Source organism: Mesorhizobium sp. ORM8.1, assembly GCF_053005525.2.
Genome location: NZ_CM132600.1, coordinates 5,360,462 through 5,416,327, shown reverse-complemented (window position 1 = coordinate 5,416,327; position 55,866 = coordinate 5,360,462). Strand labels below are relative to the sequence as shown.

Here is a 55,866-nt window from a genome sequence, read left to right as displayed (position 1 = left end):
CCGGGTTGAAGGCCGAACCGACGGGATTCTGCATCCAGCCGTTGGCGATCAGAATCCACAGCGCCGACAAGTTGGTGCCCAGCGCGACAAGCCAGGTAACGGCGAGGTGCGCGCGCGCCGAGAGCTTTTCCCAGCCGAAGAAGAACAGGCCGACAAAGGTCGCCTCGAGAAAGAACGCCATCAGGCCTTCGATCGCGAGGGGCGCTCCAAACACGTCACCGACATAGTGCGAGTAATAGGCCCAGTTCATGCCGAATTCGAATTCCATGGTGAGGCCGGTGGCGACGCCAAGCGCGAAATTGATGCCGAACAGCACACCCCAGAACTTGACCATTTCGCGCCAGATCGTGCGGCCCGTCATGACGTAGACCGTCTCCATCATCGCAAGCATGATGGAGAGGCCGAGCGTGAGCGGAACAAACAGGAAGTGATACATGGCCGTCAGCGCGAATTGCAGCCGCGACAGTTCCACAAGCAATGGGCTGGTCATTGGAGAGCTCCGCAATAGTGTTCGCTTCGATAGCGTGTTCCGCGGCTGCGCCTTTGATGTGGGTCAATTCGCTGAAAGCCCCGGCATGGGATTAACCTTTCATGCTCAGAGCCGCCTTGAACCGCCATGACAACCAACCAACGGGTCCAAAGCCGCCGAGGGCGCCTGGCCAGAACGCCATTTCTGGGTCAAACGCCCCCGGCAGGACACTTTGTCAGGCGCACAGCTTGGCTTCCCCCAGCTTGCGTGCCGCTTTGGTGTTGCAGATAGTCCGTATGGGATTGCGGCTTGCCTTCATTGGGCTAGCGGCAATGTTCGTGGGCCGCATGATCTCGGGGAATGCAAGCTGGCTGCTCCTTGGCGCGGCGCTGGTCAACCTGAGCCTCGGCTCCGTCGTAGGCCTTGTGGCCGACCGAGCCATCGCCAATACCGAGCTGAAGGTCGCCGACGGCCTGCTTAAGTCCGTGCGTCGCGCCCTCGCCGCGACTCTTCCCGGCGACATCCAGGCGATGCCGCTCGGAACATTGATCGCCGGACTGCAGCGCTATCCGCAAGCCGTGGCCGGTCTGGCAGTCGGGCATCGCCTCGCGTCGATCATGCTGGGGCTGGGGCCTCTGCTGGCCGCAATCGCGATCGTCGCCGTCTCGTGGGAGGCGGCACTTGCGCTCATCGTGCTGACGCCGGTGATGATCGTCTTCTTCGTCCTCATCGGCAGTGCGATCCGCAGCGGCGCCGAGGCGCAGGAGAAAGCCTTCGGCCGTCTCGCCGCCCAGTTCGCCGATCGCATCCGCACCTTGCCGACAATCCTGGGAAACCATGCGCTGGCACAAGAAAGGCAGAAGCTCTCGGCGCGGCTGGACACCTATACGTCGGGGACGATGAGCGTGCTCAGGATAGCCTTTCTCAACGCCGGCATCATCGACTTCTTCTCATCACTGTCGATCGCGATCCTCGCGGTGTTTCTCGGCCTCGGACATCTCAAGCTTATAAGCACCCCGGCTTTGCCGGCCTTCAGCTCTGGCAAAGCCTGTCCATCCTGATGATCGCGCCGGAGTATTTCGCCCCGTTTCGCCGGTACGCCGAGCAGTATCACGCCAAGGCCGAGGGCCTTGCCGCCGCAACCGCGCTCGACACACTCGTTTTGGCCGATCGTCCGCAATCCCCCGCTTTCGAAGCGGCTATCTTGACCCGGGACCTGGTCGGTGTCGCATCACTCCTGCCCCGGGTCGGGCTTGTGGCCATCACCGGACCGAGCGGATCGGGCAAGTCCACACTGCTGCGCCATCTTGCCGGGATCGGGTCTATGCCTCCCATAGAACCGAGCCTTGACACCCGGTGGGGCATCGCATGGTGCTCCACCGACATCTATGTGCCGCAAGGCACGCTTGGCGATGCCATCAGTTGGGGAAACGATCCCTGTTGCCGGACAAGACTGCTGCTCGCGGCGGGAAATGTCGGCCTTCTCGACGATGTTCTTTTGCCAGGCGGGCTTGATGCGCTGATCCACGCCGGCGGTGAAAACCTTTCGGGCGGGCAAAGGGTGCGCATCGGTCTCGCGCGCGCGCTGATCTCGGACCGCGTCATTTTCGCCGATGAGCCGACCGCTAAGCTTGATCCCGCCAACGCCGCGGAGGTGCGCCGCGCGCTGGCGGATGCCGCATGCGGCCGGCTCGTGCTGGCGGCCACGCATGACAGGAGCCTGGCAATGCTTGCCAGCACAGCGATCGACCTTGGTGCGGACAACCAGCATACACGGGATCGAGCCGCATGAACGCGAACGGTTTCCCGACCGTGACCGAGCACGCCCGGAGCGGGGCGCGGTGGCTTCCCGCCTTCGTTCTGGCGTTCGCCGCTCTTGCGGGCGGAATCCTGCTCACCGGCGTGTCCGTGTGGTTTCTCGGCGCGGTCGCGCTGGTGGGCCTGACGCCTGCCGCATTGACGTTCAACTTCCATGTGCCGGCCGCATTCATACGTCTGTTCGCCTTGACCCGGACGGCGGCCAAATACGGCGAGCGCGTTGTCGGACACCGGGCGGCTCTCACGGATCAGGTCGTGCGCCGCGCGACGCTTTTCGCGGCGATGGCGGCGGCCCCCTCCGTGCGCAAGGCCGGCTGGCAACTTGGCAATCAAGACCGCCTCGCCGACTATCTCGACGATGTTGAGGACGTTGATTATGCACGCCTGCGCGTCAGGCTGCCGTCGGCAACGCTTGGCGTCGCCATTCTATTGCTTGTCGCGGCCACACTGTGGATGACGCCGTTAGCAATCGTACCGATCCTGCTCCTTATCACGGCAAACATGGTCGGGGCGCGTTTCCTGGCAGAGCAAACGAGCTCGGATCTGGTGGCCATGCGCCAAAGCAGGCAAGAGGCCTCCCGCTCGCTTGGCGCTGCTATACAAGCCGTGGTGCCGTTGCAGGGCGAACGCCGCTGGGGGCCAATACTTGATGTGCCGTTCGATAGCTACGCCATGGCCCAGGCGCGCGTGTTGCTGCTTCGCCAGAGGCAGGCCTTGTTCGACACTTTGGCCAACTGTCTGGCGCCATGCGCCATGCTCAGCGTCCTGGTGTCCGCATGGTTGTCGGGCCTGCGCGGCGAGGCCCTGCTGATGCCCGCCCTGCTGGCCTTCGCCTGGCTGGCGGTCGGCGAATCCGTGCTGGGTGCATCGAAGATCGTCGTCGCCTTCGCGCGCGAGAATACAGCCCGGGCGACCTTGGCCAAATGGAATACGCCGGACGGCCTGTCGCGCAAGCATGTCCCGGAGCGCATCGCGTCTTTGACGCTGGACAGACTGCCACGCCACGCCCCGGATGGCCGGCTGATCGGAAGACCGATCAGCGCGACGTTCAAGGTCGGCCGGCCAACAGTTCTGCATGGTGCCAGTGGCTGCGGCAAGACCTCCATGTTGAAGCAGGTTGCTGGCTGGATCGAGGCCGATGATGGATGTGTCCTGGGCGACGGTATCGGGCTCGGCGCCGACGCGCGCTGCGCGATGAGTTGCTTCTGCCCCCACGACGCGACGATTCTTGCCGACACAGTGCGCGAGAACCTGTTTGCCCCGCATACCAGCGACGATGAGCTGTGGAGCGCGTTGATCACTGTGGAACTTCAGGACCGGATCAGCGCGGCGGGCGGCCTGGACGGCTGGATCACACAGGATGTGCTTTCGCTCGGCGAGGCACAAAGATTGAACCTCGCCCGTGCATGGCTTTCCGATATGCCCATAGTACTCCTGGACGAACCGACCGAGCATCTCCCGGCCGAACAAGGCAAGCGCATTCTCGACGCCCTGCTACACCGGTTGCAGGAGCGGATCGTAATCCTCTCCAGTCATGAAGAGCTGACACCGAAAGGGTCCGCGGCGGTTCGACTGCAATGATCGCGATTAGGCGCCTGGTCTGAAAGGCTAGGTGATAAAATTCGCTGTGCTAGGTGTGAGGTCCCGAAATGAGGTGGTGCGGATTAATTTTGAAGGTTGACGGGTCCTTTATCCATGCGTCTCAGATCAACTGATAGGGTGTTTTCCATCTCAGGGCCTTGAGGTGCTTGGCGAAATTGTAGGCGGTTACGAAGAAGCCAGGACGTGGCCCTGATTCCTAATTTAACCAGAAGACGACGGGCGTCAGCGCTTATTTTTTACCCTCGTCCAGATGCGGCGAGCGAGCGTTGATCTGCGTCAAGGCATCCGCATCAACCCGGCTATGTCTGGCCATGCTCGGCGATCGAAATCCGCCCGGCTCTTCGAGCTCGTTTGATGCTGATCAAGGATGGCCGGTTTGCTTGGTGCTTCGATACGAGCCCTCGATAGGTTGAGCGTGCACTGGCAACGCGGGCGCGACGACCCGCGCCAAACGCGGAACTCGCGAAGCAATGGACCAGTGGAGACACCTGTCGAGCGGGCCCGCTGACCTCCGACTCTGACGCCCTGCGGCGAAGAGCGGCGGCGGCGGCGCTTGCCGATCAACTTGCCCGATGGAGAGAGCCATGGCTGAAGCCACTACCAAACTGCCCGTGAAATCCGAAAAGAATGTCCCCACCGCCAGGTCGGAAAGGTGGACGGGGTCGTTCGAAAGCCTGCGCCGCGAAGTCGACCGGCTCTTCGACGACTTCCATCCCTTCGATTTCCGTCTGCCCTCGACGCGTTCGCTTTTCGGCCGCGAACTGCCTGAGCTGCGTAGCGTTGCCTGGCCCGTCGCGCCGGCCATGGATCTGGTCGAGAAGGTCAACGGGTTCGAGATAACCGCCGAACTGCCGGGCATCGACGAGAAGAACGTCGAAATCAAGCTCGTCAACCGCATGCTGACGATCAAGGGCGAGAAAAACGAAGAGAAGGAGGAAAAGGAGAAGGACTACTATCTCTCGGAACGCCGCTATGGCTCGTTCCAGCGCTCGTTCCAGCTGCCCGAAGGGGTCGACCCCGACAAGATCGACGCCAGCTTCGCCAAGGGCGTGCTGACCGTGAAGATGCCCAAGACCGCCGAGGCTCAGAAGGCCGAAAAGAAGATTACCGTCAAAGCAGCATAGCGGTGCGAAGGATCACTTGCTCAGTGCGCCCGGCGGTGCACTGGGGAAGAAACCGCTTCTGCCCAGCGGGCTTCGCTTACGCTGCTGGATCGTCCGCCTGAGAGGGAGCAATAGGCTTGTGGTCTGCTTCCGCCTGGCGTTCTGCAATCTCGAGCTTCTCCTTCTCACGCGCCAGCAAATCCTGAATCATCCGTCGCGTTTCTGGATCGGCTTCCCCGGAGAGCAAATCTTCGAAATGGGCGATGTTGGCCCGCGCGATGAACCGGTCCACCACAAGTCCCTCAATTCTCGACAAGACGCATTGCCTGGAGACTATACCTAATAGCTTTCAGTGTCCCAGCCATTCTCGAAGCATCACAACGCCAGGCGGCTCAACCATGAACCACGCATCAAATTGACCTAACGCAATGCGCACGGGTCTGAATGGCGGAGAAAGGAAACACACAGGGGATCGCAACCATGACACACTCCGTTTCACACACGTCGATCACACACGCGGCCGAGCAGGCGCAGCAATGGGTGAACGAACTCGCCAAGGATTTGGACTGGAACGAGCAAAGCGCATTCCGCTTGTTGAAGGCGGTCCTGCATACCTTGCGCGACTGGCTATCGCCGGAGGAACTGGCCGATCTGTCGGCCCAGTTGCCAACGCTGATCAGAGGCGTCTATTTCGAAGGCTGGAACCCGGCCGAACCTGCCTGGGAACGCAAGAAGCGCGACTTCGTGATCTGCGTCCGAAACGGCTTTGGCTACGAGCCGGAGATCGATGTCGATAAGGCCATCGGAGCGGTGTTCAGGCTCCTCGACCGCCACATCTCTCACGGCGAGATCGCCCAGGTCCGCAACTCGATGAAGAAGTCGCTGCGCCGACTCTGGCCGGAGGATTGACCGTGTTTCGCGATCGCCAGGAGGCCGGACAAAAGCTCGGAGCTTCGCTGGAACTGCTTCAGTTGAGGGATCCGATCGTCTTGGCCCTGCCGCGCGGTGGCGTTCCCGTCGCCGCCGAGGTTGCCAAGGCCCTCAAAGCGCCTTTGGATTTGGTCATCGTTCGAAAAGTCGGGGCCCCGGGCAATCCGGAACTGGCCGTTGCAGCCATCGTGGATGGTGACCCACCGGACGTCGTTCTCAATCGGGAGATCGTGGAAGCCTACGCTCTCGGTGACAGCGCTCTTCGTGTTCTGATCGCGCAGGAACGCCCCGAATTGGAGCGGCGCCGAACGGCATATCGTGGGAAAGAACTACCATTATCAGTCGCCAGCAAAACCGTTGTTATTGTCGATGATGGGGCAGCGACGGGAACGACGATGAAGGTGGCCATTCGCGCCTTGAAGCGTCGTTTGCCGCGAAAGATCATTGTCGCTTTGCCCGTAGCGCCGCCGGAGGTCGTCGACGAACTTGCGCAGGAAGCCGATTTGACCATCTGTCTCAATCAGCCCGCCCGTTTCCGGGCGCTCAGCTATTACTATGGCAGCTTCCCGCAGCTCACGGACAGCGAGGTCCTCGACATTATGGCCCTCGCTTCTCAGGCGCGAGAAGGCGGTCGGAACGTCGGCCAAGGAAGGCGCTCCGGCGCGCATACCGCCAGCAAATCGCGGCACGAAGCTGGTAGCTAGGAGTTCACTGATGCAGATCCGCACCCTTTCCACTCTGGAATGCACGAAGTTCTTGACGGCCAATCGCGTCGGCCACTTGGCCTGTGCGAAGGACGGGCAGCCCTATATAATGCCGTTCTACTATGCCCATGCAGACAACCATCTTTATGCCTTTTCCATGTTGGGCAAGAAGATCGACTGGATGCGCTCCAATTCACTCGTGTGCGTGCAGGTCGACGAACACAGCGCTGGTCGAGGTTGGAGAAGCGTCATCGTCAACGGCCGTTTTGAGGAACTTCCCGATCGGATCGGACACAAGGTGCAGCTTGATCACGCATGGTCGCTTTTAAGCAGACACACGGACTGGTGGGAACCGGGCGCATTGAAGCCTACCACGTCCTCGGTTGCCGACCATTTGCCACACGTGTTCTTCAGGATTTCGATCGCGGAATTGTCGGGCCGCGAGGCCCTAGACAGCTGAACTTGTCACGCTCTGGCGGAAGCTGAGTCAGGCCGACCGCTGATCGAAGCCGCTGGTTGCATCCCGCGGTCCCAGCGAGGGTATTCATCATGGACTCGGTTATAGTCCGACTTGGTGTCGCCCTGGCGATAGGGTTGCTCGTTGGCTTGGAGCGCGGGTGGCAAGAACGCGAAGCTCCCGATGGCAGCCGCACGGCCGGCATCCGCACATTCGGCATTGCAGGGCTTCTTGGTGGCGTTGTTGCGGCATTGGCCGAAGCGCTGAGCGCGATTTCCGTGCTGGTCGCCGGCTTTCTCGTCTTCGCTGGCATTTTCGCTTGGTACAAGGCACGCGAAGCCGCGCATGATGAGGATTTCAGCGTTACGACCGTTCTCGCCGGCCTGGCTGTCTTTGCGCTTGGCGCGCTCTGCGTGGCCGGCGACTTTCGTGTTGCAGCCGCTGGCGGCGCAGCATTGGCCGCACTTCTAGCGAGTCGCGAAGTCTTGCACCGCCTCTTGAAGCGCCTGACCTGGATCGAGCTTCGCTCGGCGCTGGTCCTGGCGGTGATGACGGCCATAGTTTTGCCCCTGCTGCCCAACCGTACGTTCGATCCCTGGGGCGGCTTCAACCCGTGGGAAGTCTGGCTTCTGACGGTTCTGATGGCCTCGATTTCGTTCGCCGGTTACGTCGCGGTCCGCGCCTTGGGCAGCAGGCGCGGTTTGCTTGTCAGCGCAGCGGCCGGCGCGGTGGTCTCGTCCACTGCGGTCACTTTGTCGCTGGCTCGCACAGCCAAGGCAACGAACAATCCTTTGTCCTTCGCGGGTGCGGCTTCGCTGGCGGCGATGGTTTCGATCCTGCGTGTCTGCTTCGTGGTTCTGCTACTGGCGCCGAGCGTGGCAGTGCCCATCGCGGCACCGGCGCTCTCTGCCGCGCTGGCATTCGCCATCTGCGGAGCAATTGCTTTGGTCCTTAGCCGCCAGAAGCACGACGGCCCTGCAGAATCGCGCAATCCATTCGAACTGGTGCCGTTGCTGATCTTTGCGTTGCTGTTCGCATTTGCCTCGACGGCCAGTGCCGCACTGGCTTCGCAATTCGAAGAGCGGGGCCTGCTGGCGAGTTCTGCGATCACGGGTGCGTTCGATGTCGACGCTTCAGTGCTCAGCGCCCTGCGGCTGGTCAAGCATTCGATCTCGATCGAAACGGTAGCACGCGCCGTGCTGACCGCGCTGACGGCCAACGCGATCGGGCGCCTGACACTGGCCGCATTTGCGGGTCCGGTCAGTTTCTGGTTGCCTCTGGCCGGCATGACTTCGATCGCAGCGGCCGCCGGCTACTTTGCCTTACAGCTGCTCTAGGACCTGCGGCTCGCTTAAGGTTTCGAGACAAAAAAGTCGGAATTGGCCGGCATCGGCGAATGCGGTGGCCACCGCAGCCATCGCAAGCAAATATTCGATCAAGCTACTCAAAGCAACGCGAGAATGCAGCCTGAAGCAGGAGGCCATGCAACCCTTGGTATATCTCACTCTGGCATTGATCCTGCTTTCGAGTTAGGAAGCGTGTCGCCTAAATCAGCGCTTCAATACCACCTCGTCAAATCGCGTGAACCTTATGGTCGAAAAGGTGAGTGTGTTTGTCCGATGACAAAGATAATCCACCTGAACTAGTCGCAAGTCATTGCTCTGGATGCCAAGTCAGAGCTTCGTGTACTCCGACTCCAGCGCCAGCCATTAGGCTCGCCTTCGAGGCTTTGTGGTACACCGCAGATCCGATGGTTGTGTGCGTCAAGTTCTGCAAAATTGGGGCGGCCACGATGCTGGTCATGCGGCTTGGCGCAGCGCGAGCTTCTTGTGCTCGCGCAGGTCGTCCATGTTGATGTAGCGGTTGGCCTCCATCCAGTTTTCGTTGGTTTCGACGGCCAATGCCCTGACCAGGCGCAGGCAGCTTTCGGCATTGGGGAAGATGCGCACGACATAGGTGCGGCGCCTGATCTCCTCGTTGAGCCGTTCGAGCATGTTGGTGGACTTCAGGTGCTTGTGGTGCTGGCGCGGCAGCCGGAAGAAGGTCAGCGTCTGTTCTATGGCTTCTTCCGCCCAGCTGGTCAGCCGCGGGTAGCGGGCGGACCATTTGGACAGCCATGCGGCGAGATCGGCCCTTGCCTCGGCGAGATCGCGCCGGTCGTAGAGCCATCTGAGCTCCTGCAGACAATCGTCGCCATGCTTCCTCGGCAGGTGATCGAGCGCGTTCCTGAGGAAGTGGACGTAGCAGCGTTGCCATGCCGCTTCCGGGATCACCTCACCGATCGCCGCCACGAGGCCGGCATGGTCGTCGGAGACGACCAGCTCGACACCCTTGAGGCCGCGCGCCTTCAGCGAGACGAGAAAGTCTTTCCAGGCCGAACGGCTCTCGCGATTGGCCATCTCCACAGCCAGGATCTGGCGCCTTCCGTCCCAGTCGATGCCGACAGCGATCAGCACCGCCTGGCTCATGACGACGCCGGCTTCACGCACCTTCTCATAGCGCGCGTCGAGGATGAGGTAAGGGAACGGCTCTTGAAGGGGGCGCCTGGCAAAGGCAGCGAGGCTCTCGTCCAGCCGCTTGTTGATGGCCGAGATCGACGAGGCCGAAAACGCATGACCGCACAGCTCCTCGGTGATCGCCTTCACCTTCCTGGTCGACACACCCTGCACATACATCTCGGCCAGCGTCGCCACCAAGGCTCGCTCCGAACGCTGGTAGCGCTCGAACAATTCGGTCGAGAAGCGCCCCGAGCGGTCCTGCGGAACCCGCAGCTCAAGCTTGCCGACACGCGTGACAAGGGTGCGGCCATAGTAGCCCGAGCGGTAGCCCAGCCGCTCCGGCGTGCGTTCGCTTTTCGAAGCACCAAGCGCCTCGTCCATCTCGGCCTCGAGCACCTCCTGCATCACCGCGCGGATCACTTCGTGCAGTCCATCCGGGTTCGAAAGCAGAATGTCTTTGACGGCAGCGCTGGCGGTCTTACTTTCAATCTTGGTCATGGTGGCGTTCCTTCGCGGGAATCGGTGACGTGAACAATCACCAGCCTGCCATGACCGCCCCCTCTCAGCGAATTTGCAGAACTCTCAGCACACTACCGATCCGATCTGCGCAAACTCTGGTTCTGCCTACGGCCTGTCCAACAATCCTCGGGTTTCGGCCGCATGGTCGTGACCTTTCACCGGCGGCGCAGTTCGGCACATTGGAGCGGGCGTGTTGCGCGGGGACTACAAGGTCACATTGTGGGGCATCGCGACTATCGTCATGGTTGCAGCCGGGACGACCTTCGGAGTTAGCGCTGGGTAGCAAGCATTCTATTCACGGCTGCTTGGCGACCATTCGTTGCAGATCTCAGCCGACCAGGTCGGCGTTTGTTCGCGGAACTTCGGCACCAAAAAAGCCAGCAAGCGGGTGGATTTTTCAGGGGCCGCTACACCTCCTACCGGGGTGGTGACGCTACCTATTCGCCGAGCACTCGGCGCCTTTCCTCGAAGTCTTCCTTATCGATCTCGCCGCGCGCAAATCGCTCCCTGAGAATATCAAGCGGTGTGCGGCTGGCGAGCGAGTGATGCGGTGACACCGGCCCTGACCACGGTCCACTCAGCCCGCGGACGAGAGAGACCGCGGCTACTATCAGCACCGCGAGGAAGAGGATCATGAACAGCGGACCGAAAATCATGGCGTACCAACCTCCGCCCCACCACATCATATGGGGTCCCCATTCGTACCTTCCGATGTCGGACGGCGCCTGCGCCCATGCCGTGTAGGGTATAAGGGCCAGAATGGCGCTCGCTGCCACTACGGACTTCATCAAAGCCTTCTGCATTGGCTTGCTCCATCTTGAATGGATACCATTCTACGCCGTTGATCGGGTCCCACTTTGCGCGAGATCAACCGCATTCGCGGCGTGCTCCCTCGTGCAGCGCAACGGCCTTCCCATGGTGCGGTCGATCTCGATGGACAGTGCCGCCGCAGGTTCGCTACGCTAGCGCGATCAATGCCGACACGGCGAAGGGGCATGGAACAGTTCAAGGAAACCACCCCCGTCCGCCTGAGGACAATCCCCGCGGGAATCTGGGCGCTGGGCTTCGTCTCACTGCTGATGGACGTCTCGTCGGAGATGATCCATGCCTTGCTGCCGATCTATCTCGTCACCGTCATGGGCGCATCGATGGTGACGGTCGGCACCATCGAAGGCATTGCCGAGGCGACGGCCGCCATCACCAAGGTTTTTTCGGGCGCGCTGTCGGATTGGCTGGGAAAACGCAAGCTGCTGGCGGTCATCGGTTACGGCCTCGCCGCTCTCACCAAGCCGGTATTCCCGCTTGCTTCTTCGATCGGCTGGCTTGTGGCGGCTCGCTTTGTCGACCGTGTCGGCAAGGGCATTCGCGACGCTCCGCGCGATGCCCTGATCGCAGACATCGCTCCTGCTCACGCGCGCGGCGCCAGTTTCGGACTTCGCCAAGCGCTCGACACGGTCGGCGCGTTTGTCGGGCCGCTCCTGGCGATCGGCCTCATGTGGCTGACCGCCAATCAGTTCCGGACCGTGTTCTGGGCCGCGGTCGTTCCCGGCCTCCTGGCGGTCGCGCTGCTGGTCGCAGCCGTCCGCGAGCCTGCGCGGCCCGCCGACCTGCGTGAAGTGCGTGCTCCCTTGAGCTTGCCCGAGCTCAGGCGCCTGGGTTCGCCCTTCTGGCTGGTCGTCTGCGTCGCCACCGTGTTCACATTGGCCAGGTTCAGCGAAGCGTTTCTCATACTGCGCGCGCAGGTCATGGGCTTGCCGATCGTGCTCGTCCCGCTGGTGCTCGTGGTCATGAACGTGGTCTACTCGCTCGCCGCCTATCCGGCCGGCGTGCTCTCGGATCGCGTCAATCGCCTGACGATGCTTATTCTCGGCTTCCTGATCTTGATTGCCGCGGACATCGTGCTGGCGTTTCCCGGAAACCTCGCCGGCGTCGCGCTCGGCGTGGCTCTCTGGGGTCTGCATTTGGGGTTCACGCAAGGGCTTCTGGCAACGCTGGTCGCCGATACCGCCCCGCTGGAGCTGAGGGGCACCGCCTTCGGGATGTTCAATCTGTCGGGCGGGCTCGCGCTGTTGGCCGCCAGCCTGCTGGCGGGCACGCTCTGGGATCTTTTCGGACCGCGAATGACCTTCCTGGCAGGGGCGGGCTTCACGGCGCTGGCGCTCCTTGGCCTTGCCCTGGTCCGTTGGCTGATGCCGCGCAACGGGAAGGTGGAAGACGGCGCAGTGTCCGGTCAGCCCTGAGCCGGGCAGCCATCTTGCCGCACGGCAGGTCTGGTTGATGCGGGTCGACGGATGTTGCGTCACAGTCTCGGGCTATCGGATGATCAGGCCCGCGTCAGCCAGAAAGTTGCGGACTGCTTTGCGGACCTCCCGCTTCCGTCCGACTAAAAGATGTCCGCCCGTGTCGTAGACGACCAGCTTGGAACCGGGGATCTTGGCCGCTGCGAATTCGGCTGCCGGCAGCGTGTTGAACAGGTCGTCGCGCGCAGAGATGATCATTGTTGGTGCAGTAATTTCTTCCAACGGCAGTTCATCCAACTCTGGGGCACTGTCGATATTGATTCCGGGAAGCGCAGCGACAGCGGTTCGACGCTCCTGACGAAGCTCATGACACGCTCCCTCTCGGCTTGGGGCGCGGCCGCTATTAGCGCCGGTCGAACACCGACAAAGCGAATAAGTATCGACGGTGCGATCGTCTCAGCGACCCACCAGGCGAAATCGCCGCCAGCATTGACGGCCCAGAATGCGAACCTGTTGCCGAGGCTCACGTTGATCGAGACTGGACTGGTGGGCGAATAGAGGGCTGGGACGATCAGAATGAGAGCGGCGACCTTGTCAGGGTGCCGGAGTGTCAGTTCGACCGCTGAACGGGTTCCGGCCGAAACACCGACAACTACTGCTTTGGGAACGTTCAGCTTGAAAGCAACGCCGCGTGCGCGTCGCCCTGCGCGGCTGCAGAGGGGTCTTGCGGAACGGGCGTGCGTAGATAGCCGAAGCGCGACGGCGCGATGATACGAAAGCCCCCACCCACAAGATCGGCAGCAAGGGCAAGGCCCTGGTCAAAGCCGCCGCCGGCGCCGTGGATCGACAACAGCGGAATGCCCGCACCGCTGTCGGCGTATTCGATCGGGCCTATGTCGAGGTTGGCGACCAGACTGCCTCGGCTGACGGCGTCGCGCAGACGACCAAGCTCGTTCCGGTAAAGCAAGAAAGTCACGCCGGTCGCGGTCGCTATGGCGATGAGCATGACCAGCAGGAAACCGCCAATTCGAGTCATTGCGAAAGCTCCTCCAAGGGACGAGCAAAAACTGACCAGCGTCACCTGGAAGTGACGGCAACGCGGTGACCCCGCGGGTGCTAATCTACAGTCGCGATGCCAACGACATAGTTCTTTCCATAGGCCTTGGCGCATTTCGGGCACGTCGTATAGAAGAAATAGACGTCGCCAGGCTCTGATTTTCGATTGCGTACGATCTGCCGCATCTTCTCGTGCCACTCTCGGCTTTGAGCGAAGTCAAAGAGTTGGGGGTTTGTCACGATTACAATGTCCGCTCATGAATGCCTCCTCACCAGCAAAAGCCGACCTGCTGATCGAAACCAAGCGGCTGTCGAGTCCTTCGCGAACCGAGTGGCGGTGGACCAGACGCTCACGCTCACCCGGTAGCGCCAGCACATTCGGCCTCGATGTCGGCTTCATCGTGCAAGCTGCCATCGTTGCTGTGATGATCATGATTTCTGCGCGTATTTATCCGCGCTTGACCATGTAGCCCCCGGCGAGTCTGTCGTAGCGATCCATCACGATGAACGTCGTCGAAGATAATACGAAGGTAGGCACCGCCTCCACCGGCTTGCGGGGTTTGATCGGCCGCCTGAAGGAACATCCGCTCGCTCGCGTCGGTCCGGGTTTGATCACCGGAGTGGCCGACGACGACCCCAGCGGAATTGCGACCTACTCACAGGCAGGCGCCCAATTCGGCCTCAACATGCTCTGGACGATGCCGCTCTGCTTTCCGCTGATGGCGGCGGTCCAGTCGATGTGCGGACGCATCGGCCGCGTTACGGGCAAAGGGCTTGCCGCGAACATAAAGGCGTTCTTCCCGCCGGTCGTGCTCAAATTCGTTGTAGCCTTGCTCCTGATAGCGAACACGCTGAACATCGCCGCCGACATAGCGGCTATGGGCGAGGTCGCGGAACTTGTCACCGGCATGAACAGGCATCTGGCCACGCTGTTCTTCACCTTCGGCACGCTGGTCCTGCAGGTGCTCGTTCCGTATCATCGCTATGTGAATTTCCTCAAATGGCTGACGCTTTCGCTGCTCGCCTATGCGGCGGTGCTGTTCATGGTCCACGTGCCGTGGAGCGAGGTGGTGCTTCGCACCGTGTGGCCCAACCTTGCGCTCAATTCCGATACCGCAACCGTCGCGGTGGCCATCTTCGGCACGACGATCAGCCCCTATCTCTTCTTCTGGCAGGCCTCCGAAGAGGTCGAGGACATGAAAGGCGCTCCTTCGCTCCTCGAGGTGGCGACGCCATCCGAGCGCGAATTCCGCCGGTTGCGCTGGGATACCTGGAGCGGCATGTTCTACTCGGACCTGACGTCCTATTTCATCATCCTGGCGACCGCGGTGACGCTGCATGTCGCTGGTGTCACGAACATCGAAACCGCGGCGCAGGCGGCAAGCGCCCTGCAGCCGCTGGCAGGCGATTTCGCCTTCGTGCTTTTTGCGGCCGGCATACTGGGCGTCGGATTGATCGGCGTGCCGGTGCTGGCGGGCTCGGCGGCGTACGCGCTGGCGGAGACCATGGGTTGGCAAGAAGGCCTCGAGCTGAAAGCCAGTGACGCGCGCGGCTTCTATGGCATCATCGCAGTAAGCATCCTGGCGGCGCTGACCATCCAGTATCTCCCCATCAGCCCGATGAAGGCCTTGTTCTGGAGCGCCGTCATTAATGGCGTAGTCGCGGTGCCGCTCATGGTGGTGGTCATATTGCTGGCCTCAAGCCGCTCCGTGATGGGACCTTTCACGTCCGGCCGGCCGATCATCATTCTTGGCTGGATCGCGACGGCGCTCATGGCAGGAGCGTTAATCGTGATGCTGTTTTCCGGCTAGCAAGAATTCGCCACCAGCGCTCCCCAAGATTGGAGTTCGCATCTAAATTGGTCTCAGGCGGCAAGCCGTCGGCCGATTTGCGCAGAGGGAGCGAACTCCCAGCAATTCCCAGCCGAGACCCTGTGCTTGGCTTGGCTTCACTTCGGATCGAGATCGCCACCTCCCCTTTTTCGAGAGCAGCGTCGCATGCCAGCTTCGCCGTGGCCATATCGACTTCCCGTCGGGCTCCGCTTCGATGCTTCAGGCCTCTCCCCAGGTCTGCGCCCAAGAGAACTGGAACGTTGCTCAACTAACGGGACCGATCGTTAAGGAACAGCTGCGCACGCGCTGACAACACCAGTAGATACCGGAACTGCCACCGATCACGCCGCAATTGACACCGATCAAGGATGCCGCGCCCAGGCTCTGGTTTTGATCCGCACACAGTTCAGAACAGCAGTGGAGCAGCACACCATGGTTGGGATCACATTGAGCCGCGAACAGATTCGATCCGCACCGCCGGAGGTACGCCAGTGGCTGGACCGCGAGATCGCCGTCACGCTTGGCCTTGGTCCGAGATCCGAGGCATTCGCAAGTCCCCGGCATCTGGCGGCCTGCACGGTGCAGGAGGCGGCGGCCGTCTATGCCTCGATCCGCGGCATGCTTCCCGTCGTCAATGTTTTTTTTGAACTCGGCCGTGAGGGCGCGAGCATCAGCAAGGACGGGGTGGAGGCCTTCAGGCTCGATGACATCATGCGTCGAACGCGCCTTGTCGATATCCAGCAGGTCCGCACGTGTCTCGAACTCATCGACGGGTCGTTCCGGCAAGTCCGCAACGACGATGACGCAGTGCTGCTCATCCTGGATCCGAGAGGGTATTGCCTTGTTGCGACGGAGACGCTGCACAGCATTCTGGCAGTCTGGACGCAGGCCATCGATCGGCATGAGGCAACTGCGGGCAACGGAAGCGGCATGCAGCCCGATCGCCCCGTGCCGTTCAAGACCTTTGGCACTGTTCCAGCGTCATCCATCCACCTGGACGGTGCATTTCCTGCTCCTGACGGTTCCAAGGGAGCCGCATTCGACGACGGCAAGGGGCAAATATGAACAGCGTCAGACGCACATGGCTATTCGCCGGTCTGGCGGCAGCTCTTGTGGCCGGCGGATACTATGCCTGGCAGCAATCCGGCAACAGCAAGCTTCCCGATGGAATAGCAAGCGGCAACGGCCGCATCGAGGCGGTCGAGATCGACGTCTCGACGAAATCGGCCGGGCGGATCAAGGAGATCCTTGCCGACGAAGGCGACTTCGTCAAAGCCGGCGCGGTGCTTGCCCGGATGGATACTGCGCAGCTCGAGGCGCAGCGCCGCCAGGCCGAGGCACAGTTGCAGCGTGCCAGCATCGGTGTCGACACCGCCAACACGCTGATCGTCCAGCGGGAGGCTGAGAGAACGGCAGCGGCAGCCGTCGTCGCGCAACGTGAGGCCGAGCTCGACGTCGCCGAACGAACCTTCGGGCGTTCCACCCAACTTGCGGCCAACAGCACGATCTCACAGCAGGTTCTCGACAATGATCGGGCGTCCGAGCAGGGCTCCAAGGCGGCGGTGGCCGCGGCCGTGGCCCAGCTCGCCGCCAGCGAAGCAGCGATCAACGCCGCCAAGGCACAGGTCGTGGATGCCAAGGCCGCCGTCGATTCGGCACAGGCCGCCATCGAGAGCATCGATTCCGAGATCGACGATGCGACGCTCAAATCGCCGCGCGACGGGCGCGTGCAGTATCGCGTGGCCGAACCCGGCGAGGTGCTGGCCGGTGGCGGCAGGGTGCTTAACCTCGTCGATCTTGAAGACGTCTACATGACGTTCTTCCTGCCCACCACACAGGCAGGGCGCGTGGCCTTGGGAACGGAGGTCCGCCTCGTCCTGGATGCCGCGCCCCAATACATCATTCCCGCCAAGGCCACCTTTGTCGCCGACGTCGCGCAGTTCACGCCGAAAACGGTGGAAACTGAAGAAGAACGCCAGAAGCTGATGTTCCGCGTCAAGGCGCAGATAGCGCCCGAGTTGCTGCGCAAATACATCCAGCAGGTGAAGACCGGCCTCCCCGGCACGGCCTATATCCGCCTCGACCCCAATGCCAAATGGCCTGACAGCCTGCAGGGGACGCTGGTGCAATGAACGCGCAGGCGCCTGCCGCGCGCTCCGTGGCGCGGCTGGAGAATGTCGGCCTTTCCTACGGAAAGACCCGGGCGCTCGATGCCGTCACGCTCGATGTTCCTTCCGGATGCACGGTGGGGCTGATCGGCCCTGACGGCGTCGGCAAGTCCAGCATGCTGTCGCTGATCGCGGGCGCCCGCGCCATCCAGCAGGGTCGCATCGAAGTGCTCGGCTGCGACATGGCGAGCGTCGCTCACCGGCAGAACGCTTATCCGCGCATCGCCTATATGCCGCAGGGCCTGGGCAAGAACCTCTATCCGACCCTCTCAGTCTTCGACAATATTGACTTCTTCGGCCGCCTTTTCGGCCAAGAGCGGTTAGAGCGTGAGCGCCGCATCGGCGAACTTCTCAAGAGCACGGGGCTGGCCCCTTTCTCCGGCCGGCCGGCCGGCAAGCTTTCGGGCGGCATGAAGCAGAAGCTTGGCCTGTGCTGCGCGCTTATCCATGATCCGGACCTGCTGATCCTTGACGAACCGACCACCGGCGTCGATCCGCTGTCGCGCCGCCAGTTCTGGCAGTTGATCGAGCGCATCCGCCAGGGCCGCCAGGGTATGAGCGTGATCATCTCCACCGCCTACATGGAGGAGGCAGCCCGCTTCGACTGGCTGCTGGCGATGGATGGCGGGCGGGTATTGGCCTCCGGCACGCCGGCGACCCTACTCGAACAGACAGGCGCGCCGGATCTCGACGCCGCCTTCATCGCATTGCTGCCGGCCGAAAAGCGCGAGGGCTACCAACAGGTGGTCATTCCGCCGCGTTCCGCGGGGGTCGACGGCGAGGCGGCGATCGAAGCGGAACATCTGACGAAGCGCTTCCGCGAATTCACCGCCGTTGAGGATGTGAGTTTCCGCATCGGCCGCGGCGAGATTTTCGGCTTCCTGGGGTCGAACGGCTGCGGCAAGACGACCACGATGAAGATGCTGACCGGCCTGCTCGACGCCAGCGAAGGCAAGGCCAAGCTGTTCGGCAGGGAGATCGACCCGCACGACATAGATGTGCGGCGGCGTGTCGGCTACATGTCGCAGGGCTTTTCGCTCTATTCGGAGCTCACGGTCCGCCAGAACCTGGAACTGCACGCCCGTCTATTCGAAATCGCCGCCGCAGCGATCCCCAAAAGGGTCGAAGAGGTAACCGGCCAGTTCAATCTTGCCGATCACATGGACACGCTTCCCGATGCGCTGCCGCTCGGCATCCGGCAGCGCCTTTCGCTAGCCGTGGCGATGATCCATTCACCTGACATACTGATCCTCGATGAGCCCACTTCGGGCGTCGATCCCGTGGCCCGCGACGGCTTTTGGCGCATCCTCATCGATCTTTCCCGCCGAGAGAACGTGACCATCTTCGTCTCGACACACTTCATGAACGAGGCGGAGCGCTGCGACCGCATCTCGCTGATGCATGCGGGCAAGGTTCTTGTCAGCGACACCCCGGCGGCCATCATTGCCAGCCGCTCGGCCGAGACGCTGGAAGAGGCCTTCATCGGCTACCTGGAACAGGCGATGAGGGCCGAGGAACCCGAGGCGTCCGCGCAAGAGTCGATGCCAACGATGCTTCCAGCCCGGGAAGCGCTGAGGGGGACGAAGCCCGGCCGAATCTTCGATTTCCGCCGCATGTTCGCCTACACAAGGCGAGAGGCGCTGGAATTGCTGCACGATCCGATCCGGGCCACGCTCGCGACCATCGGCAGCCTGATCCTGATGTTCGTGGTGGGTTTCGGCATCAACATGGATGTCGAGAACCTTTCATTCGCGGTCCTCGACCATGACGATACCGCCATCAGCCGCGATTATGTGCTGCAGCTCGCCGGCTCGCGCTATTTTACCGAAAAGGCACCCTTGTCCGGCTACGCCGACCTCGACCGGCGCATGGAGCGCGGCGAGATCAGCCTGGCGCTGGAGATCCCGCCGGGCTTCGGACGCGACCTCGCGCACGGCCGAAACGTCGCCGTCGGCGCCTGGATCGACGGCGCGATGCCAACACGGGCGGAAACCGTCCGCGGCTACGTCGAAGGCATGCATGCAGGCTGGCTCACCCAGAAGGCGCGCGCCATCTATGGCGATGCTGCGGCAGCCAGCGCTTTCCACATCGAGATCCGCTACCGCTACAATCCGGACGTTCGCAGCCTCGACGCCATCGTTCCCGCGGTGATCCCGCTTCTGCTCCTGATGATACCGGCCATGCTGGCAGTGCTGAGCGTGGTGCGCGAGAAGGAACTCGGCTCAATCATCAACTTTTACGTCACGCCCGTGACCAGGCTCGAGTTCCTGCTCGGCAAGCAGATGCCCTACGTGGCACTGGCAATGCTGAACTTCCTGCTGCTGACCGCCTTTGCCGTCTACGGCTTTGGCGTGGCTTTCACCGGCAGCTTTGCGACCTTCGCGGCCGCGGCATTGGCATACGTTATCGTCACGACGGCGATGGGGCTTGTGCTGTCGACCTTCATGAGCAGCCAGATCGCCGCGATCTTCGGGACGGCGATCCTCACGATGATCCCCGCCACGCAATATTCGGGCATGATCGATCCGGTCTCGTCGCTCCAGGGTTTCGGCGCCGTTGTCGGCAAGATCTATCCGACGACCTATTTCGTCATGATCTCGCGCGGAACCTTCTCCAAGGCTCTCGGCTTCAATGACCTCTCCGGTGCGTTCATTCCCCTGCTGATTGCCGTCCCCGTTCTGCTCGGCCTCGGCACAATCTTCCTCAGAAAGCAGGCCCGCTGATGCGACTAGCCAACATCCTCCAGCTTGGAGTCAAGGAACTGCGCGGTCTGTCGCGGGATCCGATGCTGCTGGTGCTGATCTTCTATTCCTTCACCGTGGCGATCTACACGGCATCAAAGGCGATGCCGGAGACTCTCAACCGGGCGCCGATCGCGATCGTGGACGAGGACCAGTCGGCGGTGGCTTCGCGTATCGTGAGCGCCTTCTACCCTCCCTATTTCGTCGCGCCCGAGCTCATCTCCCAGTCCGAGATGGACAGCCGCATGGATGCGGGCCTCGACACCTTTGCGCTGGACATCCCTCCGAACTTTCAGCGCGACCTTCTCGCCGGCCGTTCGCCGACCGTTCAGCTCAACATCGACGCGACACGCATGTCGCAGGCCTTCACCGGCGGTGGCTACGTCCAGTCGATCGTGTCGGGCGAGGTCACCGAGTTCCTCGACCGCTACCGATCGGAAACCGCTTTGCCCGTCGCCCTCGACCTGCGCGCCCGTTTCAATCCGGAGCTGAACAAGGCATGGTTCGGCGCGATCACCGACGTGATCAGCTCCATCACCATGCTGTCGATCATTCTGACCGGCGCGGCCTTGATCCGCGAGCGTGAGCACGGGACCATCGAACATCTCCTGGTCATGCCGGTGACCGCCTTCGAGATCATGGCAAGCAAGATCTGGTCGATGGGCCTCGTCGTGCTGGTGGCCTCCGGATTTTGCCTGGTGATCGTCGTCCAAGGCCTACTTGCCGTGCCCATGAACGGATCGCTGGCGCTGTTCATGACCGGGGCGGCTCTCGACATATTCGCCATGACCTGCCTTGGAATTTTCCTCGCGACCATCGCGGGGTCGATGCCGCAATTCGGGCTTCTCCTGATGATGGTGCTGCTTCCGCTGCAATTGCTGTCCGGCGGCGTCACGCCGCGCGAGAGCATGCCGGAGATCATCCAGGCCATCATGTTCGCTGCCCCAAACACGCATTTCGTCATGCTGGCGCAGGCGGTGCTCTTCCGCGGCGCCGGGTTCGACGTCGTCTGGCCTCAGCTTGCCGCGCTGCTGGCCATCGGCGTTGCGCTGTTTGCCTTCTCGCTGCGCCAATTTCGCCAGTTCCTGAAGTGAAGGAAGATGCCTCTCTGTCGCTTGCTGCTCGGCAACCGCCTTGGTTCGGCGCGCGGAACGCCGCGTGCAGGAAGCTCAATGCCATCGCTCGGTCCAGGTACGTCGTCGAGCCCGAACGCCGCCACCGCTCGCCGGCTCAATTCCGCGCGCCACCGCCCTGCCCCGCGCTCCGCGGCGGCCAGGCCGCAAACGACCCGTCGGCCGGTCTGTCCGGCTGCACTGATCACCACGGCGTCGATGCTAGCTAGCTGCCAGCACGTCACATCTTGGATTTTCCATGGCCGCCCGTTCGGAAGTCTCGACGCGACGGCGGCGGCTTCGCGCCGCCGCCGTCGCATTTCTTGTCAGGCGGGAACGGCCGCGCGCTCTGATACCGGCTTGCGAACGGGCTCGGAAAAATCGAGCACAATCCGTCCCTGAATCCTGCCGGCCTTGAGGTTTGCAAATATTGTGTTGATGTCCTCGAGGCGTCCCTTGGTGATTTCGGCCTTTACCTTGCCGTCAGCGGCAAAGGCGATGGCCTCGTCGAGATCGCGCCTGGTTCCGACAATCGAGCCGCGCACCGTGATCCGCTTCAGCACGACGTCGAAGATCGGTGTCGGAAACTCGCCTGGCGGCAAGCCTACCAGGCTGATCGTCCCCTTGCGGCGAACCATGTGCAGCGCCTGGCTGAAAGCCGGTGTCGAAACCGCAGTCACGAGAATGCCGTGAGCGCCGCCTCCGGTCCCCTCGATGACCTTGGCCACCACGTCCGGCGAGCGCGCGTCGAATGCGAGATCGGCTCCGGCGGCCTTGGCCAGAGCGAGCTTCTCGGGTGCAACGTCCAGGGCAACAACCTTCAGTCCCATCGCCTTGGCGTATTGGATCGCGACGTGGCCGAGACCACCGACGCCGGATATTGCTACCCACTCGCCGGGCCGGGCCTCGGTTTCCTTCAGTCCCTTGTATGTGGTCACCCCAGCGCAAAGGATCGGCGCCATCTGCGCGAAATCGACGCCGGCAGGCAGGCGCGCGGCAAAAGGCGCGGATGCGATGACATATTCCGCGAAGCCGCCGTCGCAACTGTAGCCGGTGTCATGCTGGTGCTCGCAAAGCGTCTCCCAGCCGGTCTCGCAGTATTCGCAACGCATGCAGGCATCGTGCAGCCAAGCGACGCCGACCGGATCACCCTCCTTGAAATCGGTCACGCCAGGGCCGAGCGCCGCCACCACGCCTGCAACCTCATGCCCCGGAATGAACGGCGGCACGGGCTTCACCGGCCAGTCTCCGTCGGCGGCATGCAAATCGGTATGGCAAACGCCGCACGCAATCACCTTGACCAAGATTTCCCCCGGGCCAGGAATGGGAACCGGTACCTGTTCGATCGATAGCGGTCTGCCGAATTCATGGACCACGGCCGCCTTCATCATCTTCACCACAGCGCATTCTCCTTGTTTCTCGACTGCATTTCTTGCTGGCCTGGCGAACATGAGGCGCGCCACGTCCTGTTTCATTGACCTAGCGCAATGAGGAAATCTTTCGCCGTTGACCAGGATCAATGTCCGGTCAGCCGAAAGCCAAGAGAGTTCGCATCAGCAGTCGATGAAAAGCACGCTGCTGGAAGGATAATGTCATGTCTCATCACGCATTCGAACTCGTGCGCTCAAAAGGAAACCTGCCTGCGCGCTATGGCAATTTCATCGGCGGCGAATGGATCGCCCCGGTTGAGGGACGATATTTCACCGATTACAGCCCCGTTAATGGCGAGCGACTGGTTGACATCGCTCAGTCGACCGAGCGGGATGTCGAACTTGCACTCGACGCAGCCTACAAGGCAAAGGACGCATGGGCGCGCGTATCGCCGGCCGAGCGGGCCAAGCTGCTCAACAAGGTCGCGGACCGCATGGAGGACAATCTCGAACTCCTGGCGCTCGCCGAAACACTCGACAACGGCAAGCCGATCCGCGAGACGCGCGGCGCAGATATACCGCTCGCCATCGACCACTTCCGTTACTTCGCCGGCTGTATCCGGGCCGAGGAAGGCGGAATCTCCACGATCGACGCCGAGACGATCGCATACCATTTCAAGGAGCCGATCGGGTCGTGGGGCAGATCATCCCATGGAACTTCCCGTTGCTGATGGCCGCGTGGAAAATCGCCCCGGCCCTTGCCGCGGGCAATTGCACGGTTATCAAGCCGGCCTCCAATACACCGCTTACTCTGCTGATCTTCGCCGGCCTGACGGCGGACATTCTGCCGGCAGGCGTTCTCAACGTCGTCACCGGACCAGGCGGCACCGTCGGCAAGGCCATCGCGGCAAACCCCCGCATCTCGAAGGTGTCCTTCACCGGCGAGACGACCACGGGGAAGCAAATCATGGGATATGCGGCCGAGCACCTCATTCCCCAAACCATGGAACTGGGTGGCAAGTCGCCTAACATTTTCATGGCCGATGTGATGGATGCCGACGACGCATTTTTCGACAAGGCGCTCGAAGGGTTCGCTCTCTTTGCCTTCAACAAGGGCGAAGTCTGCACGTGTCCGTCGCGTGCTCTCGTTCAGGAATCGATCTTCGACAAGTTCATGGAGCGCGCGGTGGCTCGCGTCGCGAGGATCAGGGTCGGCGATCCGCTCGATCCGACCACGCAGATGGGCGCACAGGCTTCGCAGGATCAGATGGACAAGATCCTGGGTTACATCGAGATCGGCAAGCAGGAAGGCGCCAAATGCGTCGCCGGTGGCGAACGCGCACATCTCGGCGGTGAGCTCGAGAGGGGCTATTTTGTCCAGCCGACGGTGTTTACCGGCGACAACTCGATGCGCATCTTTCAGGAAGAAATTTTCGGGCCAGTGCTTTCGGTCACATCGTTCAAGACCATCGACGACGCCATCCGCATCGGCAATGACACGATCTACGGGTTGGGCGCGGGCGTCTGGTCACGCAACGGCAACGACGCCTATCAGCTCGGCCGGTCAATTCAGGCCGGGCGGGTGTGGACCAACTGCTACCACGCCTATCCGGCCCATGCCGCCTTCGGCGGGTACAAGGCCTCAGGCTTCGGCCGCGAGAACCACAAGATGATGCTCGACCACTATCAACAGACCAAGAACCTGCTCGTCAGCTACAGCACCAAGGCACTCGGCTTCTTCTGAGAACGTCGGGCCTTCTCTCCATGGTCGCCTTGGCGACCATGGAGGATCGGGTTGCCTGGCCCTGACGCACGCGGTCCATCGCGACTGCCAAGTATCCTTTGAGCCTTGAACGATCGCATACGGAGGGCCGAGCGCGTCAGTGTTTCGGCGCTCAAATTGGGCGGCATGCCATCGCAGGATCCGCCGCCTGCATCGGCGCGTGGCGGTGATTATTCCAGTTGGTTATCGAAACTCAGGCAGCTTGGCCGACCCGGATGCCGACCTGGGCATGAAGGGCACGTGGTCCTTGCAGCAAATGGCCCGGATGGCTGCGCGCGCCGTCATCAGGCCGGACGGCAAGCCGCCGCCCGGCCGCACCCACTGCCCCACCATTCGGAAGCGACCGAGGCCTGGCAGGGTTTGGCGTCTGGCTCGAAGCCCGTACCGGGCGTCGGCAGGAAGCCCTCCATGCTCCCCTTCCAGTTGCCCGTGAAGCGAACGACGCTTGCGGGCGTCGAGACGTCGATGGTTTCGATGCGTCTGCTGACCCCCGGCATGCGTCGGTCCAGAGTGGCGATGACGGCTTCCGCGACGCGCTGTTTCTCCGCCGCGTAGCGCTTCGGATCGCTGCCCTCGAGATCAAGCCAGTAGGCGTAGTTGTAGGTCGGCAAGAATGAAGTGATCGCTGTCTTGCCGGCAGGCGCGAAGGTCGGATCGTAGTGGAAGATCCGAAACGGCACCTCGTCCAAGACGGTTTCCGGATCCAACCGGAGCGGGGCGGTCAGACAGCGGCACAGAAAGCCTGGCTCGGCCGACAAGTCCTGTGTCACGCCCAGCGACACTTGAAGGTAAGATGGGTAGACCGGTTGTTGTTCGTAGAACCGATCGATCGCCCCATCCCGGTACTTGCCACCCAGAAGATCATGGATCGTGGCGTGACCGTCCGCCGCCGAGATGACCCAATCGGCACGAATCGTTTCTCCATCTGCGAACCTCACGCCCACGGCCACATCGTTCTCCACCAGGATCTCGTCCGCCTTCGCCATCAAATGCAACGTCCCGCCGAGAGCGCGGAACCGTTCGACGAGGAGGCGGACGACAGCCTTCGAGCCGCCGATCGGATAGCCCGCATTTTTCCGGCTCATCCATGCGAACATGAAGACGAGCGCGATCACCGACATGGCGCTGGTCGCACTGTCGACAAAGAAGCGCCGGATGAGTTCGTGCTCGAAACGCTTGCCGTACTCGGCCGAGCTCATGGAGGACCAATGCTGCAAAAGTGGTAGCCTGGGGATAAGGCGGAGGATCGCCAGCCCCTTGCGCGGCCAGGCCTCGTTCAATTCTTCCAACGGAAGATCCGCGAGCCCGCGTATCGCCGCGGCAAGGGCCCTGATCTCCTCGGCGTCCTGCGGCGATGCGCGCAAGAACTCCGCCTCCAGGCGATCGACATGGCTGTAGACGCGCAACGACCGACCGTCCTCCGTCTCGATCCGCTGAAATTCCTCGGGATGGACGAATGCGAGCCTGTCGAGATCGCACACTTCGCGCCACTGGGCTCCGAGCGTGCCGTCGGGCGAGGATCCGACCAGCCAATGCAGACAGGTCTCGAAGGTATAGCCCGCCCTTCTCCAACTCGTCGCCAGCCCGCCTGGCACGCTGTTCTGCTCCAGCACTTCGACTTGATAGCCTGAGGCTTGGGCGTAAACGCCTGCACACAGGCCCGCGACGCCGCCGCCGACAATGACGATCTTTCGTGATGCAGGCTTCATGGGCTCGCTCCTCGGTCGTTGCGCCAAACTCTCAAGCGAACTCAGGATCAGGATTTTTTGGGACGTGTCATTGAGCAAGATCAAGGAAGTTCGGCCTTGGGTGGTCTTAGGTACCTCGCGTGTGCAGGGACCGTTCTTGCCTCCCTGCAGCAGCTTGCTCACGCACCTCCAATTGCTGTAGGGGCTGTAATGCAGCAAAACAGACACGAAACTGTCACATGAGCGAGATCGAGCTGAAATTTCTCCTCGACCAGCCGGCGTCCCGCGAAGTGTGGGCGCATGCGAAGGCGTCGAAGCTGGCCAGTGGCCACCCGACAACGAGAACGCTCAGAAGCATCTATCTGGATTCTCCCGAGCACTCGCTGAAGAAGGCCGGGATTGCTCTGCGGCTCCGCCGCGACGGGCGTCGCTGGGTCCAGACTGTCAAGACCAAGGCGGAGCTGCACGGCGGTCTGTCGCAGACCGGCGAGGTGGAAAACCTCGCCCCAGGGGGACGGCCGTGTCCCGAGGCGATTCCGGACGCGGATGTTCGAGAGGCGGTCCTTCAACTCCTGAACGGCACACCGCTGCAGCCCGTCTGCGAGACCTTGATCAAGCGTTCCGCCGGCGAGCTTTTGCTTGGCGACGGCACCCGCGCGGAACTGGCGGTGGATATTGGCGAGATCCGTGCCGGGGAGCGCTCGGCCGGGTTTTCCGAAGTGGAGATCGAACTCCTCGAAGGCAACCCTGGTGGACTGTTCGATATCGCGCACGCACTGTTTCCCAAGGCGGCTTGAGGTTCTCGAAGCTTTCCAAGGCGGCACGCGGCTATCTTCTGGCGGAAGAAGGAAGGATCGATCTCCCGCTCAGGCCGCGAAACGCCGAAGCAGTTGCGATCGATCCGGCACAGACTGCCGAGTTGGCGGCGCGCGACATCCTACGCGAATGCTTTGATCAGATCGCAACAAATGTCGTGGCGGTCAGGGAGCTCGACGATGCCGAGGGGCCGCATCAGTTGCGGATCGGCCTGCGCCGTCTGCGAAGCGCGTTTTCAGTCTTCTCGCCGCTGCTGCAAAGCCCGGCGATGGAGCGGCTCAGCGGCGAAGCGCGCTGGCTTGGGCAGGAGGTCGGCCGCCTGAGGGACCTCGACGTGGTGGCCAACGATACCGTGGGGCGGGAGGCCAAGTCCCATCCGGACGAACCGCGTCTCGCCGCCCTCTCCGAAGCGCTTTCACTGCGGGCAACGGAACAGCGCAATCACCTGCGCAAGCTTCTTGTCGAGGCGCGCGTGCAGGCTTTCCTGATCGATCTGGCGCGCTTCGTGGAGACGCGCGGCTGGCTCGTTCCTCAGGATTTCGGGCAGACCGAGCGGCTTGCAGTGCCGATCGGCGAATTTGCCGGACAAGCGCTTAAGAGGCGCTGGAAGAAAGCCGTCAAGCGTGCGCATGGACTTGAGACTTTGACGGTCGAACAGCGTCACGAACTGCGCAAGGAGCTGAAGAAGCTGCGATATGCTGCCGAGTTCTTTTCCCCCTTGTTTCCGGCAAAGCGCGTCGCTCGGTTCCTCAAGCGCTTGAAAGGACTCCAGACCGTCTTCGGTGACCTCAACGATGCGGCGACAGTCAAGGCCACACTGACGGGAGCGGAGGCGTTCAACGAGGACACTCCGGCCGCGCATCGTGCGGTCGGATGGGTACTCGGAGCAAGCCAGGCACGCGCCGAGGTCGGCTGGACCCACTCGACCGCGCTCTGGCGGCGTCTCAAAGAGGCTCGCCCGTTCTGGAAGTGACACGGCTGTGAGCAGGCCCGGCAGCGGCTTGTTTCTGTTTCAAGACCCGGCGGTTTCCTCTCCGCGGGATTTCGACTTTCTGGAGGAGTTGCCGGTCTCGGCAGCGGCTCGCTCCTTGAGCGCGAAATCATGGACCGCGGCCAACTTGCTCGGCTCCGATCCCGTGTTGGCAATGATGGCATAGAAAGCAGCCCGGACAACGTCCTTTCGGGACGCTTCCGGATGCTCCCCTCTGGCGGCGCGCATCAATTCCTTCGGCGACATTTCCGGCGTCGCCAATTCCAGAATTGTCTTGGATATGGTGGCAAGATCGGCTTCCGAGGCCATGGCAACTCTCCTTCACCTGGCGAAGTGTCCAACGAAATCCAAGGTTAGCATATCTCGGCCGGCGTTCCGAGCAGGTCGGGACCGCCCGGTCTGGAGCGCGCGCCGGCGCAATATTCGCCCGTCAGAAGAAACATGGTCGAAGACATCAGCAAAGCTTTTCATATCTATCGTTATTATAAGTCGGCTAATATTTTGGCTCTGCGCTCGCATTTCTTGGCAGATTGTGTGCGTCGCCGACTTCTTCCTTGATCGATATCAAGGCCGATCTCAACGCATGCTTGTCTACTTCAATGAAACGTTGAGTGAGAGTTGAACATGGAAAAGAACGATGTCGTCGCCGCGCTCGGCCAGACCGAACTGCTGCGCCCTGCTTGGGTCAAGGCGGCACTGGCAGCCAACGACCGGCTCAAATTCTATCTGACGGCGCTGCAGGCGGCGCATGCCCATGCCGATCATCCCGGAACGGCGCAACTCGACCTGCACCGGGAATATGTCGCGGCGCATATTGATGCGCCGTGGATCATCGAACTGCCAAACTCCGCCTATCTCGAAGGTTCGACATTGCATCTCACGAACTTGCCCGAGCTGGCGGCGAAGCTGCGCGACGATCTGCGCACCATGGCACGGCCGATCCAGGGCATCGCCGAAGAAGCGCATCGCGCGCTTTGCGCGCGCGTCGACAAGTGGTGCGGATGGCTCGACCAGCTTGGAGCGACGCTCGACGCAGCGCAGTTGAAGGCCCTGACCAGCGGCAAGCGTGGCGAGGAGGACAGTTTCCATATCCTCGTGATGGATATGCACAAGGGGCTGAACCAGTTGGCGGCGCATCTCTCCGACGAAACGATCGACGGCGCCCATGTCTGGCAATTGTCAGCGCAGGACGGGCCGCGGATTTCCGCATTCATGCAGGGCCTCAACCGCACGCGGGCGCTGAAGCTCGATCATCCGGGTCTCGAAACCGCCGCCACGCGCGACGGCGACCGCCTGCTGATTCAGAACGACATCGGCACCAATGATGCGCATGTGCTCGTCGCCCAGGTGGAAGGCCTGGTTCTTACGCTGACCTATTCGGATCTGCACCGGCAGCGCTTCGCCTTCTTCCAGGACATGCTTTCGCAGCTCGGCGCGAAATGGTCGGCGGTCGGCTCACGCATGACCGAGGGCCTCAACGCAGGTGATGCATATTACGTTGGCACAGCAACGTTCGAGTGCGGCGACGAGGCTGCATTGTACAAGGCGCTGGAGGGGCTGGGCGCGCGGATCGTCTTCCTGATCGATTGGAATCGCGCGCGCAAGCGGCTGCGCCAGATCGTCGGCAAGGCTGGCTCCATTGCAGTCCTGAACGAATGCGCCCGGCGGGAGATCGGCCACAGGGGCTGGCTGGAAGCGGGCGGCGAAAAGCTGATCTTCGCAACCATGGAGGCTATCGGCAGCGACTATTTTCGCGTTGGCGACAGGCTCGACGCAGTCATGGGCGCCGCCCCGGCGCAGGACTTCCTGGTCGAGGCGCTGGCTCAATCGTCGCTGGCGATGCAGCAGCATCAGCCGCTGTCGCGGATCGCGGATTCGATCCGCTTGCTGTTCATCCGCCATATCGGGCGCCATCATGACGAATTCGCGCTGCTGAGCGAGCACGCTTCGTTCTGCCACGCGCTGGCTGAAGGGATCCGCGATGCCATTGCCCACGGCCACGAGCGTTCAGCCAAGGACGCGGAAAAGCTGGCCAAGCGGGCGAAGGCCTGGGAGCGCCAGGCGGACCTGCTCGTAATGCGCTCGCGCGAGCGGGCCGAACGCAATCCGCGCTGGCTTCCGTTCACGAGGCTGATCGAGCGTGCCGACGACATCGCCGACGCGATGGAGGAAGCTGCATTCCTGTTCTCGCTGGTCGCCGAGAATCACGACAAGGGCTGGCCCGGCGACGTGCGCCAGGGCATGCTGCAGCTTGCCGAAAAAGTCCTGCAAGCCACGCAGGATCACGTCAAGCTGCTGGTCATCGCCAGCGCGCTCGGCGAAGGCAGCGATGCCAGCGATCATGAGGAATTCATTGCCGTCTCCTGGCGCGTGCTCAATGCCGAACAGCAGTGCGACCAGTTGCTGCGCGACGTCCGGCGCCTGCTGGTGCGCAACATCGACGATGCCGCGACACTTGGCCTGGGAACCGATTTCGCCGCGGCCCTGGAACTTGCGACGGACGCGCTGCTTGCGACCGCCTATGGCATACGCGACCTGGCGTTCAGCCGCCTGGGAGCCGAAGCATGAGGCCGTCCGCCAGGCAGAACGCGCAGCCCATGCCCAGGGAAGATCTCGAACGCGTGTACTTCATCGGCGGCGAGAAACCGCTGTCCGATGCGATCATGCCGGCCGTCCTCGGGTTCAAGGCCTACAATCTCGCCCGGCTGGCCGCACTTGGCCTCAGGATGCCGCCCGCCTTCGTGATAGGGACCGGTTATTGCGCCAATCCGCAAGCGGTCGTTCCGCAACTCTGGCAGACTACGCTGGCCGAGCTGGAAGCGTTCACCGGACTGAAGCTGGGAGACGCTCGCCGACCGCTGCTCCTCTCGGTGCGGTCAGGCGCGCCGGTCTCGATGCCGGGCATGATGGAGACTCTGCTGAACATCGGACTTAGCGACGCGACTATTCCCGGCCTCGTCCGCATGACCGGCCATCCGCGGCTTGCCTGGGACGCCTACCGCCGGCTCATCGCCGGCTATGGCGAGATTGTCGCCGGTATCGATCCTCATCATTTCGAGGCCGACCTCGCTGCCATCCGACAGGACGAGGATGAGCGATCCCTCGACTTCGCAAGCCTGCGGCAGATCGCCCGTCGGCATCTGGAGACCTTTCACCGGGAGGTCGGCGTGCCGTTCCCGCAAACCGCGGAGACCCAACTGCGCGAAGCGATCTGCGCTGTTTTCCGCTCGTGGGGCAGCGAGAAGGCGGTGGCCTATCGCAACCTTCACGGCCTGTCGCATGACATGGGCACGGCGGTGACGGTCCAGCGCATGGTGTTCGGCAACGCCGGCGGCCTCTCCGGCGCCGGCGTTGGCTTCACCCGCAATCCCAGCACTGGCGAACCCAATCCCTGGGTGGATTTCCTTTTCGATGCGCAGGGCGAGGACGTCGTGAGCGGCCGCCGAACCGCCAGGGGCCATGACGAGCTCGCTGCGGTCGCGCCGCGCGTCTGGGACGAGCTGGTCGACGCGGCGACCCTGCTCGAGCGCCATTTCGGCGACATGCAGGATTTCGAGTTCACCGTGCAGGAAGGTGTCCTTTTCCTGCTCCAGACCCGCAACGGCAAGCGCACTCCCCTGGCGGCCGCCCGCATCGCGCTCGATCTTCTCGCCGAGGGCGTGATCGATGCGGAGACCGCACGCGACCGGACCCGCGACCTTGACCAGCATGCGCTGACCGTCCGCACCATCGCGGCCGACGGCGGCACGGCATTGTCGCCCATCGCGTCGGCGGCGTCAGCGGCCAACGGGGTCGTCTGCGGCGAGATCGCGCTTGCGGAGGCAAGGGTGCGCGAGCGCAAGGCCGCAGGCGCCGGCGTGATCCTGGTTCGCCGTGATGCCGAGACCAGTGACATTGCCGCGCTCGACCTCGCCGACGGCTTGCTGACGCAGCATGGCGCCAGGACGTCGCATGCCGCCGTCGTCGCGCGACAGCTCGGCAAGGTCTGCCTTGTCGGGTGCGAGACGATGACGATCGACGATGCGCGAAAGGAGATCAACATTGGCGGCATGATCCTCCCCGAGGGCGCGGTGATCACCCTGGACGGCAATGACGGCAGCATTTACCCGGGAGCGGCCCGCATCGTCGAGCGTGTGCCGATCGAGCTGCTGACCCGGCTGGATGCGTTGCACGGCCGCATCGCGCAACGGGCGTCCTGACGGGATGCACAGGCATTCGGGTTGCCGGAGGGCATGGGCATGAATAGGCGCAGTCTGCTCATTGGCGCTGGCGGCGCGTTTTTGCTGGCAGGGGCTGGCACAGCCGCCTGGACGTCGGCGGTCGGATCGATGACCGCCTACGACGATTACGTGGGTCGAATGCGCACCGGTTTGACTGCAGCGCCGGACATTCGCGATCTGATCCGCTGCGCCACGCTCGCCGCCAACAGCCACAACACCCAGCCCTGGCGATTCCGCACTGGCGACAGCGCCATCGACATCCTGCCGGATAGCTCACGTCGCACACCCGCCGTCGATCCGGACGACCACCACCTGTTTGTCAGTCTCGGCTGTGCCGCCGAGAACCTGTCAATTGCGGCTGCTGCGACGGGGCGGCCAGGCGGGATCGACCTCGGCGGGGATGGTGCGCGCTATGTCTTTTCCAGGGGTCGGGAAAGGTCCGATCCTCTGCTTACTGCAATCCCGAGGCGGCAGTCGACTCGTGCCGAATATGACGGACGTTCCGTTCCGGCCGCCGATCTCTCGAGGCTCGAACTGGCTGCGGCAGGGCTCAGGGTTCGGCTGGTCCTCGTCATCGACCGAGCGCGGCTCGGCCGAGTGCGCGATCTGGTCATCGCCGGCAACAGCATGCAGATGGCCGATCCGGCATTCATGCGTGAGCTCAAGCGATGGGTGCGGTTCAACCCGCGCAGCGCCATGGCGTCTGGAGACGGGCTTTTCTCCGCCGCAAGCGGCAATCCCGTCCTGCCGACAGTGCTGGGCGACTTCGTTTTCGACCAATTCTTCCGGGCCGGGGCCGAGAATGACAAGTATGCGCGTCATCTCGGGTCCTCGGCGGGCGTGGCGGTCTTCCTTGCCGAACGCGAGGACAAGGCGCACTGGATCGAGGCCGGCCGCGCCTGCCAGCGCTTCGCCTTGACTGCCACCAGCCTCGGCCTGAAGCACGCCTTCATCAACCAGCCGGTCGAGGTTGCCAGCCTGCGTTCCGAGCTGGCAGCGTTGGTTGGAGAGAGCGGGCGGCGGCCGGACATCATCATGAGGTTCGGCTACGGGTCGGAGCTGCCGTTCTCGCCGCGCCGTCCTGTCGAGGCGGTGCTGGCCTAGCACACAGGACGACGACCGTTAGCAGCGGCTATCCGCCAGCAACCCCCGATGGGTCATGATTTCCGGTTCACGAACAGGAAGATTGCGCCAATTGCCCACCATCGGGTGGCTTCTCCACCCAACCTTCGCGATTGGCGTCGATCCATCACCGGCGTTTAGGTACTACCCCTGGCTTCCACTGCTCAGCCGGCACGACGGCCAAGCGCACGTGCCGCTTCCACGAACGCGGTCCTGCGATCTGGAGGTGCGTCCTTCGCGCCATACAGAGCAAGCCGCCGTACAGGGCGAAAGCCGCAGTGCCGGAGGACGCAGCCGGAAATCCAGCGCCAGAACAGGTCGCCGCGGAACAACACGCCGACGATGCGTGGCGAGTTCTGGGTATAGATCACACGAGCCGAACGGCCCCTCAGAAGCGGCTGAACGTAGGGAAAGCGGGCGTGGTAGCGCATCGCGAAATCGGGCAGAAACACGCGATCGACATATCCCTTGAGCAAGGCGGGCGCTGCCCACCACCAGTTTGGCGAGACGATGACCAAATGCTCGCACCATTGGATCAGCGCCTGCTGCCTAGTGACATCAGGCTCGAGCGGCTTCTGCTGATGAAAGCCGCCCCTCAGCACCAGATCAAACTTCAGGTCGCGGAGGGCAATGCATTTGATTTCGTGACCGCCAGCCCGGGCTCCGTTCTCGTACGCCGTCGCCAGAGCGTCTGATAGGCTGTCCACGTCCGGATGCGCATTTAGCAGGAGCACCTTCACAGCTTGTCCACCTTGATCCATTTGCAGCTCACTCGGCGGATCGCTGCACGTGGATAGCTGCGTTATCACAACTAGGCCCCGCCGGACTTTGATCTGGGTCAGGCCTCCGAACCGGCGAAGACGGGGCTAGAGCGGGATGAGATTATCTCCGGTCATAGCCTGAGTTTGCGAAATAGTTTGAGCATTCGTGTGGAGTGACCCGATTGAGGATTTGGCCGATTGCGTCGCAGACGGCTTCGACGGTTCGCTTTGCCGCTTTTCGCAGCCAGTGCTTGAGTGGAGACCCTGTTCCCTGATTTCGCAAAGTGGAACGCGGGCCTTTCGCAAGACAACTGGAAGGCCGCAGACGTGATCTCCGCGGTGGAGGATTACGGCACCGTCAATTGGAAGGGTCGCAAACTAGAGCGCGTCCTGTTTAATCCGGTTCATATCCTGCGGCTTTGAAGTAGTTGGCACATTCAGCTGGGGTGAAGAGGTCGACGACCGCGCCGACCGCGTCCCACAACGCCTTGATGGTTCTCTCGGCCTTTGCCCGTAGCAGCGCCTTGGGTTTGGCGAAGGCGTTCTCAATCGGATTGAAGTCGGGACTGTAAGGCGGCAGGTAGAGCAGGCTCGCGCCCGCGGCCTCGATCGCGTCGCGCACGCCGGCGGCCTTGTGGGCGGGCAGGTTGTCCATGACGACCATGTCGCCCTCCGACAATGTCGGGACCAGCACCTGCTCGACACAGGCCAGGAACACGTTGCCGTTCATGGCGCCGTCGTAGACGAAGGGCGCAGTCATGCCCGTCAGCCGCAGCGCTCCGGTGAAGGTCGTGATCTTCCAGTGGCCATGCGGCACGCCGGCCCGGCAGCGCTCGCCGCGCGGCGCTCTTCCACGCAGGCGGGCCATCTTTGTGGAGAGGCCGGTCTCATCGATGAACACGAGCTTCGCCGGATCGAGGTCGAGCTGGCCGTCGAACCAGTCCCGGCGCCGCTTCAGGATGTCGGGGCGATCCTGCTCCAGCGCGTGCGCGGACTTTTTTGAATGTCCAGCCGTGGCGGCGAAGCCAGGCGCTCAAGGCACTGCGGCTGATGCGCACCAACTGCTCGGCGACGGGCCGCTCCACCATCTCGTTCAGCGTGATGTCCTTGCGCTCCTCGATCAGCCCGACGATGAACGCTTCATGCGTATCGAGGCTGGAGGCGCGGCGGCGGCCCTGTGGGCGGGGCGCCAGTTCGCCGATCTTCGCCCGCGCAATCCAGCGGATCGCGCTGGATACTCCCACGCCGAACCGCGCCGCCGCTTGCCGCGCCGACATGCCCTCGTCCGAAGCCTTCAAGACCCGCGACCGAAGATCCTCGCTCAATGCTTTTCCCATCGTCAACCTCCATCGAGGTGGACGTTGAATCAGCACAAAACGCAGCCGTCACTTCACAATCGCTTCATCGATCACAGGACGTGCTCTAGACGGCATCGTCGCCAAGGCGACGGTAAAGATGGCGAGCGCGGAGCGGGGCCAGTACAAGGACGAGTGCTTCCTGTTCGGCGCCGTCGTCGACAACGAATTCCAGATGGTTCGCGACCCGTATGAGACCAAATGCAATGAAACTCAGACCTCTGCCCAGTGGGCTGTCGGCCGCGAGCTCAAGAGCCTTTGGATTGCCAACTGACCTGACCTATCCCTCATCGCGATCGGAAAACTCAGGCATGATGTCGCCGGCCAGAAGCTTCTCTTTCGACAGCAGTCCCGCGTCCTCGAGCATCTCAAAATCCGGCAGCTGACGCAGCGTGTCGAGCCCGAACTGCGAAAGGAAGTTCTTGGTCGTCACATAGGTGTAAGGCGCGCCCGGCTGTGGGCTGCGCGGCCCCGAGGCGATGAGCTCCTGCGCGCGCAGCACGCCGATCAGATCGCGCGACACCTCCTTGCCGAAGAAGGAAGACAGCTCACCCCGGGTGATCGGCTGGAAATAGGCAATGCACATCAGCACAAGCGCCTCCGCCTGCGACAGTTCTTTTGTCCCCTAGCCCCGCCGGCGTGCCGAAGGCGGCGTTGATGGCATCGCCAAAGACCTTCCTGGTCCGGTGCTGCCAGCCGCCGGCTATTGACACCAGCTCGTAGGGGCGGCCGGCGAGCTCGGCGCGGATGTCGTCGATGACCAGGTCGAGATTGCAGTTTCTTCCCATCACCCGCGCCAGCACCTCGCGCGGCACCGATTCGCTCGCCGCGAAGATCACCGCTTCGACGCGGCCCATCCACTCACGCCAGCGCAGCTCCGGCGGCAGGTGCTCGAGCTCCGTGTCAAGCAACGCCGGCTGATCGTCTGGCTTGCGGCGGACGGAGGCTTGGCTCGTCGCTACAGCCCAAACAGCCGGAAGCTGGCGCGGCCCGACAGCTCGCGAACAGCCTCGAGCTGCTGCAGCCGTTCGAACAGCCGTCGCGCCGCGAAGCGCGACAGGTTTTTGGTCGTCAGCGATCCGGCGACGGCATCTTCATTGAGCAGTAGAAAAATCACGTCGCCAGCGCCCTTGGCGCGCAGCTTTGGCGCCGCCGCCAGAAGCTTCTCGGCGCGACGCGACAGTTCGCTGGCCAGCCGGCAGGCCTCGGCTGCCCCCTGAACCAGCGCCAGGCAGACCGCGCTCAAAATTCTTGTCCCCGGGTCGGATGCGCTTGCCGCCGTCGCCGTCGGTGCGGAAGGCCGGGCCAAAAGCCTGCGCCATCAGCAGCGGCAGCGGCCGCGGCCAGCGCAGGCCTTGCGCCAGCACCCGGTCGGCGAGCCACCAGGCAAACAGCTCGGCATCGGGGCGCATCGCGACGAACGTGGGCGGCGATTGCCGCCGCGACCCCGCCACGTCCTCGATCTGCGTGCACAGGTCGGGGAGCGCCTCGTCGTCCCAGGCGAGCCCGAGCATCTCGGTCCCTTTTGCCAGCCGATCGGCGCTGACCGCCGGCGGCTGCAGCGCCAGCTGGCGCCAGGTCCCAAAAATGGCGCCGGCGGGACCGGGATCGGCGCCGGCCGGGCAAAGCTGCCAGGCGTCGCGCAGTCCGGCCTCGTCCTCGGCGCGGCCGGCGAGCCGCATGCTGGCGGCGGCGCATCTGACCGCCAGCCGCTGGCGCCAAGCGCCGGCCCAGGCGGGCTGCGCGCGGGCAAGCGTGTCGAGCGCGCCCAAGGCGGCGCCGGCCTGGAAGGCGGCGTCGACGTCGCCGAGCGCGCCGCCGCCGGCGGCAAGCACCCAGGAGGGGACGGTCGGCGACGGAGCAGGATTGGCGGTCGCGGGATCGAGGCGAATCATGGTTTTGGAGGTAAAGCGCCCGTGCGCTTTCCCGTGGCGCCAAACAGTCGACTGTAGCTAACCTCGTTTGCGAACGTTCGGAGACATGCTCCAGAACGGCGGCAATTGATGTGGCGAGGACTCCGAATGAGACACCGGGCTTGTCCGACCTTCGGCTGCAGCACCATATATCGATCAGTAGATCGATATATGGACACTGAGGGTCGTAAACGAGGACGGGCCAATCATGGAACTCCCGTTCGACCGAATTCCTCGGCTGATTGCGTTTGCGCGGTTCGATGAAGCGAAGAGACGATTCATAAGTGGCATGAATTGATCCATCTACCGTTCGTCCTTGTTGGCGACAGCCGCCATTGGGTAATCACTAACTGCAAAACAGTAACAGCAAGAACTAGCCGAGAGGAACCGGAGGGTGACTATACATGCCATTGCATGGGATATTGATGGTACCCTGATCGACAGCGAGCCTCTACATCATGAGGCGCTGGTCACCGTCTGCAAGCGTTGGCAGGTCGACCTTTCGGACATTCCGAATGACCGGTTCTGTGGCGTGCACATGCCAGAAGTGTGGCTTTCCCTTTCGCATCGGATGCCGCCAATGCTCACGGAGCAAACTTGGCATGATGCGATTGTTGACTATTACGCCGATAGGTGTCGCAGCCTTGAGCCAATGCCTGGCGCGATCGAAACGATCGACTGCTTAGCCGCGTGTGGCTTTGCACAGGTCTGCGTTTCAAACTCAGGTCGCAAGATCGTTGATGCCAATATGTTCACTCTTGGCATAAAGGAGCGCATGGCGTTCTCAATAAGTCTAGATGACGTGCGATACGGCAAGCCAGACCCCGAGCCCTATGCCACGGCATGTGCCAAGCTCAATCTCCGACCAACCCAGGTGCTCGCTGTGGAAGATAGTCTTGCAGGATTGCGATCCGCCCGCGCTGCCGGGTTGAAGACCGCTTTTTGTTCTCTCAATGACGCTGCTCACGTTGAGGCCGATTTTGCCGTTACGGACTTGCGGCAGCTGCAGCACATAGTCCTTCGTTACATCGCCGAAAGAATCTCTCTCGAACACTGAATTGTGGCCAAGTTTCACCGCCTGCGGGAAGCCGCGACCAGAAACCAAGTGCGGGAAGAGATACTCTCTAAATAGCTCGGGCCCGAGCAGCTCCCACGGAACGCGCCGCAGCTTTAAAATCTCGCTACGTCAACTCGGCTGGCTCCGCGTTTGGCGTGTACGCGCGATCTTGGAGATCGAACCATTCCGGTCGGTTGTCTCAATTGCCCCCGAGGTTAACGGTACCCTTCCGAATAATGACGTTGCCGTAAAAAAGAGTTTCACCTGTCGCGATCACCGCAAATGCCTGCTTGGCCCGTTCGTAAAATGCGAAACACTCAATACGTTTGAGCGTGAGCTTCTCGCCCGGCATGTCATCGAGCGCCTTTTGCACCAGCCCGTGTGCTGGGACGATTTTGTCGGACTCGCCGATTACCCCCATGCCGAGCAGAGGGTCTGGCTCGTCCCGATCCACCGGCATCACCGAAAGCACCGCCGTCAACATCCGCTTCAAGTCGCTCGCCTCCATGCGGATCAACCGCTGACCCAGCCCGGCTCGGACCATCGCCTGGACCCCCCGCCTTACCGCGAGGCTTTCAACCAGCCGGCATCTGGCTCGTCATGAGCAATGTGGCGGATGCGGACAAGACGACTGCCGCCGGGGATGGCTTGCAGATGCTCGATCTGGCCGGCGACATCATCGGCCAGAAGATCGACCCAGCCGACGGAGCCGGCAATAGAATCCTGCGTGTCGGCAATGGCCAACAGGTCACGGGTCTTCTCGGCGTCGTGCCGGCACTGGACGACGATCGTGTTGTCGACCGCGGCTTCATCCATCAGCGGCTTCAGGTCGTCAGGACCGAAGTCCGACCGTAGGGGCCGCATGGCATCGCTTGTCATCCAGGGATAGTCGCCGGTCGACAATTTCCAGAAATGCTGATGGGCATCGATGATCATGCGGTCGGCGCCTCGGTACGGATGAGGCCCCTGCCCCGCAGAGCCTCCCATAGCGACGCGGGAATAGGCCGCCGAAAGAGCTCATCGTTTTCAAGCATTTCCGCGGCTACGGACGCCAGTCAGGACGCTTGCGACGGCCGGATGCGCCAAGGGGAACTGGATCGCCGCGGCCTTGGGCGGTACGCCGTGCTCGAGGCAGACTTTTCCGGCTCCAGCTTTTCAGCCAGCTCGATCAGCGCCATTCTCTTGTCGGTCATCGTCATCTCCTTCCTTGGTTTCGGGTGTCGCAGCAACCCGAACTTTTTCGAAAGATCGACGATGACCGCCAGCGTCAGCACCGGCCGCGTACTGCGCTCCACCGAGGGCTCCGCGCGGCCTCATACACCACTGTTGGGTCACGGCCTATTCATAAGCGCCATGAAATAATCGTTTAGCAATTCGTCCTTGTTGTCAATGACCTGCCAGGCGAAAGCTCAAGTAAGCAGCAGTTGAGGTAACCATGACCGTCGGTGGGGCAAATGAGGTTATTGAGCGAGGGAAGATGTCACTGATCCATGCTTTCTGTTCGCAGCTCCCCTTCCGATCCAGAGCGGTTCGGCTTCACCGCTTCGCCCGATCCAGTTCCTTTAGGTTGGACCAACACCATGTCTAAGGTAAGCCTCAGCGGCGTGTGCAAGCGATTTGGGTCACATGATGTAGTCAGTGACATCAACCTCGAAATCGGCGACGCGGAGTTCGTCGTCTTCGTTGGCCCATCAGGCTGCGGGAAGTCCACTTTGCTGCGCATGATTGCCGGCCTGGAAGACATTTCGCAGGGCGAGATCAGCATTGACGGCACGGTCGTCAATGACCTTCCGCCGTCGAAACGGCAGATTTCGATGGTCTTCCAGAACTATGCGCTCTACCCGCACAAGACCGTCCGCGAAAACATCGGCTTCGCACTTCGGCTCGCCAAGGTCGACAAGCAGACGATCCGCGATAAGGTCGAAGATGTCGCTCGCGTTCTTGAACTTGAAGCCCTTCTGGAGCGAAAGCCAAGACAACTCTCAGGCGGGCAGCGGCAACGCGTGGCAATCGGACGCGCCATCGTGCGCGAGCCGAGGCTCTTTCTGTTTGATGAGCCCCTGTCAAACCTTGACGCCGCGTTGCGCGGTCAAATGCGCATCGAGATTGCGCGTCTTCACCAGACGTTGAAGACGACCATGATCTTCGTGACCCACGACCAGGTCGAAGCGATGACGCTTGCCGACAAGATCGTTGTCTTGAACAAGGGCCGGATCGAGCAGGTGGGAAGTCCGATGGAGCTGTATTTGCATCCATCGAACCGCTTCGTAGCCAGCTTTATCGGCTCCCCGAAGATGAATTTCATCAAGGCCCGGGTCGATTCCGTGGCGGATGGCAGCGCCCACCTGCTGGCCGCTGCCGGGACTGCTTTGACCTGCCCGATCGGCACGGAACACGGTCTGTCGCGCAAGGACGAAGTGACGATCGGCATCCGCCCGGAAGATTTGTCACTCGGCGAGCAGGGCCTGACCTTTCGTGGTGTGGCGCAGGTGGTCGAGCATCTCGGTGCCGAAACACATGCGATCGTCGAAATGCCGCAAAACGAAGTGATCACCGCAGTCCTCGACGGCAAGTCGTCGGTCAAGGTCGGAGATGTGCTCTCCCTAAGCGCAGCCATGGATCATCTGCACCTCTTCGATTCAAACGGAAAAGCAATCGCGAGCAGGGGTCGGCCTTGAACACCAGGCGGACTGAACCGCCCCGGGTTTTCCGGAGGCCGTTTCGTTTGAGTCACGCGGCCATGGCTGGTTCTTCCAGCATGGCATAGTAGCGTTCCTCGGCTTCGGCCGGCGGGATGTTGCCGATGGGCTCCAGCAGCCGGCGATTGTTGAACCAGTCGACCCATTCCAACGTCGCGAACTCGACGGCCTCGAACGAGCGCCATGGTCCGCGTCGATGGATCACCTCGGCCTTGTAGAGGCCGTTGATCGTTTCGGCGAGAGCATTGTGGTAGCTATCGCCGACACTGCCCACCGAAGGCTCGACGCCGGCCTCCGCCAAGCGCTCAGTGTATCGAATGCTGACGTACTGGCTGCCTCTATCGCTGTGATGGACGAGCCCGCCTCCCTGCACGGGCCGCCGATCATGGAGGGCCAGTTCCCGAGCGTCCAGAACGAAGCTGGCATGCGCCGTCGAGCGAGGGGTATGAACGTTGCCAAGCGGCGCGGTATGGCCCGAGCCCGAGTTGCTGTTGCCTGCAAGCTCGCTGTCATCCTGCATCGCATGTGGAGCCATGCGACAGAATTCCGCTTTGGCAAGGCACCCGGCTCCGTATCGGCCATGAAATAGGCTCAACGGACCAACGAAGGAGGAGTTGATTCCGCCCGAAAGGGTGAGCCGGATGTTCCCGTGGGGACGATGGGCAAGGCGATCTCGTTAGCAGGCACGATCCTGGGACGAACTCTCCTAAGGTCGTTCAGATTGAGACGCCTCGCTCTACTTACCCTATCATGCGGCGGCCCAACGTCGACCGCGAAGAGAAGCGAGTGACCCGCGGGGCGACATGGTCCGGAAAATTATCAGGAGGAGCTTGACCTCAACGATCCCAATCAGAGGAGAGAAGCCTGCTAACGAGGTTCGGGATCTATAAGATTGTCCGACGACACGGCGCATCTTCGATACACACGGGCCGAAATCCAGACGTGCCAGCCCGCATCTATTCCGGCACACCGCTGCCTGCCACCTTCTGGAATCCGGTGTCGATGTTAATGGCCTACGCACTTGGCTCGGGCACGTGAATCTCGACACGACAAATCGTTATGCCGAGCTGACGCTGCGCGCCAAAAACCGAGGCGCAACGCGCCTGCCAACTGAGTAGTTCAGGTATCTCCACGGTACCCCGGCCACGTGTGTGCCTGGAAGGACGACAAACCCTCCTCGACTGGCTCAATTCGCTGTAGCGCATTATGTGTCCTCTCGCCCGCAGTCCACCTTCGAAAGACCGGCTCAAACCGTTGTCAGCCACACAATGGCGTCGGACACAAAACTACGAATTTGTTCCCGGGAACAAAATCGTAGACGATCGCCTTCGGCACGCCGCCGAAGAAGCTCAGCGCCCGGCACTGACCCTCGATGCAGTCTGGCAGCTTCTGGCTCGGGCTGGCGTGGGCGAACATGAAGGTTGACGCTCCCAGGACGGCCACGAAGATCTGGGCTTGGCAGATGACGCCGGTGTCGGGATCGACAAGCGATACGGTGTGCGCGACGTAGTCGGTTTGCATGTAGGCTGGGAAGCGCGCAGCCTCCATGTGATAGGCGATGGAACGCACTTCCCGTTCGGCCAGTTCAGCCTTGAGCAGTTGTGACAGGATCGGCACGGCGGCTGCGAAGGCCAGCGCGGTTCACAACGCGAAGCGCGGTGCGCACGCGCTTACCATCAAACCGTGGGATCAAACACCTAACTACTCGCCAGCTATCGCGCCGCCGGTCATTCCGGCAACCATATGGCGCTGCACGGCGAACGCGAAGATCACTACTGGCAACACCGTCACAGTGCCGACCGCCGCGATCTGGCCCCAGAACGTCCCGATGGGAGTGAGCAAGTTTGGCACCGCCACCGGGATAGTTGCCGTATCCCGTGAGGTAAGGACCAGCGCGAAAAGGAACTCGTTCCAGGAGTTGATCAGGCAGAAGATGCTCGTTGCAGCAAGCCCGCCCCGGGTCAGTGGCAGCACGATGCGCAAGAACGCTCCAAGGTGGCTGCACCCGTCCAATCGAGCGGCTTCGTCGAGCGACGTCGGCACCGCCATGAAGAACCCGCGCATCATCCACACGGTGAAGGGGATCGAGAATGTTAGGTACGCGGCGATAACCGCCGTATAGGTGCCGCTGAGCCCCAATTGATAGGCCAGCAGAAACAGAGGCACCGACAGGACCATCGCCGGCAGCAGCCGCGTGCCAAGCAAAATAAGAAGGTAGACACCCTGCAACCGCCCGCTCCGCCGGCTCAGGCTGTAAGCGGCAGGAACGCCCACCACGAGCGCGATTGCAGTGGACGCAAGCGCAACCACGACCGAGTTGATAAGGTTCCTGTTAAATCCCTTATTTTGGAACGCCTCGCGGTAGTTGTCGAGCGTCGGCGTGAAGGTCAGCTTAGAGGTCAAGGCGAAGATGTCCACGCGATTCTTGAACGAGGTGAGCACCAGCCACAGCAACGGTGACAGGTAGGCAAGGATTGCCACTGTGACGATGGCCAGGATCACCGCTTCGCCTATGCCACTGCGAGTTCGCGCTGAAGTCATTGACGCATGTCCTTGCGCAGGAGGAAGTGGAACATCACGGCAGCCAAGGCCATGACCACGACAAAGGTAACCAGGCTAAGCGCCGCACCGTAGCTGAGATCCCAATTGGCGAAACTTACGCGGTATTGGTACAGGTCGTTCACGACGGTCGATGACCCCGGCCCGCCGCCAGTAAGGATGTAGACCTTGTCGAACTCTCTCACGGCTTCCGTGATGCGGAACAGGACGGCCACAGCGAGGATCGGGGTGAGCATCGGCAAGATCACGAGCCAATACTTCTGAAGCGTTGTTGCCCCGTCGATTTCGGCTGCCTCCAGCGGCTCGGTCGGAAGCGCCCGCAATCCGGCAACCACCATCAGCGCGACAAACGGGAACCATTCCCACACATCCGCAGCGATAAGAGCCACAAGGGCCGTAGACCCCTGGCTCAGCATACCGCCCGCCGGCCCGATACCCAGCCCGCTCAGGATCCAGGACAGGTATCCGAATTGGGCGTTGAACGCAAAGTTGAACATCAAGCCGACGATCAGCGGGGCCAAGATCATCGGCAACAGCAATGCCGAAGTGACCAGCCGCTGGAAGACCTTCAGCCGATGCAGCCAGATTCCGACTAGAGTGCCGATTACAGTTTCAAGGACAACCGCCGAAACCACGAAGATGATGGTGGTCAGGATGGCGTTGCCAAAGGCGCCATCCTGAATGAGTCGTTGGTAGTTGGCCAGACCGACCCACTGGCCGGTCTTGCCGGGAACGACCAGGCTGTAGCTGTGGAAGCTCAGTTGGATACTGTAGATCACCGGGGCCACAACAACGGTCAGCAGGATCAACAAACTCGGCGTCTGCATCGAGAAGTAGAACCATTGCCCGTGCTTCGGCCGCCGACGGCTAGGTCGCGCTGGGCGGGGGAGGTCACCCCCTGCCTGCCGCCTTGTCACGTAGAATTGTGCTATTTCCCATGACGCTATTTCCCATGACCAAGCCCACCTTATTCGTATGTCACCGGGAGAGCGCCGTTCAACAGCTTGGTGATCTCGTTCTGCGCATCGTCCAAGGCGGCTTGCGAGGACACCTGGCCATTGAGGGCCTGTGACAGGTGGTTGCTCAGCACGTCGTTAATGCCTCCCCATTGTGGGATGCGCGGACGCGCCTTAGACTGCTGCAGGCTAGAGAGCTCCTGGTTCCAGTACGGCAGTTTTGCCTGCAGCTCCGGGTCTTTGAAGACGGATGTCAAAGCCGGCAAGCCGCCAAGTTCGGCGAGCTTGGTCTGAGTGGGCTTTGACAGGGCCCACGCCATGAACAGTTGGGCGGCCTCCTTGTTGGCGGAGTCCGCATTCACTGTCCATGTCCAACTGCCCAAGAGCGCCTCGGGATGATCGCCAACGGCTTTAGTCGGAATGGCGGCGTAGCCAATTTTACCGACGACCTTTGACTGGGTAGCGTCCTCAATAGCGCCTGGGGTGTCGCCCCAGGTAATGGACTCTGCAGCGATGCCCTGCTCGAGTTGAGTGGTGACCTCGTCCCATGTTGCCGAGGTGTAGCCGGGCGGCGCGTACGCCGTGAGCGATTTCTCGAAGTCGAGCGCCGCCACGTTCGCAGCAGAATTCAGGGCCGGATTGCCAGACGAGTCGAATAGGCCGCCACCGAAGGTCCACATGTAGTTCATCCACTCTAGGACGGTGGCGGTGTGCCGCTTGCCCGCGAGCGCCACTCCGTACATGGGCGAGGAGAGTTCCTTACCGGCCAGCTTATCTCCGCTCTTTCGGGTGAAGAACTCCGCGATGTCCTTGTATTGCTGCCATGTTTTAGCGGGGGCGAGGTCATAGCCATACTTCGCCTTGAAGGCCTGCTGCTCGGTCGGGTCTGAAAACAGGTCCTTACGGTAGAACATCATCATCAATCCACTGTTGGACGGCGCGCCGTAGCAATGCTCCTTCCACTGGGACGACGCCTTCCAGAGCACAGGAATGATGTCCGCGCTGCGATAGGTGGGCGCACCCTTCGGCTGAGCACCGCAGAAATCATCCTCGATTTGGATATAGTTCTGTTCAGCAAAGCTCCCGAGATACTCGTAAGGAATGGAGAGGACGTCGTACGTACCACTCTTTGTCGCGAAATTGAGCACCGCTTTCTGAACCAAAATGTCATAGGGGGCCTGCTCGAGCGTCACCTCGATCCCGGTCTTTTTCTGGAAGTCCGCAAGGAGGTCCTGTAGAACTGTCGAATTTGTCGCCGCCTCAGCGATGATATGCAAGTGTGTTCCTTTATACGCTTGGCTCCAGCCGTCCGGACCAGTTCCAGTTTCGTCCGCATGGCCGCCCACCACGAAAAGAAGGGTTCCCAGCATGCCCAGCGAGAGCTTGGTTGGTAGATTCTTGCAGTGCTTCCGTCCCATCAGTCTTCTCCATTTCTAAGTTGCAGTCCGATAGCGTTCAGAGGCTCAGCGTGTCCGTTTCACATCGATCAGGATGCTCTCGCAGTTCGTCGGCTCAGCAGGCAGCCCACTCAGCAGGTTCCATGCCGATCGTGGAGCAGCAGACTTACGCCTAGCATATGCGGATCATATCCGGGTCGTCGGGTACAAGGCGCGATGTGTCTGACCCACCCACTGTCACAACCGATCGACATTGGTCGCGCTCGCTGAGGATGACGATCTGTCCGACCGGGTGGCCATGTCTTAAGCGCAAGCTTCGCGGCGGACTCGACAGCTATGCTGCCGTGGAACCAGAGACTCACCCTGCTGAGATGGCTAGTAGCGTGAGCCGAGTGGCGAGCGTGAGCAAGGTACAGGAAGCACAGTTCGATCCAACGTGCGTCATTTGTTGCACTCGGGTGTCGGCTGCGTGGAGCATGCGAGCCGGACGCACCAATATTGTTTGGCCACGCTTGGGAGGTCAGATTCAAAAACCGACAGTCTTCAGCGTCCGGGATATTCGGCCCGGACATCCGGACGAAGGTCGAAGTGGGTTCTGCGCCGGCCGAGCAGCCGCGAAGATGCGCTTCTTTATCCGCTTTGAGCCCGGAGGCGCTGACCTTCTCAGATCCAATCAAGCTTCCATTGGTTTTTCTGTACACCATGTTCGACAGTCTAGAAGTTGCGCCGATGGTTGAGAATTTGAAACTTGCGATCGATTTATAAGCGGGACGCATGAATGGCCGCCAGTTTCGGGGGCGCCAATGAAGGGTGATCCAGACGGTCCGGGAGAAGTCACCTGCCGGGATTGCGAGAGGATCAGCCAGCCGCCGGCGCCATTCCATCCGACCGGGGCTCGACGGGGCCGAACCTGGTGGCCATGATCGCCTTCGAGAAGTTCGGCCATGACGTTGCCGCCTGGAACTAGTCAGTTCGAGATAGACTCTGACCCAACTGAAGGGATCAGAGATTAAGGTAAGCGCGAATTTCCCCCGCACCTTTTGCTGTTGAGTGCTCTGATGCATGAGGTGTCCACCAAAATAGGTGGACACCAAGTGATGGAAGAAGACGCGCAAAAACTGCGGGTGAGGCTTGTCGGTCGGAACGGGCGACGCCGATACGACCCTGCATCGAAGGACCGTCTTGTCTCGGCCTGCCTTGAGCCTGGCGTGTCGGTATCGAGGCTTGCGCTCGAACATGGGGTCAATGCGAACCTTCTTCGGAAGTGGATAAAGAAGCGCGCGAAGACCCAGTCCCTCCCGCCATCCTCACCACTGGCGTTCATCCCGGTTCAGATTGGAAGTCCTGCCGATCGGGCCTTCCTTCGACAGCAGCATGGCTGCGGTGGATTTGCCGCGGACTTGCGATGAGGTGCGTGGGTCGGCATCGAAAAGGACTGCGCTTTTTCCTCTCCGGCCAAGGTGAGCGCGTCATTGCCGAACGGTGTGAAGTTGACGCTGGAATGCGGTGATGTGGATGCATTGACGGCGACCATCGGAGCACTGGGTCATGTTCAGACTGGGCGCTGACCTGAAAGTCTACCTGCACCGCGAGCCGATCGACTTCCGGGCCGGCATCAACAGCCTGCGGTTCTGGTCCAAGAGACGATGCAATCCTTTCAAGCTCGTCGGGGACGAAAGGAACCTCGATCCGGCCAACCCCCTCGGGCGTCATCCAAGGCAAGATGGAGAACGTCCATAGAATGCGTTCCGCATGGCGGTTCGCTAAGAATTCCGAGTAGAACTCCCATTCTCCGCGACAGTCCCACAGATAAACCAAGTCCCTGCGGAAGTCGGCGTACCACGCTCCAAGCTGTCGCCGATCAAGTTTCGCGGCAAGCGATGTTGTCCTTGCAAGCACGTCCTCGCCGGCTCCATCGGCGTGCCCGAGCAGAGCGGCTGAATGCTCGAGGAAGAAAGTCACAGCGGCAAAACCTCCTCAAGGAAACGGTCCATATCGCCGTGCCACCGGTAGGACACACGGGCCGCGGGATTTCAGTGAAAAGCTCATCGAGCGCGGTCAGAATGACATATTGTTCGTCTTCGAACTGACGCGAGCCGCCGAATTGTGCGGCTGCCCTGCCGGCAAAGTACGCATTCCAAGCCGGACAGGTGCAGCGCGTAGCAGCCCGTCGACGCCATCCACGGGGACAGAAGAACTCCGGGGAGGGCCTCAAGTTCACGGTGCGCCTCGGCGTTCGTTCCTGCTAGCCATTAACCACCCAAAGCCATTGACAAAAAGGATGAAATAGCGGAACGATTAATTGGTGACGCTTATGAATTTCCAGTTTCGGCATGTACGGTCCTTCATTGTCGTGGCGCAAGAGAAGAGCTTCTCTCGCGCGGCAGAGCGCCTGAATGTATCGCAGCCTGCCCTCTCGCAGACGATCATCCAGCTCGAAGAGAACGCCGGCTTTCCTTTGTTCGAACGTACGACACGCGCCGTGAGCCTCACCGTGTCAGGCGAGAAGCTGCTCGCAAAGGCTTTGGCGCTCAGCCGCTCCATGGACCAGTTCCAAGACGAAGCGCTGCGGCTGCAACTGGCCCTCAAAAGCGAGCTTCGCGTCGGCTTCATGATCGGTACCGCAGTCGAATTCATTCCGGCGATCGTCAGGGAGTTCGAGCGGGTGCGGCCAGACGCGATCTTGCGATTGAAGGAGTATGATTTCTCCGACCCCAGCGCCGGGCTCATTGCCGGTGAGGTCGATTGCGGCATTATCCGCCCGCCGATCGGGGCGGAAGATATCGACATCGTCGAGATCGCCCATGAGAAATGCGTCGCCTGCCTACCCACCGGCCATCCGCTCACGGCCAAGCCGACCGTCCTGCTCGCTGACATATTGGACGAACCTCTCATCACTTCGCCTACGCCCGGGATCTGGCGGGAGTATTGGCTGGCGAGCGAGTATCGCGACAGCAGTCGGCCGGCGACGGTCGCGCTCGAAGTGTCGACTGTCGAATCTGAACTGCAGGCCGTTGCGATGGGCCGCGGCATCAGCATCACCGCGGACAGCACTGCGCGCTACTATGCCCGTCCTGGTGTCGTCTTCCGCGACATCACCGATATGCGCGAATGCGTGATTGGCATCGGCCATCGGGGTTCACCCAACCGGCTCGTCGAAGATTTCATCGCGGTCGTCAAGCGGGTGACAGCCAATCGCACATAGGCGTGACGGGTTAGAGTGGACACGCAGCTCGTCGCGCTCTCATTCCTTCAGGATCTTGAGCTTCCCGGGCGCGCACTACCCGTTTGCTGGGAATTCCTTGAAAACAGGCCCCAGCGAATCGTATAAGCGACCAAATAGCTGGTATTGCTTTTCAAACGCCTTATCGTTGGATTCCGGATCGTATACCGTTCCGACTTTAACGCATTGCGACGCAGCCTCTCCGTAGCTCGCATACTCACCTACCGTGACAGCTCCAATTATAGCCGCACCTAGACTTGGTGCCTCTTCGTCGGCGGGGATGGCAACCGGCAAGCCGCAAATGTTCGCCTTGATCTGAGACCACAATGAAGATTTAGCACCACCGCCTGTCGAGATGATCTTTTCGACACCTATACCGGACGCTCTGAAGTTGTCAATATTCTTACGAAGTAGACAGGCGACCCCATACATAATTGCCAAGGCGAAGTCGTAAGAGCCGTGTGCGATTGTTGCGCCAAAGAATACCCCCGTTGCGTTTCGGTCAAACTCGGGTGGATTAACGCCCGTAAGGTATGGCAGGAACGTCAAGCGGCGGTCGACCTCTTTCTTACTGGCCACCGCGTCTATCTCTTCAAAAGACACGCCAGGTAGAAATTCATTCCTAAACCATTCTAAACTAATACCGCCCGATTCACATACCGGAAGATAAACATAGCTATTAGGGAAAGGTCCGCAGTAGAAAGGGATACGCGACGGTGAAGCAAACGGTTCTTCAACAAGCGTCGCAATAGAAGAGACCGTCCCTGCAGACTCACTGACAATTCCTTGGGCAATATTCCCCGTGCCAATCATGCCCGCGAAATGATCGAGCGTGCCTGAATTGACAGTGCAGCCAGTCGGAAAATCTAGCTTCTTCCGCACACGTGGCAGTATCTCTCCGACAATCGAGCAGGGATCTATCAATCTGGGCAATTGACATATTTCGACACCGCAATACCGCAGCGGAGCCTCCCAATATACCCGTCTTGTCACATCGAAATAGTGAGAAAATGGGTAAATCGAATGCTCCCCAACAAAATGACCAGTCAAGTGGTATATAACATAATCCTTGAGCAGAAAAAACTTACGCGCCTTCTTGAAACACTCTGGCTCGTTATGTTTAATCCACAACAATTTCGTCAGCGGCCAAGTCGGGATAATTTCAGGCTGGCCGGTTATGCGATAGCATGTATCTCGGTCAAACAATGCGGACAACTCTTCGCATTCACTTTGAGAGCGCATGTCCAGCCAAGAAATGCCGTTCCGCAAGGGTTTTCCCGGCTCATCAGCCACGATGAGCGACTCTGCCTGTCCGGTTAAAACCAATTGTACCGGCTGCTCCCGCCCAAGAATCGGTTGCGCTCTCCTGTAACACGCTGCCACGAGATCCAAAATTCGAGCTAGATAATGCTCTGCATCGAACTCGACGGTGGTGTTCTTCCGCAGGTAAGAAACCCCCGCACTTTCCAACGCGACCAGGGTCAAATTATCCGTATACGCACCTACCTTGATATTGGTAGTCCCTAGGTCAACTGTAATAATCGCCATCGTTGCCACCACTCCAAATCGCTTCTCGTCCTTCGACTTGCGCCCAAAAAGACTTGGCCCTGCGAAGATTGTGAAGACTGAGGATGTTGTCTCCGGTGGGCGTGACGAGGCGCCCACCGGTTTGCATGGATCTCTCGTCTACTCGCCGACGATCTGAACCCGAACGACGCGTTCCCTCTCGCGGGTTTGATCGAGATCTGCGAAATAGATCCGCCCGAAAAGACCCAAGGTCATTTTACCGTCTAGCAGCGGTATTGCCTCCGAACGACCAAGCAAACAGGAACGTATATGTCCATCCGTATTTAGACACCATTCATTCAGTTCCCCCCGCAGCGCCAGCGCTTGTTGCGTGTGGAACTCCCCAGGATGCAGATACTGTCCTTCGTACTTGCAATCCGGAATAATCTTTTCGAGACAATTGATGGTGTCCTGAAGAATAAGCGGGATTTTTCCGTAGGTCTCCCCCTCAGAGTCTTCTTGAATAAGCACGCTGCAGCTGGTGTGCTGACTGAATACGACCACCATGCCGTTTTGAATACCGGCCGCAGTGACAATCGTGGCTACTTTGTCCGTGACGTCTTCAAAATGGATACCGTGCCGCGACTTGACTGATATAGTCTCATGAAACACCGCCATAGTGGTTAAGCTCCTTCAATTTCCGACTCTTTCGCGATATGCGCGACTCATTTCCCTTATCATTCGTTCGAGCATGTCCTTTGGATCTGCCGCACACATCACAGCACTGGTGGAACCAGTGCCGTCGGCGCCCGCACGAACGATTTGGTAGACATCATTCTCGTCGCTAATCCCTGCTCCGTGCAGCACCTGGATTTCCTTGTCCACCTCACTCACAGCCTGGTTGATTCTCTCGATCTCCTGAATGTCATCTGCGCTACGCTTTCCGCCCCCGATCAACGCGGGAGACTCTGCCAGAACAATGTTGGGTTTGAGCCTAGCAACAGCAGCACTTTCTTCGACCGATCCAGCGCAAACCAGCGTAGCGAGCCCAACTTCATCCGCCCGACGGATCGTTGCGTTTAGCGAGGAAAGACTTAAGGGTTTCTCTGCGTGGTTCAGCAAGACACCCACTGCACCCGCTTCTCTAAGGGCTTCAGGCAATACCGCGCCTACACCACGACCGATGCAATTCGCATCCATGTGTTGAGCAAATACCTTCAGCTTGGCTGTCTTTTGCGCGATGCGATAGATGTCAGTGTACTGCGCCGTGCAGATGATATCGACGTCATAGTCTTCACACAGCTTATCAGCATGCAATGCGAGCTCTATTGCCCTATCACCATATAAATAGACCTTCGGGCCAAGTTCGAAGAAAGGCCTTCTGAGCGAAAAGACTTCTATCATCGCCTATATCCTACCAAGAATACCGTTCAAAAAATCGGCCGCGGCGGGCAATGTGACTTCTGGTCGTCCCATCGTGCTACATTCCAAATTGATGAATCGGCTATATCCGCACATCTTGAGCGCTCTAAGCCCACGCTCCCAGTCAATGCTTCCGGATCCTGGCGTACAGCGGTTGTTGTCGCCCAAATGCACATGTCGAATAGCGCCGCTGTCAGCAACGGCCGTTATAGCGTCAGCTATATCGGCCTCCTCTATCGACATGTGAAAGAAATCGGGCAGAATTCCGGTTTCCTTCAAGCCAACCTTGGACGCTACCCGCGCGCAGTCCACAATGCTGTTCAAATAGGGGCTTTCATAGCGGTTGATCCCCTCGAGGAGGACGGCCCCTTTGGTCCCGACCACAGCCTGAGCGATATCCCGGTAGTTCGAAACGAAATCATCCTCTTGTTCCGGCGTCATCTGCCGATATATGTCGAACAACGGCAGAGGGTTCTGAGGTCCCAGAAGATATTCGATTTCAGTGATAGCGCCGATTTGCGCGCACACCTCAGCCGCCTGGATATAGAGTGCCTTTGTGGCTGCCCTCTCTCGGGAATCATCACTCATCAGTTTCCCGGCGGCGGGCGACATGAATAGGAACTCACAAGGTGTAACGCCGGTGTTTTCTTCTAGATAAAGTAATTCCTCCATCTTCTCATCGTTCCACGAGTCATGATCGGCAAATACGGAGATACCTTTATAACCCCAGCTCCGCAGTAGAGTCGCCTTGTCAGTCAAAGTTCTCCCTGGGACCATCATGTTGGTGCACGAAAGTAACATAGCGATTCACCTATTTTCTAATGGCCACTGAACGAAGATATTAGAAACACGTATACGCGCCGTCTACAATGAAGTCAGCTCCGGTCGTAAACGAACTAGTGTCGCCTGCGAGATACACGGCGATCGATTGTAATTCTTCCGGCTTCCCCATGCGGCGAAGTGGCGACAGTTGCTCCCACTGCTCGATCAGAGGTCGTAACGCGGGCGACTTCAACGTCATTTCTGTCGCCATATACCCAGGGCTTATGGTGTTTACTCGCACGTTCCTAGTCGCCCATTCGATGGCCATTGCCTTGGACATCTGGATGACCGCTGCTTTTGATGCTGCATATGACGCTTCGCGCTGGGGAATGTTGACAATATGAGCCGACATAGATGCTGTGCAGACGATTGAACCGCCTCCCTGTTTCAGCATGACCCGCCCGGCCGCCTGCGCGGTCAAGAAGGTACCGTTTAGGTTCACTTCAATGATCTTCTTCCAATCCTCGTACGTGTCGTCCTCTACTGCCACTTCGTTTGAGATTCCCGCGTTGCAGAAAGCAATATCGAGGTGACCGAACTCTTCGAGAATTCTGTCTATCATCGCATTTACCTGTCGTGGATCTGTAATATCTGTCTTAATGGCAATCATTCTGCTACTGTTTGCGGCCGATATCTCCGCGCATGACTTCTTCGCTTCATCCAGATCAAGATCTACAATGGCGACCTGCGCCCCGGCCTCGGCTAGTGCACTGACGATTGCTTTGCCAATACCGCGGGCGCCCCCTGTTACGAAAGCGATCTTTCCGTCCAAACGCATTCTTTCTAGAATACCCACTTTAGAAATCTCCACTTCTGAGCCTCGCGATTTGGCCAATGGGGAAAAAGACGTCATTGCTTGCGACTCCACATGCTCTTTCGCGCAATCAGGAAAACAGTCAGCGCCATAAGAACGCCGAGAACAGAGGTCGCGATTGCGTTCAGTTCAGGCGTGATACCGCGTTTTCACAGAGGCGAACATAAAGATCGGGAGCGCTGGATTCGGTCCGGACACGAAGAACGCTATGATGAATTCGTCGAAACTCAGAACGAACGATAGAAGTGCCCCGGCCAGCAAAACTCCCAATACAGGCATCATCGCGACCTAAACTCTCAAGCTGAGACATGTCGGTCTGGGTAATGTTCATGGCTGTCTCAACCCGTTGGCGGAGTTGGAATTATCCATGTGAAGCCATTGACAACAATGAGAAAGAACAGATAGATTAATAGGCATAGGTGATGAATTGCCAGCGGTACTGTTGCTCCGTGCTGTCAGCAGTGATGCTCATTCCACGGCGGGAGCCCACTGGCTTGCAGAAGCCCGGGTTCGACTGTTGTCGCTCGGACACGACTTTGGCGGCCAGGCGATCTGGTCCACCCCGTTGACAGGCACACCACGCATTTCCCACGCGCGATCGTGACAGTTTCGATGTCATCGAGATCGACCGGTGGGCGAACGATGCTGCAATTAACCCTTGCCGTCCCACAGACCTGTCGACGGATCCGAAAATCAAACTCCTGCAGATACAGTCAGGCACCCAGCACATTTGTTCAAACTCACAAGTGATGGCAGGGAATAAATGAATGAACCGCGGTGCCGATAGCCGACACGTAAGCTGCTCTTCAGGGGGAACTGCAGCGCTCTCGCCTAGCCCGGCAACACGTCGATGTCCTTCGCCGGCGTCCGCGCAATCGGGGTCAGGGTCGCGCTGCGGGTGGTGTGCTCGAACACCGGAAAGCCAAGCGCCCCCCGTATTGAATGATGGTTTGCGACAGCGCCGGCTGCGAGACGTTCGCCTCTTCGGCAGCGCGCGCAAAGCTGCTCTCATCCGCCACGTCGACGAAGGCGAATATACCAGACCTGGATATTCATAAGCGTTGCCAATTAATCGTTCCGCCAATCGTCATTGTTGTCATTCGGTCCGCATGGATAATCGCAAGGCAAGCCAACGAGTTGAGCTGAGCCGTGAAATATCAGCCGCAAAGACGTCTCCCCAGAAATGGGAGTGGGTCTGGCGGAATGTCCAGGCAGCCTGATTCACAGTCCGTTCCCAACTCCCAAGTGACGGCTGTTTCCTCTGGCGGGGCTCGAGATCCCCGCCAGAGGAATCAATGTCCAGATGGAGCACCCATGAGCTTGAGCCTTTGTAAGCGGGCAGCTGAGGCCGTTCAGCTCTGGTATTTCTAGGGAATGAGGGCGTCGATACCGCTGTTTGGCCAGCCATCAGCGGTGCGATCGAGGGTCTGGGTGAGCCAGGCGTGCGGATCGACCAGGTTCATCTTGGCAGTGGCCAGCAGGGTAGCGATGGTGGCCGATGTCCGCCCAAGAGGCTGTTCTTTCGTGTAATTGCCTGCGGCCTGATCGCACGTTCGACGGTCTTGGAGTCGAGCTCGATGCGGCCGTCGGCGAGGAAGCGCTCGAGCGCGGCACGCCGACCGAGCGCATAGCGGATCGCCTCGGCGGGCTTCGATTTACCGACAGCTTAGGCAGCTCGTTTTCCCACAGCCTGAAGAGCGCGGCGACGATGGCGACAGATTTCTCCTGACGCGCTGCTATTCATGCTGCCGCGTCTTGGCCGCGGACCGCCTCCTCGATGGCCCACAGCGGGGCCATATGCGCCACGGTCTGCGAGGCGATGGTGGACGAGCCCGCGGCATGCAGTTCGTAGAACTTGCGCCGCACGTGTGACCAACAGGCCGCCTTCGTCACCGCGTCATTGGCCCGATCGGGCTTGGCCAGCCGGTTATAGGCGGCGTATCCGTCGACCTGCAGGATGCCGCGATAGCCGTCCAGATGGCGGGCAACACATTCGCCGGCGCGGCTGTCCTCGAAGCGATAGACAACGATGGGCGGTCCGCTGCCGCCAAAGGGCCGATCATCGCGCAGATAGGTCCACAAATAGGCCGTCTTGGCCTTACCCGATCGCGGCGCCAGCGTTGGCAGCGTGGTCTCATCGGCA

At 60.9% G+C, this 55,866-nt stretch carries 51 protein-coding genes and 10 pseudogenes (2 of these 61 only partly in view); 29 read left to right on the top strand and 32 right to left on the bottom strand.

The features are described from left to right. On the bottom strand, positions 1–490 hold the 5' end (the start) of the coding sequence (locus tag ACVDG8_RS27050; protein ID WP_447251164.1) for a cytochrome ubiquinol oxidase subunit I. 1,085 nt of this gene lie to the left of the window's left edge; the window shows 490 of its 1,575 coding nt (coding positions 1–490); its start codon is at positions 488–490; its stop codon lies off the left edge, out of view. A gap of 227 nt (positions 491–717) precedes the next feature. Between ACVDG8_RS27050 and ACVDG8_RS27045 the strand changes: the two genes are divergently transcribed. The 3 genes from ACVDG8_RS27045 to ACVDG8_RS27035 are packed head-to-tail and all read left to right on the top strand — an operon-like array spanning position 718 to position 3,868. Further along, complete coding sequence (locus ACVDG8_RS27045) at positions 718–1,530, top strand: ABC transporter transmembrane domain-containing protein (RefSeq protein WP_455707288.1); 813 nt, start codon at positions 718–720, stop codon at positions 1,528–1,530. Continuing rightward, positions 1,530–2,261 (top strand): hypothetical protein, encoded by a 732-nt coding sequence (locus ACVDG8_RS27040; RefSeq protein WP_455707287.1) that lies wholly within the window; start codon positions 1,530–1,532, stop codon positions 2,259–2,261. The genes ACVDG8_RS27045 and ACVDG8_RS27040 overlap by 1 nt, the downstream gene beginning before the upstream one ends. Continuing rightward, positions 2,258–3,868: an ATP-binding cassette domain-containing protein gene (locus ACVDG8_RS27035; RefSeq protein WP_447251162.1), complete on the top strand. Its 1,611-nt coding sequence runs from the start codon at positions 2,258–2,260 to the stop codon at positions 3,866–3,868. Before ACVDG8_RS27040 ends, ACVDG8_RS27035 begins: the two co-directional genes overlap by 4 nt. Positions 3,869–3,917: 49 nt before the next feature. Here ACVDG8_RS27035 and ACVDG8_RS27030 read toward each other — a convergent pair. Further along, a pseudogene (locus ACVDG8_RS27030) lies at positions 3,918–4,061 on the bottom strand (IS481 family transposase); the annotation flags it as partial. A 412-nt stretch (positions 4,062–4,473) separates the two neighbouring features. Here ACVDG8_RS27030 and ACVDG8_RS27025 point away from each other — a divergent pair. Continuing rightward, positions 4,474–5,013 (top strand): Hsp20/alpha crystallin family protein, encoded by a 540-nt coding sequence (locus ACVDG8_RS27025; RefSeq protein WP_447251161.1) that lies wholly within the window; start codon positions 4,474–4,476, stop codon positions 5,011–5,013. Positions 5,014–5,089: 76 nt separating this feature from the next. Here the strand turns inward: ACVDG8_RS27025 and ACVDG8_RS27020 are convergent, their stop codons facing one another. Then, entirely contained in the window at positions 5,090–5,284 is a 195-nt protein-coding gene (locus ACVDG8_RS27020; protein WP_447251160.1) for a hypothetical protein, read from the bottom strand. 152 nt (positions 5,285–5,436) lie between these two features. Between ACVDG8_RS27020 and ACVDG8_RS27015 the strand changes: the two genes are divergently transcribed. From ACVDG8_RS27015 to ACVDG8_RS27000, 4 genes are all read left to right on the top strand, one after another. After that, on the top strand, positions 5,437–5,901 hold the full coding sequence (locus tag ACVDG8_RS27015) for a DUF2267 domain-containing protein (protein ID WP_455707286.1): 465 nt from the start codon (positions 5,437–5,439) through the stop codon (positions 5,899–5,901). 2 nt (positions 5,902–5,903) lie between these two features. Continuing rightward, positions 5,904–6,626, top strand: a complete 723-nt coding sequence (locus tag ACVDG8_RS27010) for a phosphoribosyltransferase (RefSeq protein WP_447251158.1) — start codon at positions 5,904–5,906, stop codon at positions 6,624–6,626. Positions 6,627–6,636: 10 nt separating this feature from the next. After that, positions 6,637–7,086 (top strand): pyridoxamine 5'-phosphate oxidase family protein, encoded by a 450-nt coding sequence (locus ACVDG8_RS27005; RefSeq protein ID WP_447251157.1) that lies wholly within the window; start codon positions 6,637–6,639, stop codon positions 7,084–7,086. 89 nt (positions 7,087–7,175) lie between these two features. Then, entirely contained in the window at positions 7,176–8,420 is a 1,245-nt protein-coding gene (locus ACVDG8_RS27000; RefSeq protein ID WP_447251156.1) for an MgtC/SapB family protein, read from the top strand. A 462-nt stretch (positions 8,421–8,882) separates the two neighbouring features. On the opposite strand, the gene ACVDG8_RS26995 is transcribed toward ACVDG8_RS27000, so the two are convergent. Further along, positions 8,883–10,079 (bottom strand): IS256 family transposase, encoded by a 1,197-nt coding sequence (locus tag ACVDG8_RS26995; RefSeq protein ID WP_447251155.1) that lies wholly within the window; start codon positions 10,077–10,079, stop codon positions 8,883–8,885. A gap of 458 nt (positions 10,080–10,537) precedes the next feature. Then, on the bottom strand, positions 10,538–10,903 hold the full coding sequence (locus ACVDG8_RS26990) for an SHOCT domain-containing protein (protein WP_447251154.1): 366 nt from the start codon (positions 10,901–10,903) through the stop codon (positions 10,538–10,540). Between the two features lie 192 nt (positions 10,904–11,095). Between ACVDG8_RS26990 and ACVDG8_RS26985 the strand changes: the two genes are divergently transcribed. Next, positions 11,096–12,340: an MFS transporter gene (locus tag ACVDG8_RS26985; RefSeq protein ID WP_447251153.1), complete on the top strand. Its 1,245-nt coding sequence runs from the start codon at positions 11,096–11,098 to the stop codon at positions 12,338–12,340. 72 nt (positions 12,341–12,412) lie between these two features. Here the strand turns inward: ACVDG8_RS26985 and ACVDG8_RS26980 are convergent, their stop codons facing one another. The 4 genes from ACVDG8_RS26980 to ACVDG8_RS26965 form a co-directional block, all read right to left on the bottom strand. After that, positions 12,413–12,637 carry an alpha/beta fold hydrolase gene (locus ACVDG8_RS26980; protein ID WP_455707285.1) on the bottom strand — a complete coding sequence of 75 codons (225 nt, stop codon included), beginning with the start codon at positions 12,635–12,637 and terminating at the stop codon, positions 12,413–12,415. After that, entirely contained in the window at positions 12,595–12,954 is a 360-nt protein-coding gene (locus ACVDG8_RS26975; protein ID WP_455707862.1) for a hypothetical protein, read from the bottom strand. Before ACVDG8_RS26975 ends, ACVDG8_RS26980 begins: the two co-directional genes overlap by 43 nt. A gap of 56 nt (positions 12,955–13,010) precedes the next feature. After that, entirely contained in the window at positions 13,011–13,376 is a 366-nt protein-coding gene (locus ACVDG8_RS26970; protein WP_455707284.1) for a hypothetical protein, read from the bottom strand. Between the two features lie 80 nt (positions 13,377–13,456). Beyond that, the gene (locus ACVDG8_RS26965; RefSeq protein WP_455707283.1) at positions 13,457–13,582 is read right to left on the bottom strand and encodes a hydrolase; all 126 of its coding nucleotides are present in this window, start codon (positions 13,580–13,582) and stop codon (positions 13,457–13,459) included. A gap of 71 nt (positions 13,583–13,653) precedes the next feature. Between ACVDG8_RS26965 and ACVDG8_RS26960 the strand changes: the two genes are divergently transcribed. The 6 genes from ACVDG8_RS26960 (at position 13,654) to ACVDG8_RS26935 (ending at position 21,231) form a co-directional block, all read left to right on the top strand. Continuing rightward, positions 13,654–13,866, top strand: a complete 213-nt coding sequence (locus ACVDG8_RS26960) for a hypothetical protein (protein ID WP_447251150.1) — start codon at positions 13,654–13,656, stop codon at positions 13,864–13,866. A gap of 33 nt (positions 13,867–13,899) precedes the next feature. Further along, positions 13,900–15,207, top strand: a complete 1,308-nt coding sequence (locus ACVDG8_RS26955; RefSeq protein ID WP_447251149.1) for an NRAMP family divalent metal transporter — start codon at positions 13,900–13,902, stop codon at positions 15,205–15,207. Between the two features lie 453 nt (positions 15,208–15,660). Then, positions 15,661–16,293, top strand: coding sequence for a hypothetical protein (locus ACVDG8_RS26950; RefSeq protein WP_447251148.1), 633 nt, complete (start codon positions 15,661–15,663; stop codon positions 16,291–16,293). Further along, positions 16,290–17,360 carry an HlyD family secretion protein gene (locus tag ACVDG8_RS26945; RefSeq protein ID WP_447251147.1) on the top strand — a complete coding sequence of 357 codons (1,071 nt, stop codon included), beginning with the start codon at positions 16,290–16,292 and terminating at the stop codon, positions 17,358–17,360. Before ACVDG8_RS26950 ends, ACVDG8_RS26945 begins: the two co-directional genes overlap by 4 nt. Then, positions 17,357–20,119: a ribosome-associated ATPase/putative transporter RbbA gene (rbbA, locus tag ACVDG8_RS26940; protein ID WP_447251146.1), complete on the top strand. Its 2,763-nt coding sequence runs from the start codon at positions 17,357–17,359 to the stop codon at positions 20,117–20,119. Before ACVDG8_RS26945 ends, rbbA begins: the two co-directional genes overlap by 4 nt. After that, positions 20,119–21,231, top strand: a complete 1,113-nt coding sequence (locus ACVDG8_RS26935) for an ABC transporter permease (protein WP_447251145.1) — start codon at positions 20,119–20,121, stop codon at positions 21,229–21,231. The genes rbbA and ACVDG8_RS26935 overlap by 1 nt, the downstream gene beginning before the upstream one ends. A gap of 344 nt (positions 21,232–21,575) precedes the next feature. Here ACVDG8_RS26935 and adhP read toward each other — a convergent pair whose 3' ends face one another. Continuing rightward, positions 21,576–22,640, bottom strand: coding sequence for an alcohol dehydrogenase AdhP (adhP, locus tag ACVDG8_RS26930; protein WP_447257102.1), 1,065 nt, complete (start codon positions 22,638–22,640; stop codon positions 21,576–21,578). Positions 22,641–22,843: 203 nt separating this feature from the next. On the opposite strand from adhP, the pseudogene ACVDG8_RS26925 reads away from it, so the two are divergent. Beyond that, a pseudogene (locus ACVDG8_RS26925) lies at positions 22,844–24,363 on the top strand (aldehyde dehydrogenase family protein). 323 nt (positions 24,364–24,686) lie between these two features. On the opposite strand, the gene ACVDG8_RS26920 reads toward ACVDG8_RS26925, so the two are convergent. Continuing rightward, positions 24,687–26,111, bottom strand: coding sequence for a phytoene desaturase family protein (locus tag ACVDG8_RS26920; RefSeq protein ID WP_455707282.1), 1,425 nt, complete (start codon positions 26,109–26,111; stop codon positions 24,687–24,689). Positions 26,112–26,329: 218 nt separating this feature from the next. On the opposite strand from ACVDG8_RS26920, the gene ACVDG8_RS26915 reads away from it, so the two are divergent. Then, on the top strand, positions 26,330–26,887 hold the full coding sequence (locus ACVDG8_RS26915) for a CYTH domain-containing protein (protein ID WP_447251142.1): 558 nt from the start codon (positions 26,330–26,332) through the stop codon (positions 26,885–26,887). Positions 26,888–27,009: 122 nt separating this feature from the next. Further along, a complete protein-coding gene (locus tag ACVDG8_RS26910) occupies positions 27,010–27,879 on the top strand; it encodes a CHAD domain-containing protein (protein WP_447251141.1) in 870 nt (289 codons plus the stop codon). 39 nt (positions 27,880–27,918) lie between these two features. Here the strand turns inward: ACVDG8_RS26910 and ACVDG8_RS26905 are convergent, their stop codons facing one another. Beyond that, complete coding sequence (locus ACVDG8_RS26905) at positions 27,919–28,206, bottom strand: hypothetical protein (protein ID WP_447251140.1); 288 nt, start codon at positions 28,204–28,206, stop codon at positions 27,919–27,921. A 315-nt stretch (positions 28,207–28,521) separates the two neighbouring features. Between ACVDG8_RS26905 and ACVDG8_RS26900 the strand changes: the two genes are divergently transcribed. The 3 genes from ACVDG8_RS26900 to ACVDG8_RS26890 are packed head-to-tail and all read left to right on the top strand — an operon-like array spanning position 28,522 to position 33,221. Beyond that, on the top strand, positions 28,522–30,465 hold the full coding sequence (locus ACVDG8_RS26900; protein WP_447251139.1) for a DUF47 domain-containing protein: 1,944 nt from the start codon (positions 28,522–28,524) through the stop codon (positions 30,463–30,465). Then, entirely contained in the window at positions 30,462–32,096 is a 1,635-nt protein-coding gene (locus ACVDG8_RS26895; protein WP_447251138.1) for a PEP/pyruvate-binding domain-containing protein, read from the top strand. The genes ACVDG8_RS26900 and ACVDG8_RS26895 overlap by 4 nt, the downstream gene beginning before the upstream one ends. A 39-nt stretch (positions 32,097–32,135) precedes the next feature. Next, the gene (locus ACVDG8_RS26890) at positions 32,136–33,221 is read left to right on the top strand and encodes an Acg family FMN-binding oxidoreductase (protein ID WP_447251137.1); all 1,086 of its coding nucleotides are present in this window, start codon (positions 32,136–32,138) and stop codon (positions 33,219–33,221) included. A gap of 182 nt (positions 33,222–33,403) precedes the next feature. Here the strand turns inward: ACVDG8_RS26890 and ACVDG8_RS26885 are convergent, their stop codons facing one another. Continuing rightward, positions 33,404–34,000: an NAD(P)H-dependent oxidoreductase gene (locus ACVDG8_RS26885; protein ID WP_447251136.1), complete on the bottom strand. Its 597-nt coding sequence runs from the start codon at positions 33,998–34,000 to the stop codon at positions 33,404–33,406. Between the two features lie 394 nt (positions 34,001–34,394). Next, positions 34,395–35,337, bottom strand: a protein-coding gene (locus ACVDG8_RS26880; protein WP_447251135.1) for an IS630 family transposase whose coding sequence is annotated in 2 segments (ribosomal slippage) — positions 34,395–35,001 and positions 35,000–35,337 — 945 coding nt in all. Because the reading frame shifts where the segments join, the coding sequence is not laid out codon by codon here. Between the two features lie 118 nt (positions 35,338–35,455). Here ACVDG8_RS26880 and ACVDG8_RS26875 point away from each other — a divergent pair. Further along, positions 35,456–35,629: a hypothetical protein gene (locus ACVDG8_RS26875; RefSeq protein WP_447251134.1), complete on the top strand. Its 174-nt coding sequence runs from the start codon at positions 35,456–35,458 to the stop codon at positions 35,627–35,629. A gap of 6 nt (positions 35,630–35,635) precedes the next feature. Here ACVDG8_RS26875 and scpB read toward each other — a convergent pair. Together scpB and ACVDG8_RS26865 are read right to left on the bottom strand one after the other, a co-directional pair. Beyond that, positions 35,636–36,212, bottom strand: a pseudogene (gene scpB / locus ACVDG8_RS26870) (SMC-Scp complex subunit ScpB). Between the two features lie 101 nt (positions 36,213–36,313). Next, positions 36,314–37,250, bottom strand: a pseudogene (locus tag ACVDG8_RS26865) (DUF1403 family protein). 412 nt (positions 37,251–37,662) lie between these two features. Between ACVDG8_RS26865 and ACVDG8_RS26860 the strand changes: the two are divergent. Then, a complete protein-coding gene (locus ACVDG8_RS26860; protein WP_447251133.1) occupies positions 37,663–38,325 on the top strand; it encodes an HAD family hydrolase in 663 nt (220 codons plus the stop codon). A gap of 199 nt (positions 38,326–38,524) precedes the next feature. Here the strand turns inward: ACVDG8_RS26860 and ACVDG8_RS26855 are convergent, their stop codons facing one another. The 3 genes from ACVDG8_RS26855 to ACVDG8_RS26845 all read right to left on the bottom strand — a co-directional run bounded on the left by ACVDG8_RS26855 (position 38,525) and on the right by ACVDG8_RS26845 (position 39,599). Then, entirely contained in the window at positions 38,525–38,809 is a 285-nt protein-coding gene (locus ACVDG8_RS26855) for an RbsD/FucU domain-containing protein (RefSeq protein ID WP_455707861.1), read from the bottom strand. Positions 38,810–38,886: 77 nt separating this feature from the next. Next, positions 38,887–39,261, bottom strand: a complete 375-nt coding sequence (locus ACVDG8_RS26850) for an amidohydrolase family protein (RefSeq protein WP_447251132.1) — start codon at positions 39,259–39,261, stop codon at positions 38,887–38,889. A gap of 119 nt (positions 39,262–39,380) precedes the next feature. Continuing rightward, positions 39,381–39,599: a hypothetical protein gene (locus ACVDG8_RS26845; protein ID WP_447251131.1), complete on the bottom strand. Its 219-nt coding sequence runs from the start codon at positions 39,597–39,599 to the stop codon at positions 39,381–39,383. Between the two features lie 306 nt (positions 39,600–39,905). Here ACVDG8_RS26845 and ACVDG8_RS26840 point away from each other — a divergent pair, with 306 nt between their 5' ends. Further along, positions 39,906–41,003: an ABC transporter ATP-binding protein gene (locus ACVDG8_RS26840; RefSeq protein ID WP_455707860.1), complete on the top strand. Its 1,098-nt coding sequence runs from the start codon at positions 39,906–39,908 to the stop codon at positions 41,001–41,003. 52 nt (positions 41,004–41,055) lie between these two features. Here ACVDG8_RS26840 and ACVDG8_RS26835 read toward each other — a convergent pair. Then, positions 41,056–41,457: pseudogene (locus ACVDG8_RS26835) on the bottom strand (integrase core domain-containing protein); the annotation flags it as partial. Here ACVDG8_RS26835 and ACVDG8_RS26830 point away from each other — a divergent pair. After that, positions 41,458–41,613: pseudogene (locus ACVDG8_RS26830) on the top strand (IS110 family transposase); the annotation flags it as partial. It abuts the pseudogene before it with no gap. A gap of 322 nt (positions 41,614–41,935) precedes the next feature. Further along, complete coding sequence (locus tag ACVDG8_RS26825) at positions 41,936–42,142, top strand: tyrosine-type recombinase/integrase (RefSeq protein ID WP_447257100.1); 207 nt, start codon at positions 41,936–41,938, stop codon at positions 42,140–42,142. A 193-nt stretch (positions 42,143–42,335) separates the two neighbouring features. On the opposite strand, the pseudogene ACVDG8_RS26820 reads toward ACVDG8_RS26825, so the two are convergent. The 5 genes and pseudogenes from ACVDG8_RS26820 to ACVDG8_RS26800 all read right to left on the bottom strand — a co-directional run. Beyond that, positions 42,336–42,554 (bottom strand): annotated as a pseudogene (locus tag ACVDG8_RS26820) (IS21 family transposase); the annotation flags it as partial. After that, positions 42,546–42,656, bottom strand: a pseudogene (locus ACVDG8_RS26815) (ATP-binding protein); the annotation flags it as partial. The pseudogenes ACVDG8_RS26815 and ACVDG8_RS26820, both read right to left, overlap by 9 nt. A 69-nt stretch (positions 42,657–42,725) precedes the next feature. Beyond that, positions 42,726–43,526, bottom strand: coding sequence for a carbohydrate ABC transporter permease (locus ACVDG8_RS26810; RefSeq protein ID WP_455707281.1), 801 nt, complete (start codon positions 43,524–43,526; stop codon positions 42,726–42,728). 35 nt (positions 43,527–43,561) lie between these two features. Then, positions 43,562–44,392, bottom strand: coding sequence for a carbohydrate ABC transporter permease (locus ACVDG8_RS26805; protein ID WP_447251129.1), 831 nt, complete (start codon positions 44,390–44,392; stop codon positions 43,562–43,564). A gap of 158 nt (positions 44,393–44,550) precedes the next feature. Beyond that, positions 44,551–45,957 carry an extracellular solute-binding protein gene (locus ACVDG8_RS26800; RefSeq protein ID WP_455707280.1) on the bottom strand — a complete coding sequence of 469 codons (1,407 nt, stop codon included), beginning with the start codon at positions 45,955–45,957 and terminating at the stop codon, positions 44,551–44,553. Positions 45,958–47,033: 1,076 nt separating this feature from the next. On the opposite strand from ACVDG8_RS26800, the pseudogene tnpA reads away from it, so the two are divergent. The 3 genes and pseudogenes from tnpA to ACVDG8_RS26785 all read left to right on the top strand — a co-directional run bounded on the left by tnpA (position 47,034) and on the right by ACVDG8_RS26785 (position 49,141). After that, positions 47,034–47,504: pseudogene (tnpA, locus tag ACVDG8_RS26795) on the top strand (IS66-like element accessory protein TnpA). Next, positions 47,485–47,676, top strand: a complete 192-nt coding sequence (locus ACVDG8_RS26790) for a hypothetical protein (protein ID WP_455707887.1) — start codon at positions 47,485–47,487, stop codon at positions 47,674–47,676. The pseudogene tnpA and the gene ACVDG8_RS26790 overlap by 20 nt, the downstream one beginning before the upstream one ends. 613 nt (positions 47,677–48,289) lie before the next feature. Continuing rightward, positions 48,290–49,141, top strand: a complete 852-nt coding sequence (locus ACVDG8_RS26785; protein WP_455707279.1) for a LysR family transcriptional regulator — start codon at positions 48,290–48,292, stop codon at positions 49,139–49,141. Between the two features lie 75 nt (positions 49,142–49,216). On the opposite strand, the gene ACVDG8_RS26780 is transcribed toward ACVDG8_RS26785, so the two are convergent. The 7 genes and pseudogenes from ACVDG8_RS26780 to tnpC all read right to left on the bottom strand — a co-directional run. After that, complete coding sequence (locus tag ACVDG8_RS26780; RefSeq protein ID WP_447251125.1) at positions 49,217–50,707, bottom strand: xylulokinase; 1,491 nt, start codon at positions 50,705–50,707, stop codon at positions 49,217–49,219. Positions 50,708–50,845: 138 nt separating this feature from the next. Then, positions 50,846–51,343, bottom strand: a complete 498-nt coding sequence (locus ACVDG8_RS26775) for a secondary thiamine-phosphate synthase enzyme YjbQ (RefSeq protein WP_447251124.1) — start codon at positions 51,341–51,343, stop codon at positions 50,846–50,848. A gap of 15 nt (positions 51,344–51,358) precedes the next feature. Beyond that, on the bottom strand, positions 51,359–52,069 hold the full coding sequence (locus ACVDG8_RS26770) for a triose-phosphate isomerase (protein WP_447251123.1): 711 nt from the start codon (positions 52,067–52,069) through the stop codon (positions 51,359–51,361). Positions 52,070–52,072: 3 nt separating this feature from the next. Then, positions 52,073–52,846 (bottom strand): TIM barrel protein, encoded by a 774-nt coding sequence (locus ACVDG8_RS26765; RefSeq protein WP_447251122.1) that lies wholly within the window; start codon positions 52,844–52,846, stop codon positions 52,073–52,075. Between the two features lie 82 nt (positions 52,847–52,928). Further along, entirely contained in the window at positions 52,929–53,762 is an 834-nt protein-coding gene (locus ACVDG8_RS26760; RefSeq protein ID WP_447251121.1) for an SDR family oxidoreductase, read from the bottom strand. Positions 53,763–54,604: 842 nt separating this feature from the next. After that, the gene (locus ACVDG8_RS26755) at positions 54,605–54,742 is read right to left on the bottom strand and encodes a helix-turn-helix domain-containing protein (protein ID WP_447251119.1); all 138 of its coding nucleotides are present in this window, start codon (positions 54,740–54,742) and stop codon (positions 54,605–54,607) included. Between the two features lie 348 nt (positions 54,743–55,090). Further along, positions 55,091–55,866: pseudogene (gene tnpC / locus ACVDG8_RS26750) on the bottom strand (IS66 family transposase) (its annotated part continues 209 nt past the right edge of the window); the annotation flags it as partial.

What these genes read in the sequence shown, in the direction of transcription:
- rbbA (WP_447251146.1), top strand. Translation starts at nt 17,357, where the DNA reads ATGAACGCGCAGGCGCCTGCCGCGCGCTCCGTGGCGCGGCTGGAGAAT.
- ACVDG8_RS26935 (WP_447251145.1), top strand. Translation starts at nt 20,119, where the DNA reads ATGCGACTAGCCAACATCCTCCAGCTTGGAGTCAAGGAACTGCGCGGT.
- ACVDG8_RS26780 (WP_447251125.1), bottom strand. Translation starts at nt 50,707, where the DNA reads ATGGCGATTATTACAGTTGACCTAGGGACTACCAATATCAAGGTAGGT.
- ACVDG8_RS26890 (WP_447251137.1), top strand. Translation starts at nt 32,136, where the DNA reads ATGAATAGGCGCAGTCTGCTCATTGGCGCTGGCGGCGCGTTTTTGCTG.
- ACVDG8_RS26885 (WP_447251136.1), bottom strand. Translation starts at nt 34,000, where the DNA reads ATGGATCAAGGTGGACAAGCTGTGAAGGTGCTCCTGCTAAATGCGCAT.
- ACVDG8_RS27035 (WP_447251162.1), top strand. Translation starts at nt 2,258, where the DNA reads ATGAACGCGAACGGTTTCCCGACCGTGACCGAGCACGCCCGGAGCGGG.
- ACVDG8_RS26995 (WP_447251155.1), bottom strand. Translation starts at nt 10,079, where the DNA reads ATGACCAAGATTGAAAGTAAGACCGCCAGCGCTGCCGTCAAAGACATT.
- ACVDG8_RS26855 (WP_455707861.1), bottom strand. Translation starts at nt 38,809, where the DNA reads ATGTTGACGGCGGTGCTTTCGGTGATGCCGGTGGATCGGGACGAGCCA.
- ACVDG8_RS27025 (WP_447251161.1), top strand. Translation starts at nt 4,474, where the DNA reads ATGGCTGAAGCCACTACCAAACTGCCCGTGAAATCCGAAAAGAATGTC.
- ACVDG8_RS26990 (WP_447251154.1), bottom strand. Translation starts at nt 10,903, where the DNA reads ATGCAGAAGGCTTTGATGAAGTCCGTAGTGGCAGCGAGCGCCATTCTG.
- ACVDG8_RS26920 (WP_455707282.1), bottom strand. Translation starts at nt 26,111, where the DNA reads ATGAAGCCTGCATCACGAAAGATCGTCATTGTCGGCGGCGGCGTCGCG.
- ACVDG8_RS26800 (WP_455707280.1), bottom strand. Translation starts at nt 45,957, where the DNA reads ATGGGACGGAAGCACTGCAAGAATCTACCAACCAAGCTCTCGCTGGGC.
- ACVDG8_RS26955 (WP_447251149.1), top strand. Translation starts at nt 13,900, where the DNA reads ATGAACGTCGTCGAAGATAATACGAAGGTAGGCACCGCCTCCACCGGC.
- ACVDG8_RS26950 (WP_447251148.1), top strand. Translation starts at nt 15,661, where the DNA reads ATGGTTGGGATCACATTGAGCCGCGAACAGATTCGATCCGCACCGCCG.
- ACVDG8_RS26770 (WP_447251123.1), bottom strand. Translation starts at nt 52,069, where the DNA reads ATGATAGAAGTCTTTTCGCTCAGAAGGCCTTTCTTCGAACTTGGCCCG.
- ACVDG8_RS26905 (WP_447251140.1), bottom strand. Translation starts at nt 28,206, where the DNA reads ATGGCCTCGGAAGCCGATCTTGCCACCATATCCAAGACAATTCTGGAA.
- ACVDG8_RS26760 (WP_447251121.1), bottom strand. Translation starts at nt 53,762, where the DNA reads ATGACGTCTTTTTCCCCATTGGCCAAATCGCGAGGCTCAGAAGTGGAG.
- ACVDG8_RS27005 (WP_447251157.1), top strand. Translation starts at nt 6,637, where the DNA reads ATGCAGATCCGCACCCTTTCCACTCTGGAATGCACGAAGTTCTTGACG.
- ACVDG8_RS26985 (WP_447251153.1), top strand. Translation starts at nt 11,096, where the DNA reads ATGGAACAGTTCAAGGAAACCACCCCCGTCCGCCTGAGGACAATCCCC.
- ACVDG8_RS26895 (WP_447251138.1), top strand. Translation starts at nt 30,462, where the DNA reads ATGAGGCCGTCCGCCAGGCAGAACGCGCAGCCCATGCCCAGGGAAGAT.
- adhP (WP_447257102.1), bottom strand. Translation starts at nt 22,640, where the DNA reads ATGATGAAGGCGGCCGTGGTCCATGAATTCGGCAGACCGCTATCGATC.
- ACVDG8_RS26915 (WP_447251142.1), top strand. Translation starts at nt 26,330, where the DNA reads ATGAGCGAGATCGAGCTGAAATTTCTCCTCGACCAGCCGGCGTCCCGC.
- ACVDG8_RS27015 (WP_455707286.1), top strand. Translation starts at nt 5,437, where the DNA reads ATGGCGGAGAAAGGAAACACACAGGGGATCGCAACCATGACACACTCC.
- ACVDG8_RS26945 (WP_447251147.1), top strand. Translation starts at nt 16,290, where the DNA reads ATGAACAGCGTCAGACGCACATGGCTATTCGCCGGTCTGGCGGCAGCT.
- ACVDG8_RS26965 (WP_455707283.1), bottom strand. Translation starts at nt 13,582, where the DNA reads ATGCGGCAGATCGTACGCAATCGAAAATCAGAGCCTGGCGACGTCTAT.
- ACVDG8_RS26875 (WP_447251134.1), top strand. Translation starts at nt 35,456, where the DNA reads ATGGCGAGCGCGGAGCGGGGCCAGTACAAGGACGAGTGCTTCCTGTTC.
- ACVDG8_RS26960 (WP_447251150.1), top strand. Translation starts at nt 13,654, where the DNA reads ATGAATGCCTCCTCACCAGCAAAAGCCGACCTGCTGATCGAAACCAAG.
- ACVDG8_RS26775 (WP_447251124.1), bottom strand. Translation starts at nt 51,343, where the DNA reads ATGGCGGTGTTTCATGAGACTATATCAGTCAAGTCGCGGCACGGTATC.
- ACVDG8_RS27040 (WP_455707287.1), top strand. Translation starts at nt 1,530, where the DNA reads ATGATCGCGCCGGAGTATTTCGCCCCGTTTCGCCGGTACGCCGAGCAG.
- ACVDG8_RS26970 (WP_455707284.1), bottom strand. Translation starts at nt 13,376, where the DNA reads ATGACTCGAATTGGCGGTTTCCTGCTGGTCATGCTCATCGCCATAGCG.
- ACVDG8_RS26840 (WP_455707860.1), top strand. Translation starts at nt 39,906, where the DNA reads ATGTCTAAGGTAAGCCTCAGCGGCGTGTGCAAGCGATTTGGGTCACAT.
- ACVDG8_RS27000 (WP_447251156.1), top strand. Translation starts at nt 7,176, where the DNA reads ATGGACTCGGTTATAGTCCGACTTGGTGTCGCCCTGGCGATAGGGTTG.
- ACVDG8_RS26850 (WP_447251132.1), bottom strand. Translation starts at nt 39,261, where the DNA reads ATGATCATCGATGCCCATCAGCATTTCTGGAAATTGTCGACCGGCGAC.
- ACVDG8_RS26900 (WP_447251139.1), top strand. Translation starts at nt 28,522, where the DNA reads ATGGAAAAGAACGATGTCGTCGCCGCGCTCGGCCAGACCGAACTGCTG.
- ACVDG8_RS26790 (WP_455707887.1), top strand. Translation starts at nt 47,485, where the DNA reads ATGTTCAGACTGGGCGCTGACCTGAAAGTCTACCTGCACCGCGAGCCG.